This is a genomic window from Brevundimonas sp. FV1ye28, assembly GCF_058681135.1.
The window spans coordinates 627,566-680,844 of sequence record NZ_CM178731.1; the positions used below are offsets into that span (position 1 = coordinate 627,566).

Annotated in this window: 64 protein-coding genes, 2 tRNA genes and 1 other RNA gene (2 of these 67 running past the window's edge); 30 read left to right on the plus strand and 37 right to left on the minus strand. The window is 66.8% G+C overall.

Translation table 11 applies throughout. The features are described 5' to 3' along the window. From ACW171_RS03120 to ACW171_RS03140, 5 genes are all read right to left on the minus strand, one after another. A protein-coding gene (locus ACW171_RS03120; RefSeq protein WP_492095642.1) for a DNA topoisomerase IV subunit B crosses the window boundary here: on the minus strand, positions 1-1,435 show its 5' portion. Its footprint begins 638 nt before the window's first position; the window shows 1,435 of its 2,073 coding nt (coding positions 1-1,435); the start codon lies at positions 1,433-1,435; its stop codon lies off the left edge, out of view. Further along, a complete protein-coding gene (locus ACW171_RS03125) occupies positions 1,401-2,720 on the minus strand; it encodes an O-antigen ligase family protein (protein WP_492095643.1) in 1,320 nt (439 codons plus the stop codon). The genes ACW171_RS03120 and ACW171_RS03125 overlap by 35 nt, the downstream gene beginning before the upstream one ends. A gap of 68 nt (positions 2,721-2,788) precedes the next feature. Further along, entirely contained in the window at positions 2,789-3,199 is a 411-nt protein-coding gene (locus ACW171_RS03130) for a hypothetical protein (protein WP_492095644.1), read from the minus strand. 114 nt (positions 3,200-3,313) lie between these two features. After that, positions 3,314-3,736 (minus strand): hypothetical protein, encoded by a 423-nt coding sequence (locus ACW171_RS03135; protein ID WP_492095645.1) that lies wholly within the window; start codon positions 3,734-3,736, stop codon positions 3,314-3,316. Between the two features lie 83 nt (positions 3,737-3,819). Continuing rightward, positions 3,820-6,180, minus strand: a complete 2,361-nt coding sequence (locus ACW171_RS03140) for an ATP-dependent helicase (RefSeq protein WP_492096579.1) — start codon at positions 6,178-6,180, stop codon at positions 3,820-3,822. 125 nt (positions 6,181-6,305) lie between these two features. Between ACW171_RS03140 and ACW171_RS03145 the strand changes: the two genes are divergently transcribed. Further along, the gene (locus ACW171_RS03145) at positions 6,306-6,488 is read left to right on the plus strand and encodes a hypothetical protein (RefSeq protein WP_492095646.1); all 183 of its coding nucleotides are present in this window, start codon (positions 6,306-6,308) and stop codon (positions 6,486-6,488) included. 3 nt (positions 6,489-6,491) lie between these two features. Then, positions 6,492-6,809, plus strand: a complete 318-nt coding sequence (locus ACW171_RS03150) for a hypothetical protein (protein WP_492095647.1) — start codon at positions 6,492-6,494, stop codon at positions 6,807-6,809. A gap of 53 nt (positions 6,810-6,862) precedes the next feature. Here ACW171_RS03150 and ACW171_RS03155 read toward each other — a convergent pair whose 3' ends face one another. Next, the gene (locus tag ACW171_RS03155) at positions 6,863-7,579 is read right to left on the minus strand and encodes an SIMPL domain-containing protein (protein ID WP_492095648.1); all 717 of its coding nucleotides are present in this window, start codon (positions 7,577-7,579) and stop codon (positions 6,863-6,865) included. A 36-nt stretch (positions 7,580-7,615) separates the two neighbouring features. Continuing rightward, on the minus strand, positions 7,616-7,846 hold the full coding sequence (locus ACW171_RS03160; protein ID WP_492095649.1) for a ribbon-helix-helix domain-containing protein: 231 nt from the start codon (positions 7,844-7,846) through the stop codon (positions 7,616-7,618). Positions 7,847-8,988: 1,142 nt separating this feature from the next. On the opposite strand from ACW171_RS03160, the gene ACW171_RS03165 reads away from it, so the two are divergent. Both ACW171_RS03165 and ACW171_RS03170 read left to right on the plus strand, forming a co-directional pair. Continuing rightward, entirely contained in the window at positions 8,989-9,750 is a 762-nt protein-coding gene (locus tag ACW171_RS03165) for a Coq4 family protein (protein ID WP_492095650.1), read from the plus strand. Positions 9,751-9,849: 99 nt separating this feature from the next. After that, positions 9,850-10,764, plus strand: a complete 915-nt coding sequence (locus ACW171_RS03170; RefSeq protein WP_492095651.1) for a DMT family transporter — start codon at positions 9,850-9,852, stop codon at positions 10,762-10,764. Here ACW171_RS03170 and ACW171_RS03175 read toward each other — a convergent pair. Genes ACW171_RS03175 through ACW171_RS03185 form a run of 3 tightly spaced genes read right to left on the minus strand, consistent with a single transcriptional unit; the run spans position 10,761 to position 12,384 of the window. Continuing rightward, complete coding sequence (locus ACW171_RS03175) at positions 10,761-10,940, minus strand: hypothetical protein (protein WP_492095652.1); 180 nt, start codon at positions 10,938-10,940, stop codon at positions 10,761-10,763. The genes ACW171_RS03170 and ACW171_RS03175 overlap by 4 nt on opposite strands. A 2-nt stretch (positions 10,941-10,942) precedes the next feature. Next, a complete protein-coding gene (locus ACW171_RS03180) occupies positions 10,943-11,128 on the minus strand; it encodes a DUF4169 family protein (RefSeq protein WP_492095653.1) in 186 nt (61 codons plus the stop codon). 2 nt (positions 11,129-11,130) lie between these two features. Next, a complete protein-coding gene (locus ACW171_RS03185; RefSeq protein ID WP_492095654.1) occupies positions 11,131-12,384 on the minus strand; it encodes a patatin-like phospholipase family protein in 1,254 nt (417 codons plus the stop codon). Positions 12,385-12,527: 143 nt separating this feature from the next. Between ACW171_RS03185 and ACW171_RS03190 the strand changes: the two genes are divergently transcribed. Next, positions 12,528-12,764 carry a DUF2171 domain-containing protein gene (locus ACW171_RS03190; protein ID WP_492095655.1) on the plus strand — a complete coding sequence of 79 codons (237 nt, stop codon included), beginning with the start codon at positions 12,528-12,530 and terminating at the stop codon, positions 12,762-12,764. Between the two features lie 143 nt (positions 12,765-12,907). After that, positions 12,908-13,300, plus strand: a complete 393-nt coding sequence (locus tag ACW171_RS03195; protein WP_492095656.1) for a YccF domain-containing protein — start codon at positions 12,908-12,910, stop codon at positions 13,298-13,300. Here ACW171_RS03195 and ACW171_RS03200 read toward each other — a convergent pair whose 3' ends face one another. The 4 genes from ACW171_RS03200 to fumC are packed head-to-tail and all read right to left on the minus strand — an operon-like array spanning position 13,301 to position 16,024. After that, the gene (locus ACW171_RS03200) at positions 13,301-13,609 is read right to left on the minus strand and encodes a CcdB family protein (RefSeq protein WP_492095657.1); all 309 of its coding nucleotides are present in this window, start codon (positions 13,607-13,609) and stop codon (positions 13,301-13,303) included. Further along, the gene (locus tag ACW171_RS03205; RefSeq protein WP_492095658.1) at positions 13,610-13,852 is read right to left on the minus strand and encodes a type II toxin-antitoxin system CcdA family antitoxin; all 243 of its coding nucleotides are present in this window, start codon (positions 13,850-13,852) and stop codon (positions 13,610-13,612) included. Positions 13,853-13,893: 41 nt separating this feature from the next. Further along, positions 13,894-14,625 carry an AAA family ATPase gene (locus ACW171_RS03210; protein ID WP_492095659.1) on the minus strand — a complete coding sequence of 244 codons (732 nt, stop codon included), beginning with the start codon at positions 14,623-14,625 and terminating at the stop codon, positions 13,894-13,896. Positions 14,626-14,632: 7 nt separating this feature from the next. Beyond that, positions 14,633-16,024: a class II fumarate hydratase gene (gene fumC, locus ACW171_RS03215; protein ID WP_492095660.1), complete on the minus strand. Its 1,392-nt coding sequence runs from the start codon at positions 16,022-16,024 to the stop codon at positions 14,633-14,635. Between the two features lie 95 nt (positions 16,025-16,119). On the opposite strand from fumC, the gene ACW171_RS03220 reads away from it, so the two are divergent. Together ACW171_RS03220 and ACW171_RS03225 are read left to right on the plus strand one after the other, a co-directional pair. Then, the gene (locus ACW171_RS03220; RefSeq protein WP_492095661.1) at positions 16,120-16,740 is read left to right on the plus strand and encodes a peptidylprolyl isomerase; all 621 of its coding nucleotides are present in this window, start codon (positions 16,120-16,122) and stop codon (positions 16,738-16,740) included. Further along, positions 16,737-17,096 carry a RusA family crossover junction endodeoxyribonuclease gene (locus ACW171_RS03225; RefSeq protein WP_492095662.1) on the plus strand — a complete coding sequence of 120 codons (360 nt, stop codon included), beginning with the start codon at positions 16,737-16,739 and terminating at the stop codon, positions 17,094-17,096. Before ACW171_RS03220 ends, ACW171_RS03225 begins: the two co-directional genes overlap by 4 nt. Here ACW171_RS03225 and ACW171_RS03230 read toward each other — a convergent pair. From ACW171_RS03230 to ssrA, 3 genes are all read right to left on the minus strand, one after another. Further along, positions 17,093-17,842, minus strand: coding sequence for a C13 family peptidase (locus ACW171_RS03230; RefSeq protein WP_492095663.1), 750 nt, complete (start codon positions 17,840-17,842; stop codon positions 17,093-17,095). The two genes, ACW171_RS03225 and ACW171_RS03230, sit on opposite strands and share 4 nt — an antisense overlap. Positions 17,843-17,893: 51 nt before the next feature. Next, the gene (locus ACW171_RS03235) at positions 17,894-18,379 is read right to left on the minus strand and encodes an SspB family protein (RefSeq protein ID WP_492095664.1); all 486 of its coding nucleotides are present in this window, start codon (positions 18,377-18,379) and stop codon (positions 17,894-17,896) included. Between the two features lie 72 nt (positions 18,380-18,451). Beyond that, positions 18,452-18,816, minus strand: a transfer-messenger RNA (tmRNA) gene (ssrA, locus tag ACW171_RS03240). A 156-nt stretch (positions 18,817-18,972) separates the two neighbouring features. On the opposite strand from ssrA, the gene ACW171_RS03245 reads away from it, so the two are divergent. From ACW171_RS03245 to ACW171_RS03255, 3 genes are read left to right on the plus strand one after another with little or no spacing between them, the layout of a single operon-like run. Then, the gene (locus tag ACW171_RS03245) at positions 18,973-20,667 is read left to right on the plus strand and encodes a bifunctional protein-serine/threonine kinase/phosphatase (RefSeq protein WP_492095665.1); all 1,695 of its coding nucleotides are present in this window, start codon (positions 18,973-18,975) and stop codon (positions 20,665-20,667) included. Between the two features lie 60 nt (positions 20,668-20,727). Continuing rightward, a complete protein-coding gene (locus ACW171_RS03250; RefSeq protein ID WP_492095666.1) occupies positions 20,728-21,126 on the plus strand; it encodes a BlaI/MecI/CopY family transcriptional regulator in 399 nt (132 codons plus the stop codon). Continuing rightward, positions 21,113-22,552 (plus strand): M56 family metallopeptidase, encoded by a 1,440-nt coding sequence (locus ACW171_RS03255; protein ID WP_492095667.1) that lies wholly within the window; start codon positions 21,113-21,115, stop codon positions 22,550-22,552. Before ACW171_RS03250 ends, ACW171_RS03255 begins: the two co-directional genes overlap by 14 nt. A gap of 31 nt (positions 22,553-22,583) precedes the next feature. On the opposite strand, the gene miaA is transcribed toward ACW171_RS03255, so the two are convergent. After that, positions 22,584-23,453 carry a tRNA (adenosine(37)-N6)-dimethylallyltransferase MiaA gene (gene miaA / locus ACW171_RS03260; protein ID WP_492095668.1) on the minus strand — a complete coding sequence of 290 codons (870 nt, stop codon included), beginning with the start codon at positions 23,451-23,453 and terminating at the stop codon, positions 22,584-22,586. Positions 23,454-23,523: 70 nt separating this feature from the next. Here miaA and ACW171_RS03265 point away from each other — a divergent pair, with 70 nt between their 5' ends. The 3 genes from ACW171_RS03265 (at position 23,524) to ACW171_RS03275 (ending at position 26,503) form a co-directional block, all read left to right on the plus strand. Continuing rightward, positions 23,524-24,573, plus strand: a complete 1,050-nt coding sequence (locus ACW171_RS03265; protein ID WP_492095669.1) for an Mrp/NBP35 family ATP-binding protein — start codon at positions 23,524-23,526, stop codon at positions 24,571-24,573. Between the two features lie 65 nt (positions 24,574-24,638). Continuing rightward, positions 24,639-25,736 (plus strand): NADH:flavin oxidoreductase, encoded by a 1,098-nt coding sequence (locus ACW171_RS03270; RefSeq protein ID WP_492095670.1) that lies wholly within the window; start codon positions 24,639-24,641, stop codon positions 25,734-25,736. Positions 25,737-25,762: 26 nt separating this feature from the next. After that, entirely contained in the window at positions 25,763-26,503 is a 741-nt protein-coding gene (locus ACW171_RS03275) for a sterol desaturase family protein (protein ID WP_492095671.1), read from the plus strand. A 77-nt stretch (positions 26,504-26,580) separates the two neighbouring features. Here the strand turns inward: ACW171_RS03275 and ACW171_RS03280 are convergent, their stop codons facing one another. The 6 genes from ACW171_RS03280 to ACW171_RS03305 form a co-directional block, all read right to left on the minus strand. Beyond that, positions 26,581-26,901, minus strand: coding sequence for a YbjQ family protein (locus ACW171_RS03280; RefSeq protein ID WP_492095672.1), 321 nt, complete (start codon positions 26,899-26,901; stop codon positions 26,581-26,583). 17 nt (positions 26,902-26,918) lie between these two features. Further along, positions 26,919-27,446 carry a dihydrofolate reductase gene (locus ACW171_RS03285; protein ID WP_492095673.1) on the minus strand — a complete coding sequence of 176 codons (528 nt, stop codon included), beginning with the start codon at positions 27,444-27,446 and terminating at the stop codon, positions 26,919-26,921. After that, positions 27,446-27,742 carry a phosphoribosyl-ATP pyrophosphohydrolase gene (locus ACW171_RS03290; RefSeq protein ID WP_492095674.1) on the minus strand — a complete coding sequence of 99 codons (297 nt, stop codon included), beginning with the start codon at positions 27,740-27,742 and terminating at the stop codon, positions 27,446-27,448. The genes ACW171_RS03285 and ACW171_RS03290 overlap by 1 nt, the downstream gene beginning before the upstream one ends. Continuing rightward, positions 27,739-28,242, minus strand: a complete 504-nt coding sequence (locus ACW171_RS03295; RefSeq protein ID WP_492095675.1) for a nucleoside/nucleotide kinase family protein — start codon at positions 28,240-28,242, stop codon at positions 27,739-27,741. Before ACW171_RS03295 ends, ACW171_RS03290 begins: the two co-directional genes overlap by 4 nt. Continuing rightward, entirely contained in the window at positions 28,239-29,096 is an 858-nt protein-coding gene (locus ACW171_RS03300) for a thymidylate synthase (protein WP_492095676.1), read from the minus strand. Before ACW171_RS03300 ends, ACW171_RS03295 begins: the two co-directional genes overlap by 4 nt. Positions 29,097-29,377: 281 nt before the next feature. Further along, on the minus strand, positions 29,378-29,920 hold the full coding sequence (locus tag ACW171_RS03305; RefSeq protein WP_492095677.1) for a DUF924 family protein: 543 nt from the start codon (positions 29,918-29,920) through the stop codon (positions 29,378-29,380). Between ACW171_RS03305 and ilvC the strand changes: the two genes are divergently transcribed. Next, positions 29,919-30,935 carry a ketol-acid reductoisomerase gene (ilvC, locus tag ACW171_RS03310; RefSeq protein ID WP_492095678.1) on the plus strand — a complete coding sequence of 339 codons (1,017 nt, stop codon included), beginning with the start codon at positions 29,919-29,921 and terminating at the stop codon, positions 30,933-30,935. The genes ACW171_RS03305 and ilvC overlap by 2 nt on opposite strands. 30 nt (positions 30,936-30,965) lie before the next feature. Here the strand turns inward: ilvC and ACW171_RS03315 are convergent. After that, positions 30,966-31,042: transfer RNA gene (locus ACW171_RS03315), tRNA-Pro, on the minus strand. A 155-nt stretch (positions 31,043-31,197) separates the two neighbouring features. On the opposite strand from ACW171_RS03315, the gene ACW171_RS03320 reads away from it, so the two are divergent. Continuing rightward, positions 31,198-31,271, plus strand: a tRNA-Gln gene (locus tag ACW171_RS03320). Positions 31,272-31,349: 78 nt separating this feature from the next. Here ACW171_RS03320 and ACW171_RS03325 read toward each other — a convergent pair. Next, positions 31,350-31,952 carry a sensor histidine kinase gene (locus ACW171_RS03325; protein WP_492095679.1) on the minus strand — a complete coding sequence of 201 codons (603 nt, stop codon included), beginning with the start codon at positions 31,950-31,952 and terminating at the stop codon, positions 31,350-31,352. 118 nt (positions 31,953-32,070) lie between these two features. Between ACW171_RS03325 and ACW171_RS03330 the strand changes: the two genes are divergently transcribed. Next, the gene (locus tag ACW171_RS03330; protein WP_492095680.1) at positions 32,071-32,538 is read left to right on the plus strand and encodes a response regulator; all 468 of its coding nucleotides are present in this window, start codon (positions 32,071-32,073) and stop codon (positions 32,536-32,538) included. On the opposite strand, the gene ACW171_RS03335 is transcribed toward ACW171_RS03330, so the two are convergent. Together ACW171_RS03335 and ACW171_RS03340 are read right to left on the minus strand one after the other, a co-directional pair. Next, positions 32,465-33,058 carry a GNAT family N-acetyltransferase gene (locus ACW171_RS03335; RefSeq protein ID WP_492095681.1) on the minus strand — a complete coding sequence of 198 codons (594 nt, stop codon included), beginning with the start codon at positions 33,056-33,058 and terminating at the stop codon, positions 32,465-32,467. The genes ACW171_RS03330 and ACW171_RS03335 overlap by 74 nt on opposite strands. Next, positions 33,055-35,274: a S9 family peptidase gene (locus tag ACW171_RS03340; RefSeq protein WP_492095682.1), complete on the minus strand. Its 2,220-nt coding sequence runs from the start codon at positions 35,272-35,274 to the stop codon at positions 33,055-33,057. The genes ACW171_RS03335 and ACW171_RS03340 overlap by 4 nt, the downstream gene beginning before the upstream one ends. An 89-nt stretch (positions 35,275-35,363) precedes the next feature. On the opposite strand from ACW171_RS03340, the gene ACW171_RS03345 reads away from it, so the two are divergent. After that, positions 35,364-36,194, plus strand: a complete 831-nt coding sequence (locus ACW171_RS03345; RefSeq protein ID WP_492095683.1) for a trypsin-like serine peptidase — start codon at positions 35,364-35,366, stop codon at positions 36,192-36,194. A 127-nt stretch (positions 36,195-36,321) separates the two neighbouring features. On the opposite strand, the gene ACW171_RS03350 is transcribed toward ACW171_RS03345, so the two are convergent. Then, on the minus strand, positions 36,322-38,106 hold the full coding sequence (locus tag ACW171_RS03350) for an acyl-CoA dehydrogenase (protein WP_492095684.1): 1,785 nt from the start codon (positions 38,104-38,106) through the stop codon (positions 36,322-36,324). 158 nt (positions 38,107-38,264) lie between these two features. Here ACW171_RS03350 and ACW171_RS03355 point away from each other — a divergent pair, with 158 nt between their 5' ends. The 3 genes from ACW171_RS03355 to ACW171_RS03365 are packed head-to-tail and all read left to right on the plus strand — an operon-like array spanning position 38,265 to position 40,295. Continuing rightward, a complete protein-coding gene (locus ACW171_RS03355) occupies positions 38,265-38,816 on the plus strand; it encodes a cytochrome b (protein ID WP_492095685.1) in 552 nt (183 codons plus the stop codon). Position 38,817: 1 nt separating this feature from the next. Then, positions 38,818-39,384 carry a YceI family protein gene (locus tag ACW171_RS03360; protein WP_492095686.1) on the plus strand — a complete coding sequence of 189 codons (567 nt, stop codon included), beginning with the start codon at positions 38,818-38,820 and terminating at the stop codon, positions 39,382-39,384. Beyond that, complete coding sequence (locus ACW171_RS03365; protein ID WP_492095687.1) at positions 39,318-40,295, plus strand: L-threonylcarbamoyladenylate synthase; 978 nt, start codon at positions 39,318-39,320, stop codon at positions 40,293-40,295. The genes ACW171_RS03360 and ACW171_RS03365 overlap by 67 nt, the downstream gene beginning before the upstream one ends. Before the next feature lie 116 nt (positions 40,296-40,411). Here ACW171_RS03365 and ACW171_RS03370 read toward each other — a convergent pair whose 3' ends face one another. The 4 genes from ACW171_RS03370 to ACW171_RS03385 all read right to left on the minus strand — a co-directional run bounded on the left by ACW171_RS03370 (position 40,412) and on the right by ACW171_RS03385 (position 44,693). Next, positions 40,412-41,491: a patatin-like phospholipase family protein gene (locus ACW171_RS03370; protein ID WP_492095688.1), complete on the minus strand. Its 1,080-nt coding sequence runs from the start codon at positions 41,489-41,491 to the stop codon at positions 40,412-40,414. An 18-nt stretch (positions 41,492-41,509) separates the two neighbouring features. Continuing rightward, positions 41,510-42,361 (minus strand): 3-hydroxybutyrate dehydrogenase, encoded by an 852-nt coding sequence (locus tag ACW171_RS03375; protein WP_492095689.1) that lies wholly within the window; start codon positions 42,359-42,361, stop codon positions 41,510-41,512. Positions 42,362-42,467: 106 nt separating this feature from the next. Continuing rightward, positions 42,468-43,241: a peroxide stress protein YaaA gene (yaaA, locus tag ACW171_RS03380; RefSeq protein WP_492095690.1), complete on the minus strand. Its 774-nt coding sequence runs from the start codon at positions 43,239-43,241 to the stop codon at positions 42,468-42,470. Positions 43,242-43,286: 45 nt separating this feature from the next. Further along, on the minus strand, positions 43,287-44,693 hold the full coding sequence (locus tag ACW171_RS03385; protein ID WP_492095691.1) for an FAD-binding oxidoreductase: 1,407 nt from the start codon (positions 44,691-44,693) through the stop codon (positions 43,287-43,289). 61 nt (positions 44,694-44,754) lie between these two features. On the opposite strand from ACW171_RS03385, the gene ACW171_RS03390 reads away from it, so the two are divergent. From ACW171_RS03390 to ACW171_RS03405, 4 genes are all read left to right on the plus strand, one after another. After that, positions 44,755-45,213 (plus strand): NUDIX hydrolase, encoded by a 459-nt coding sequence (locus ACW171_RS03390; protein WP_492095692.1) that lies wholly within the window; start codon positions 44,755-44,757, stop codon positions 45,211-45,213. Positions 45,214-45,308: 95 nt separating this feature from the next. Next, positions 45,309-45,677 carry a hypothetical protein gene (locus ACW171_RS03395; RefSeq protein ID WP_492095693.1) on the plus strand — a complete coding sequence of 123 codons (369 nt, stop codon included), beginning with the start codon at positions 45,309-45,311 and terminating at the stop codon, positions 45,675-45,677. Positions 45,678-45,787: 110 nt separating this feature from the next. Then, a complete protein-coding gene (locus ACW171_RS03400) occupies positions 45,788-46,759 on the plus strand; it encodes an SPFH domain-containing protein (RefSeq protein ID WP_492095694.1) in 972 nt (323 codons plus the stop codon). Between the two features lie 14 nt (positions 46,760-46,773). After that, positions 46,774-47,235: an NfeD family protein gene (locus ACW171_RS03405; RefSeq protein ID WP_492095695.1), complete on the plus strand. Its 462-nt coding sequence runs from the start codon at positions 46,774-46,776 to the stop codon at positions 47,233-47,235. 4 nt (positions 47,236-47,239) lie between these two features. On the opposite strand, the gene ACW171_RS03410 is transcribed toward ACW171_RS03405, so the two are convergent. Both ACW171_RS03410 and rnhA read right to left on the minus strand, forming a co-directional pair. Then, complete coding sequence (locus ACW171_RS03410) at positions 47,240-47,827, minus strand: hypothetical protein (protein ID WP_492095696.1); 588 nt, start codon at positions 47,825-47,827, stop codon at positions 47,240-47,242. 62 nt (positions 47,828-47,889) lie between these two features. Further along, entirely contained in the window at positions 47,890-48,336 is a 447-nt protein-coding gene (gene rnhA, locus ACW171_RS03415) for a ribonuclease HI (RefSeq protein WP_492095697.1), read from the minus strand. Between the two features lie 102 nt (positions 48,337-48,438). Here rnhA and ACW171_RS03420 point away from each other — a divergent pair, with 102 nt between their 5' ends. The 4 genes from ACW171_RS03420 to ACW171_RS03435 all read left to right on the plus strand — a co-directional run bounded on the left by ACW171_RS03420 (position 48,439) and on the right by ACW171_RS03435 (position 50,493). Beyond that, positions 48,439-48,648: a twin-arginine translocase TatA/TatE family subunit gene (locus ACW171_RS03420; RefSeq protein ID WP_492095698.1), complete on the plus strand. Its 210-nt coding sequence runs from the start codon at positions 48,439-48,441 to the stop codon at positions 48,646-48,648. 26 nt (positions 48,649-48,674) lie between these two features. Next, positions 48,675-49,268, plus strand: coding sequence for a Sec-independent protein translocase protein TatB (gene tatB, locus ACW171_RS03425; RefSeq protein ID WP_492095699.1), 594 nt, complete (start codon positions 48,675-48,677; stop codon positions 49,266-49,268). Further along, positions 49,265-50,146, plus strand: coding sequence for a twin-arginine translocase subunit TatC (gene tatC, locus ACW171_RS03430; protein WP_492095700.1), 882 nt, complete (start codon positions 49,265-49,267; stop codon positions 50,144-50,146). The genes tatB and tatC overlap by 4 nt, the downstream gene beginning before the upstream one ends. A 65-nt stretch (positions 50,147-50,211) precedes the next feature. After that, positions 50,212-50,493, plus strand: a complete 282-nt coding sequence (locus ACW171_RS03435) for a barstar family protein (RefSeq protein ID WP_492095701.1) — start codon at positions 50,212-50,214, stop codon at positions 50,491-50,493. A gap of 117 nt (positions 50,494-50,610) precedes the next feature. On the opposite strand, the gene glnA is transcribed toward ACW171_RS03435, so the two are convergent. Further along, positions 50,611-52,020 carry a type I glutamate--ammonia ligase gene (glnA, locus tag ACW171_RS03440; RefSeq protein ID WP_492095702.1) on the minus strand — a complete coding sequence of 470 codons (1,410 nt, stop codon included), beginning with the start codon at positions 52,018-52,020 and terminating at the stop codon, positions 50,611-50,613. A gap of 55 nt (positions 52,021-52,075) precedes the next feature. Further along, the gene (locus ACW171_RS03445; RefSeq protein WP_271086072.1) at positions 52,076-52,414 is read right to left on the minus strand and encodes a P-II family nitrogen regulator; all 339 of its coding nucleotides are present in this window, start codon (positions 52,412-52,414) and stop codon (positions 52,076-52,078) included. A 118-nt stretch (positions 52,415-52,532) separates the two neighbouring features. On the opposite strand from ACW171_RS03445, the gene ACW171_RS03450 reads away from it, so the two are divergent. Further along, on the plus strand, positions 52,533-53,279 hold the 5' portion of the coding sequence (locus tag ACW171_RS03450; protein ID WP_492095703.1) for an NAD(P)H-hydrate dehydratase. The gene runs 72 nt beyond the window's last position; the window shows 747 of its 819 coding nt (coding positions 1-747); the start codon lies at positions 52,533-52,535; its stop codon lies beyond the right edge, outside the window.

Consider the following 53,279-nt stretch of genomic DNA (forward strand, 5'->3'; position numbering starts at 1 on the left):
CCTCGACGATGAACAGTTCGGTGCCGTTGGCCGATTGGCGCGAGCAGTCCGAGAGCTTGCCGGGCAGGCGCAGCTTGCGCGTCGCGGCGGCGCGCTGGACGTCCTTGTCCTTGCGACGGCGCAGCCGGTCCTCGGCCCGGTCGATGACGAAGCCCAGCAGGGTGTTGGCCTGTTTCGGGCTTTCGGTCAGCCAGTGGTCGATCGGGTCGCGCAGCAGCTGTTCGACCAGGCGCTGGCCCTCGGGCGAGGACAGGCGGTCCTTGGTCTGGCCCTGGAATTCCGGGTTGCGGATGAAGACCGAGATCAGGGCGCCGGCGTTGGCGATGACGTCCTCGGCCGTGATCTGGGTCGCGCGCTTTTCATTGGTCAGTTCGCCATAGGCCTTGAGGCCCTTGACCAGGGCGGCGCGGAAGCCCGCCTCATGCGTGCCGCCGTCCGGGGTCGAGACGGTGTTGCAGTAGGACTGAACGAAGCCGTCGGCCTCGCCGAATCCGATCGGCGACCAGGTCACCGCCCATTCCACGGCCCCGGCCTCGCCCTTGCGCTCGACACGGCCGGCGAAGGCCGGGGTGACGGTCTCCAGCTCGCCCACGCGCTCGGCCAGGGCGTCGGCGAGACCGCCGGGGAAGTGCAACAGGGCGCTGGCGGGCGTCGCGTCGGTGATCCGCGCCTCGGCGCAGGTCCATTTGATCTCCACGCCCCGGAAGAGATAGGCCTTGGAGCGGGCCATGCGGAACAGGCGGGCGGGCTTGAAGGCCGCGCCGACGCCGAAGATCTCCTCATCCGGATGGAAGCGGATCAGGGTGCCCTTCTTCTTCGAGGGCTGGATCTGCTGGATGGGGCCGAGCGGGACGCCGCGGCTGAACGACTGTTTCCACTCGAAGCCGTCGCGCCAGACGGTGACGTCGAGAATATCGGACAAGGCGTTGACGACCGAGACCCCGACGCCGTGCAGACCACCGGACGTCTCATAGGCCTTGCCGGAGAATTTGCCGCCCGAGTGGAGCACGGTCATGACAACCTCCAGCGCCGACTTGCCCGGATGTTTCGGGTGGGGATCGACCGGGATGCCGCGCCCGTCGTCGAACACCGACAGGACGCCCTCGGCGTCCAGATCGACCTTGATGACCTTCGCGTGCTTTGCGACCGCCTCGTCCATCGCGTTGTCGAGGACTTCGGCGAACAGGTGGTGCAGGGCGCGTTCGTCGGTGCCGCCGATATACATGCCGGGGCGCTTGCGGACGGGCTCCAGCCCCTCAAGCACCTCGATCGAGGAGGCGGAATAGCCGGCACCGGGCACGAAGGGTTCGTCCGCCGTGGACTTCGGCTGAGGCGCGGCCGCTACCGGTTCAGCCTTGGGCGCGGCTACGGGCGCCTCGGGCTTGGGAGCCTGGGGGACGTCATCGAACAGGGAGGGGGCGTTGGACGCGGACATGGGCGGAGTGTGCGGCGATTCGGGGAGCCGTCTGGTAGGCCCGTCGACGCGGCGCCGCAAGCGGAGCGCGGACCGCATCCGGCTCGAACGCCAGGGCGCGCGCCAGGATGGCCAGAAGCAGGGTCCACGGCAGGTTGGCGTGGCTGAGCAGCACGCTTTCCGACAGGCTCAGCAGCAGGAAGACCAGCAGATAACCCACAGCGAAATAGCCCTCGCGCGCGCCTGAACCGCCGATGCGGAACACCGTCACGACGGTGGCCAGGGCGACCGTGATGCCGACGGTAATCGCGCCCGGCCAGCCGAGCTGGATCAGCAGGTCGATCCAGCCGTTGTGGGCCGACGGCACCGGCCACTGCGTCTCGGCCCGAATGAAGGCGGCGGGCACCGACTCGCGGCCCCAGAAGGCCTGATAGCCGAAGCCTGTCCAGGGCCGTTCGGCGACCTCGCGCATCAGGGCTTCCCAGATGTCGGTCCGGCCGGTCAGGGACGGGTCCTTGCCCAGCGCTTTCAGGACCATGGCCGGGTCGGTGATGAAGACATAGGCCGCGCCCGCCGTCAGAACGACGCCGAACCAGAGGGCGACGATCGAGAAGGCCGCGCCGCCCCGCCTCATGGCCCACAGGCCGGCTACGGCGCCGACGCCGAGCATCAGACACAGCAGGGACGTCTTGGACTGGGTCGCCAGCACGAGAAGGGCGCAGATCGCCAGGGTAACTGCGGGCAACAGGCGTCGGTGGTCCCCCGAGGCCAGACAGGCGGCGGCGGCCACGGCGCCGGCCGACATGACCAGACCCATCTGGTTCTTCTCGTACCAGAGACCGCGCCACAGGCCGGCGTTCTCCATCTGGTGGACGCCGATGGACGGGAAGGCGAAGACGAAGACCAGACTGCCCAGCCCCATGATCAGGGCCGAGATCATCAGCATGCGCGGAAGATGCCGCCCGCCGAAGGCGACGCCCAGATAGATCGAAAAGGCGGATGAGATGGCCATGGCGATGACCCGGCGCTGGGTCACCCCCGGATCGATCGACCACCATTTGGATGCGAAGGCCTGGAGCACCAGCACCGCCAGGATCAGCCAGGCCGGCCAGGCGCGGACGAACACGGCCGGCCGCATCGCAATCAGCCCGGCGATGATCGCATAGACCGGCAGCCAGACCAGACGCAGGATCGGCGTCTCCTCCTGGGTCGGAGCGAAGACCGGGCCGATGAAGGCCTGGGTCAGGATGATGACGACGAAGATCGCCGCCGCCTGTTCCCACAGGGGCGGGCGGGGATCGATCAACTCAGGGGATTCGCCGGACGGTCGCACGACCCGCAGGGTCGGTCATCGCCGCTAACGAACCGTTAGCCTCACCAGCGCGCGATCAGAGCGTCGAGGCGTGTGACGGCGCGAGGATCGCCGGCCAGGGTCTGGCGCAGTTCCCGCGCCTCGGCCAGCAGCTCGTCGCCGCAGCGCAACTCGTCCATACGGGCTTGAACGGCTCGGTCCTGAGCCGAGTTGTCTCCCCCGATCTCGCTGCCCAGGAAGTCACAGCGCACCCCGCGCCAGATGACGGCCTCGACCGGATCGGAGGGCTGGACGTTGACGGCCAGATAGCGGTCCTGTTCGGTCATCCAGGCCGCTTCTGCTGCGGTCGGAGCCGGAGCCGCGGCCACGACGGGTGCGGCAGGTTCAGGTGTCGGCGCGGATTCGGCGACCGGCTTGCATGAGGCCATGGCTACGGTCAGGACGGTCAGACCGAAAGTGATGATGCGAGACATGGTAGGCCCTTCCCAGGCTATTGAATTCCGAGAGTGATCAGCAGGCGACGCTATGCAAGGGCACATCGCACGACCGGCTCGCCTCGGCCGGAAAGCGCATGCGGCCGGCGCGATCTAGAGTGCGGGGTCTGGATGGCGAGCCAGATAGGCGTCGATGCGGGCGACCATCTCGGCGTCGCCGGCGTTGGCGGCTCTCAAGGCTCTCGCGTCCGCGTTCTGATCTCCACAGCGCAACTCATCGAGGCGGGCGTTGACGGCCTTGTCCTGCTCGGGGTCGCCGCCGATCTCTCCGCCGAGGAAGTTGCAGGTGACTTCGCGCCAGTCGAACTCCTCGATCGGGTCGCTCGGCCTGTCCTGGCCAAGATAGCGGGCCTCCATCGCGGCGAAGGCCGCTTCATCGAAGACGGGTTCGGCGGGCGCAGCGCTGTCCGCAACGGTTGCGGCTGGCTGGACGGGGTCTTCGGAAGACGCCGGGGCCGTGGCGGGCTGACAGGCGCAGAGCAACGTCGCGGCAAGACCCAGAACCAGAAAACGCATCTCTCAGAACCCCTCGAAGTCAAAGCGTGACGTCCGAGCTCTGGCCGGGAAAGGGCGGGAAGGGAAGCGGCCGTCAGATGACGTCAGTCGCCCGCCTTCTCCACGAAGGTGTCGATGACCTTCTTCTCGCCGGCCTTTTCGAAGGTGACGGTCAGCTTGTTGCCCTCGATGACCCGAACGGCGCCGTAGCCGAACTTCTGGTGGAAGACGCGCTGGCCCTTCACGAACCCCGAGCCGGACTTGGGGTCGGCGGTGGCGATCAGGCGGCCTTCACCCTCGATGACGGTATTGCGGGCCGGGCGGGCGCCGGGCGCGCGGGAAGCGGTGACCGCCTGGGCGCGCTGCCAGCCGGGGGAGGTGTAGCCGGCGCCGAAGGAGGGGGCGTCATCCCAGCGGCTTTTGGCCTCCTTCATGCCGGACGAGGCCCCGTAATAGCCGGTGTCCGACTGGGCCTCGACATGGGCGATGGGCAGTTCGTCGACGAAACGGCTGGGCAGTTGCGAGGTCCACCGGCCGTAGACCAGCCGGTTGGCGGCGAACGAGATCCGCGCGTCCTGTTTGGCGCGGGTGACGCCGACGTAGGCGAGGCGGCGTTCCTCCTCCAGACCCTTCTCGCCCTTCTCGTCGATGCTGCGCTGTGAGGGGAAGACGCCTTCCTCCCAGCCCGGCAGGAAGACCAGCGGGAACTCCAGCCCCTTGGCGCCGTGCAGGGTCATGATCTGCACCGCGTCCGACGACGGCCCGCGATCCAGATCCATGACCAGCGACACGTGCTCGAGATAGGCGCCCAGAGTCTCGAACGACTGCATCGCCTGGGTCAGCTCTTTCAGGTTGTCCAGGCGGGTCGCGCCGGTGACGCGGTCGGCCTTCTGCATGTCCGTATAGCCGCTCTCCTCCAGCACGGTTTCGGTCAGCAGCCAGTGGCGGGTGTCGGCGGCCAGCGCGCGCCAGCGGTCGAGATCGCGCACGAAGGTCGACAGCGCCGTCCGCGTCCGCGCCTGAAGCTCGTCAGACGTGATCAGGTCGCGCACCGCCGTCATGGCCGAGACGCCGTTGTGGCGGGCGATCTGCAGGATCTTCTGGACGCTGGTGTCGCCGATGCCGCGCTTGGGCACATTGACGATCCGCTCGAAGGCCAGGTCGTCGTCCTCAGACTGGATCAGACGCAGATAGGCGTGGGCGTCGCGGATTTCGGCCCGCTCGAAGAATCGCGGCCCGCCGATGACCGTATAGGGGATGGCCAGGAGGACGAACCGCTCCTCGAAGGCCCGCATCTGAAACGACGCACGAACGAGGACGGCCATGTCCTTGTATTTCATACCATCGCGTTTCGCCGTTTCGATCTCGTCGGCGATCAGCCGGCTTTCGGCCTCGCCGTCCCAGACGCCGCGCACCCGGACCTTGTCGCCGGTCTGGTCCTCGGTCCAAAGGGTCTTGCCGAGCCTGTCGCGGTTGGCGGCGATCAGGCCGGACGCCGCTCCCAGGATATGGCTCGTCGAGCGATAGTTGCGCTCCAGCTTGACGATCTTGGCGCCGGGAAAGTCCTTTTCGAAGCGCAGGATGTTGTCCACCTCGGCGCCGCGCCAGCCGTAGATCGACTGATCGTCGTCGCCCACGCAGCAGACGTTGCCGGTCGAGGAGGTCAGCAACCGCAGCCACAGATACTGGGCGACATTGGTGTCCTGGTACTCGTCGACCAGGATGTAGCGGAAGCGTCGGCGATATTCCTCGGCGATATCCGCGTGCTGCGACAGGATCGTCAGGTTGTGCAGCAACAGGTCGCCGAAGTCGCAGGCGTTCAGCGTGGCCAGGCGAGACTGGTAGGCGGCGTACAGGGCCTGACCCTTGCCGTTGGCGAAGTCCTCGCCGGGCGGCAGTTTCTCGGGCGTCCAGCCACGGTTCTTCCAGTGGTCGATCAGCCCGGCCAGCGACTTGGGCGTCCAGCGCTTGGTGTCGATGTTGGCGGCCTCCAGCAGCTGTTTCAGCAGCCGCTCCTGGTCGTCGGTGTCCAGGATGGTGAAGGTCGATTTCAGTCCGACCAGTTCCGCGTGGCGACGCAGGATCTGGGCGGCCACCGAGTGGAAGGTGCCGAGCCAGCGCAGGCCCTCGGCGGACGGGCCGATCAGGTGCGTAATCCGCTCGCGCATCTCGCGCGCCGCCTTGTTGGTGAAGGTGACCACCAGCAGTTCCCACGGCTTGGCGCGGCCGAGGCTCAGGATATGGGCGAGGCGGGTGGTCAGGACGCGGGTCTTGCCGGTGCCCGCGCCGGCCAGAACCAGAACCGGCCCCTCGGTCGTCTCCACCGCCTCGCGCTGTTCCCTGTTCAGGCCGCTCAGATAGTCCGGCGTCTCATGCGCGACGCCGCCCGGACCGCGCGAGCGGGCCAGGTCGGAGATGCGCGGGGCGGGTAGGGAATCAGTCAAACGGAAGCACTCGGCGTCGATGCGGGATTCGAGAACATAATGAGCACATGAGGCAAAGTCAGGCCCCCGTCTCAACCGTCACCGGAACCCGCAAGCGTGGCCGGTGTTTCCTCGGCTCAGGGGAAGCATCTGAGAGGGAAAACCAAATGGCTGAGAACACCAACAGCGGCGGCGGCAACACGGGCCTTGCCTTCATCGTCGGCGCGGTCGTCGTCGTCCTGGCGATCGTCGCCTATTTCGTCTTCGCCAACGGCGGCATGGGCGGAGACACCAAGCAGGTGGACGTGGACGTCAATCTGCCGTCCGTCGAAGCGCCGAAGGCGGGCTGAGCGATGACCGATCCGAACGTCCCGCCCGAGCGCGTCGTGGTCGTCGATCCGCCGCGCCAGACCACCGTCAACGTCCAGCCCGAACGCCGTGGCGGCGGGGGCGGAGCCATGGCCTTCATCGTCGGCGGCCTGCTGGTCGTCGTGGCCGTGATCGCCTTCTTCGTCTGGAACGGAGGAGCCAATCCGGTCGATCGGGCGGCGGACACCAATGTCGATGTCGACGTGAACCTGCCCGACCTGCCGGACGCGCCAAAGATGCCCGACCTTCCGAACGTCGAGCCCCCGACCCTGCCGTCGCCGGGTCCGGTGCCGGCCAACTGAATACGAAAACGCCCGCCGGATCGCTCCGGCGGGCGTTCTTCTTTCCGGGCCGATCAGCGCAGCTGGTAGGTCACCGTCGCCACCACACGAACGCGCTTGTCCAGTGACGTGGATTCCGCGTCGATGTCCTCGCGGGCCAGGATTTCGAACGAGCCCTGGGTGGCCTGGCGGATCGGGCCCAGCGGCGCGCCGGAGTCCTTGGCGAACTGCTCGGCGCCCGTCCGGGCCGAGGCCGTGGCCTCAGCGATCATCGACGGCCGTACATCGTTCAGCTTGGTGAAGACGTAGGTTGGGGCGGTGAAGTCCAGCAGCACGTCTTGCCGGATAAGCTGATCGAGCGCCCGATCTGTCTGAGCCACCCGGGCGACGTCGTTGGTGCGGACGGTGACGCCCTGACCCACGCTGTAATGCAGCACGTTTTCCTGAGGCTGGTAGGCGTTGGCCTTGTTGTCGGTGACCTCCAGCCGGCCGACCGTGACGGCGTCGTCGGGATAGCCCTGCTCGCGCAGGAAGGTGCGGACCTTGGCCAGGTCCCCGTCGATCTTGCCCTTCAGCGCGTCCAGGTCGTCGCCGGCCGTTGTGAAATGCAGGGTCAGGACGGCCAGATCGGCCGTGACGTTGCGCTCCGCCACACCGCGCACGGTGACCTGGCGGTTGCCGACCTGGGCGTTGACGACGCCGTTGCCGATCGCGAGGCCGGCGCCCAGCAGGCCCAGGGCGATGAGGCCGCCGAAGATGGCGGGCGGAAGAAGGTTGCGGTCGATCTGCACGGCGGTTTCCCCGGTTTGAGGAGGCCAAGCTGCGCCTTAATCGCCGATTTCCCCCATGACCCTTTCTGACGCCGCGAACTCCAGCGCCAGCAGCCGGCAGGCCGAGGCGAGGGGCCTTCGCCCTCTTGTCTCGTCGACCCAGGTCAGGAAGCCGGCGTGGCTCAGTCCCCGCGCATCGGCGATGCGGTCCAGCACGGCCCAGAACTCCGGCTCGAGCGCCACCGAGGTGGCGTGACCGGCGAGGACGACGGAGCGTTTCTTGAGCACAATCTCTCCGGTGCGGCGGGCTGAATGAAACGCCAAAAGCGATCGCGGTCGCCTGCGTCCCTTTCACAAATAAATAGGGGCGATCTGACGAGGATAGTGGATTGAGCCCAAGCGTTCGCCACCTAAAAGACGGGCTGGAGAAAACTTCGGTAGCAAAGCATGGCCCTTCCGCTTGATCGTTTGACGGAACAGGAGCGGGTCCTGTTGAGACTTCTGGCGCAGGGCCACACCGCCAAGACGATCGCGAGCCTGGAAGGCCTGTCGGTCAACGTCGTCAATGAACGCCTGCGCTCTGCCCGACGAAAGACCGGCGCGGTCAGCAGTCGCGAACTCGCTCGAGTGATAGGTCGCGAGGAAGACCAATCTCCCCAAGAAAATCGGTACGAAGTTTTCGGCGTTGAAGGATCGCTCCCCTCCACGCAACCCTCTCCACCTCGTGCTTCAGCGGCCGCGGCTGGGCCCAATGCAGTCTGGAGAGTAGTCGTGATCATGGGAGTTCTAACCGCAGCAGGTCTCGCGGCCTACGTTTCGAGCTCGCCGCACCCAGCCTCGGTCCAGCATGTTCCTGTCCCGATTGTCGGCGGCCCGCCCGCAGTCGCCGAGTGGCGGCCTGTGTTCGGGTCAAACGGGTCGCTGGCGATAATCTATTTCGTACCCCTGTCGGAAGGTTCGTCCACATCGACCGCTGAGGTCATCCTTTCATGCCAGGCGATTTCGATGCAGGTGCGCGTAAGAGGGTTCACGCCCGACCACGCTTGGCCTCAACCGCCTCTAACGACCCGGCTCGGGCAGGCGGAAAGGACCGGTCCGCCGCAAGTCACCGCGTCCGGGGAGCGGCCGGCGCTGGGCTACGCGTTCGCGATCGCCGACGAGGTGCTTGAACCGCTGCGCCGCGGCGAACCGATCTCATTCGAGTTTAACGGGGCCTCCGTGACTCCACCCGCTATTCCGGAGGCAGAACGCGCACGCTTCGTGGATCGGTGTGGCGCTCTCGTTCATCCCGGCATGAGAAGGCTGGGAGCTGCCAGCGCCCGCGTTTACTGAGGCTGGGAAGAGCAGAATCCGGACGGCGCGCTCACAAATCTTTGCCGACGGATGGCGTCGGTTGCGATAGGATACGCTAGTTCGCGCGAGGATGTTCGATGACGATGCAGGCCGCCGTCTACCCCGACGAGTTCGTGGTGTTGAAGCCCCAGCGTATGCGGCCGCTCACGGCCTTCCGCGCCTTCCGCAAGCTGGTCCGCAACAAGGAGGACACCGCCCAGGTGTTCGAGATCATGCGGGCCCTGACCGGGCGGTCGGGCGCGATCGGCTACAACAGGCTGCTGAAGACGGCCGAGGGCGGGCGTCAGGCGTTTCTGAGAGACGAGTTGGCCTTTAAGCTGGACGATCCTGTCTGGCTGGCGCGGTTCGGGCCGGGAACCGTCGGCGCAGAGTACAAGGCCTTCCGCGACCTGCGCGGCTTCACCGCCGAGGGCCTGGCCGAAACGGCGCGCGAGACCGCGCCCGAGATCGACGCGCCGCATCCGGTCGTCTGGTACTCGCGGCGGCTGAGGGATGTGCACGACATCTGGCATGTGCTGACGGGCTATGGGACTGACGCCTTGGGCGAGGCCTGCGTGGTCAGCTTCTCCTATGCGCAGACGCGGAACCTGGGCTTCGGCTTCATCGGTTGGGGCGCGGCGCGCGAGATCCAGCGCGAGAACCGGTCGATCCCGGCGCGGCGTGCGGTTCTGCAGGCCTGGCGCAACGGGCGGCGCGCTCAATGGCTGCCGGGACTGGACTACGAGGCGCTGTTCGCAGAGCCGCTCGAGACGGCGCGGGCCCGGCTCGGCATCCGTCCGGCCACGACCTATGCCGCGGTGCCGGCGGCGGATCTCGCCGCGCTGAAACTGCGCGCCTGACACGGGCGAAACCTGGCAGCAGTGGGCGGGGCCGGTGTTGCGCCGGTTCGGTGCGTCGGGCATTGCCAAGCCCTCCCGCCTGCGTTTCGTGAGTCCGCCTTGACCTTTTCCGAGCTGCGCCGACCGTCCGCCGGCGCTCTGGCGATCATCGGCGTCGCGGTCTGCGCGATCATCTGGGGCACGACCTGGTACGCCATCACCTGGCAGCTGGGGACGGTGGATCCGGTCGCCTCCCTGACGTGGCGCTTCGGCCTGGCGGCCCTGATCATCCTCGTCGGTTGCGCCCTGACCCGCCGGTCGCTGACGCTCACCAAGGGGCAGCATCTGGCGGCCCTGGGGCAGGGGGCCTTCGTCTTCGCCATCTCCTACACCTTCACCTATGCGGCCGAGGGCCATGTCACCTCGGCGATCGTCGCCGTGGTCTTCGCCAGCCTGGCCTTCCTCAACCTGGTCCTGTTCCGCGTCGTGGTGCGCCAGAAGGCCTCGCGCGAGGCGTGGATCGGCGCGTCTCTGGGCATCGTCGGGGTCGCAGTCCTGTCGGGAGGCGAGGCTCTGCGCGCCGGGTTCGACGCCCGCGCCCTGATGGGGATCGGCCTCGCCTTGCTGGCGGTGCTCTCCTCAACCGTCGGCAACTATTTCTCTTGGAAGGGCCAGCAGCTGGGGACCGCCATCCTGCCCCAGACCGGCTGGGCCATGGCCTACGGCACGGTGATGCTGGTGCTGCACGGTCTGGTCACGGGCGCGCATTTCACCATCGATCTGTCGCCCGGCTACCTGATCTCCCTGGCTCACCTTTCGATCCTGGGATCAGTCGTGGCTTTCCTGGTCTATTTCGCCGTGGCCCGGGCCAAGGGTTATGCGCTGGCCAGCTACATCTCGGCGCTGACGCCGCCGATTGCCATGCTGGTGTCCGTCATGTTCGAGGACGCGCGGTTCGGCTGGACGGCGCTCGTCGGGCTATTGCTGGTCCTGGCGGGTCAGATTCTGCTGAGCCGGGCGCCCAAGGTCAGCTAGCGGAACCAGCCGCGCTTTTTTGACTTCGCCTCGGCTTTCGCAGCCTGGGCGGCCTCGCGTTCGGACTCTTCCTTCGCCCGACGGGCCCGGACAGCCTTGCCCTGCTGGATTGCGATCAGAGCGATCAGGCCGTGGCGGGTGTGGGACGATGTCTTGCCGGTCAGGGGCGCGCCCATGGTCAGTCCTCCGTCGGGTCTCGCTTGGTCTGGTCCAGAAGCCGCGACTGCCGCTCGCGTTCCGTCTTCGCTGCGGTGCGTTCCGACTTGGTCAGGCCGTGGACGACCCGGTTGGCGGCGGCCTTCGCCTTGGACGCCGTCTTGTCGCGCGCTTTCCGCGCCCGGTTCAGATTGATGATCTCGGCCATCGTCAGCTCTGTGGAGAAGGCAGGGGTTCGGTCGGCGAGGTCTGGGGCGCCTTGGGTCGCAGGGCCTCGGGCACGGCGTCCGGCGCGATCTGCGTCGGCGTGGCGGGATGCTCCATGGTGGCGGTATCCAGCCGCACCCAGGCCCGGCCGTCACGGGCCAGGGTCTCGCCCAGCTCGAACAGGGCGTTCATCGTCTCCTGGTCGAAGTCGACGCTCGAGGCCTCGACATTGCCGGGAATGGCCGACAGCGACAGGGCCATGCCGTTCCGACGGGCGAAGGCGGTCGTGGCGGTGAGGTGGGTCCGCAGCGAGGCCTTGGACATGCTGTCGTAGCTGCGAATGAGGATGGAGGTCAGGCGACCCGGCGTCGTCGCATCGTTGCGCTCGGTCTGGCCGTTGACGACGACATAGAGAGCGCTCTGGCCGGCGCCCGGCTGACGCTCGCGCGTCCACAGCAGCAGGGGTTCGGGGATGGCCAGGAAGGGCGTGTTCACCCCACCGTCGACGTGCATCTCCATGACCACGGTGTTGTCGGGCTGCAGGCCCGCGATCAGCATCGGCGGAAAGACGCCGGGGATGCTGGCCGAGGCGACGAGCACCTGTTTGAACAGGATGATCGCGTTCTCGTCCCCCTGGGTGGCCAGAAGCCCCATGTCCCAGATCACCGTGTCCTGGCTGTCCAGATCGGTCGTGGCGACGAGAAGTCGGCGACCCGTCGCATGCTCGCGAGCGATCGCCTCGAGAAGTTCCGGCGTGACGTTCTCGTCCACTAGGTTCCGCAGCGCCGAATTGCTGAACAGGCTGGGATAAAGGAAGGCCGCGAAACTGCGCCAGCTCAGCAGATTGCTGGCCCCGCCGTCGGTGTAGGCGGCCTTCAGTTGCGGATCCCACTCGGAGCCGAGGAAGGCGAAGGGCGCTGCCAGGGCGCCGGTCGAGACGCCCGTGACGATGTCGAACCTCGGCCTGTCGCCATGCTCGGTCCAGCCGACCAGAAGACCGGCGCCATAGGCTCCATTGGCCCCTCCGCCGGACAGGGCCAGGATGTTCATAGATGCGCCGTGGGCAAACCGTGCGCCGATCTGATCAGAGAATGCCGTCAGTCGAGCCGAGTCGCTCGACCGGATGCGCGGGTCCTGAGCCGGCAGCAGGGAACCGTCGGCGATCCGCACCGGCCCGTCCGGACGTTGAAGCGTGCCGCAGGCGGAGGCCGAAAGCAGCAGCCCCAGGCCGAGCAGGGCGGCGATCATCCGTCTCATCGTCGATGTTCCAGGCGTAAGGGCAAGGCCATCAGGATAGCCCGGACGGACGACCACTGCCACCGCACGACAAGCGCTGCGGTTCGAAACCCGGATCGCACAGCGACGTTTGACAGGCCGGCAGACAGTCAAGGAGATCCGCCATGGTAGACCTCACCCTCATCAAGGAACATCTCGAAGTCGTCGGTTCGGACGGCGGTCACGTCGGCCGCGTCGACCACGTCAACGGCGACCAGATCGAACTGGCCAAGCTCGATCTCGCCGGCGGGTTCAAGCACCACTACATCCCGACCAGCTGGGTGGACTACGTCGATGACGACAAGGTGCGCCTCAGCCTGACCAAGGATGAAGCCAAGGCCCAGTGGACTGAGAAACACTGACTTGGACGCGCCTGTGGTCGGGACGCGGTCCCTCCCGACCTGAGGCGCGGCTTACGACGAATTCACGAGGGCCCCGCTGATATCGGCGGGGCCTTTCGCTTATCTATGTGCGGTCGGCGAACGGCCGATGGGGAGAGACGCCTTTGATCCGGTTCATTCTGAACGTCCTGTGGTTCATCTTCGGCGGCTGGATCAGCGGCCTGCTGTGGCTGTTGGGTGGTGCGGTTCTGGCCCTGACCATCGTAGGGCTGCCGTGGAGCTTCGCCGCCTGGCGGATCGCCAGCTATTCCTTCTGGCCGTTCGGACGCGAGGTCGTCTGGGGCGGAGAGGCGGATGGCAAGGACATCGGCTGCTTCGGCGTGGGCCTGAATATCATCTGGTTCATCTTCGCCGGCTGGTACATCGCCCTGTCGCACCTGTTGATCGCGGTGGCCGAGTTCATCTCCATCATCGGCATCCCCTTCGCCCTGAAGGACCTGGAGCTGGCCAAGCTGGCCCTCGCCCCCGTCGGCGCGACGATCCGGAACAAGCGCTGATCAGAAGCCGGTGAACAGCCTGTCGAGCGCGCGCCGGATGTCGTCTTCGTGGGCGAGGAGGGAGCCGACTCTTCGCTTCAACGACCGGCCTCGAACGCCCGCCAGTTCCGTAAGCACGACCAGGAGCGGTTCCTCGTCCACCACGACCGGGATTTCAAACTCGACGACGGTGGCATTGCTGTCGTTGACCAGCGGCGCGACGACCGCATCGTCGAATCCCGGGATGAGATGGGAGGACAGGACGACGACGAAAGGGGCGAACCGGCGCGCCTCCGCGGACGGGTTCTCATAGACGTCGAACTGACGCACTCACCAGGTCCGCAGATAATCGGACAGGACGCCCCGTTCAGCGATGCGCCGGTTGTGATCTTTGATCGCCTCGGCGTTCTCCTCCGCCCACCGCTTGGCCCGCGCTTCGGCGCCTGCGGGATCGACCTTCTGCAGATGCAGACGCAGGGCTCGCTCATCCATGCCGGCGATGGAAATCCCCAGTCGCTGCGCCTGTTCGATCAGTTCCGGATCGATGCCGATGTTCAGTTCGACCTTGCCCATGGGCCGAGGGTAACCTGGAATCTCATCATGCCCAACTCCCATCAGGCCTCGCCGAGCAGCACCTCCAGCATCCTCTCGCGCCGGGTCAGGAAGTTTTTCGTCACCTGATAGTGCTCGGTGTCCTCGTACTCGATCCGCTCCAGGCCGTGCTCGGAGGCCTGATAGATCCACGCATTCGGATAGCCGAGCAGGATCGGCGAATGGGTGGCGATGATCAGCTGCGACCTTGCCAGGACCAGTTCGTGCATCCGCGCCAGGAAGGACAATTGGCGGCTGGGTGACAGGGCCGCTTCCGGTTCGTCGAGGATGTAGAGGCCGTCGCCGATGAAACGATTGTCGAACAGGGCGAAGAAGCTCTCGCCATGCGACTGTTCGTGCAGGGATTTGCCGCCGTACCGATTGGCTCCGGCGCTCTCGAGATAACTGGCGACAGTGAAGAAGCTCTCGGCCCGAAGAAAGAATCCGTCCTGCAGCCGAAGCGGCGATTTGATCGGCCGAACGAAGCGATGCAGCGGCGAATGGCTCTCGCGGGTGCCGAAACGGTGCTCGCGCCCCCCGCCCTCGGGGTTAAAGCCCCAGGCGACGGCCAGCGCCTCTATCAGTGTCGACTTGCCCGACCCGTTCTCGCCGACCAGGAAGGTCACGTTGGGATGGAACTCCAGCCTGTGCAGCGACCGCACAGCCGGCAGGTTGAAGGGATAGACGCCCTCGTCCCACCCCTCGCGCCGTTCGAACAACGCCTCGATCCAGTAGGGGCGGGTGAGGGCGGTCATCTCATCCTCAGCCCGGCGAGATCATCTTCTCCGGCCGCACCGCCTCGTCGAACTCCGCGTCGGTCAGATAGCCGCCGCCGACCGCTTCCTGACGCAGGGTGGTGCCGTTCTTGTGCGCCGTCTTGGCGATCTTGGCGCAGGCGTCATAGCCCAGCTTGCCGTTCAGCGCGGTCACCAGCATCAGCGAGTTGTTCAGGCCGCGTTCGATGTTGTCCACGCGCGGCTCGATCCCGACGACGCAGTTGTCGGTGAAGCTGATGGCGGCATCGGCGACCAGCCGGACCGACTGCAGGAAGTTGTAGGCCATCACCGGGTTGAAGACGTTCAACTCGAAATGACCCTGCGAGCCGGCGAAGGTGATGGCGGCGTTGTTGCCGAACACCTGGACACAGACTTGCGTCAGCGCCTCGCACTGGGTCGGATTGACCTTCCCCGGCATGATCGACGAGCCCGGCTCGTTCTCAGGCAGGGCCAGTTCGCCCAAGCCCGAACGCGGGCCGGAACCCAGGAAGCGGATGTCATTCGCGATCTTGAACAGGCTCGCGGCCACCGTGTTGATGGCCCCGTGCGAGAAGACCATGGCGTCATGGGCGGCCAGGGCCTCGAACTTGTTCGGGGCCGTGGTGAAGGGCAGGCCGGTGATGCCGGCGATCTGCTCGGCGACCTTCTCTGCGAAGCCGACCGGCGCGTTCAGGCCGGTGCCGACGGCGGTGCCGCCCTGGGCCAGCTCCATCAGGGCCGGCAGGGTCTGTTCGATGCGGGCGATGCCGTTGGCGACCTGTTGCGTATAGCCGCCGAACTCCTGGCCCAGCGTCAGGGGCGTGGCGTCCTGCGTATGGGTCCGGCCGATCTTGATGATGTGAGCCCAGGCGTCCGACTTGGCCTTCAGCGCCGCATGCAGATGCTTCAGCGCCGGCAGCAGGTCGTTGACCACCTGTTCGGCGCAGGCGACGTGCATGGCCGTGGGATAGGTGTCGTTCGACGACTGGCTCATGTTGACGTGGTCGTTAGGGTGGACGGGCTTCTTGGAGCCCATCTCGCCGCCCAGCATCTCGATGGCGCGGTTAGAGATCACCTCGTTGGCGTTCATGTTCGACTGGGTGCCCGACCCTGTCTGCCAGACGACCAGCGGGAAGTGGTCGTTCAGCCTGCCTTCGATGACTTCGTTCGCCGCGGCGACGATGGCGTTCCCGACCGTCGCATCCAGCTTGCCCAGCGCCATATTGGTCTCGGCGGCGGCGCGCTTGACGATGCCCAGGGCGCGGACGACGGGCAGGGGCTGCTTCTCCCAGCCGATCTTGAAGTTGCCGAGCGAGCGCTGCGCCTGGGCACCCCAGTATTTCGAGTTGTCGACCTCGATGGGGCCGAAGGTGTCCGTCTCGGTGCGGTACGAGGTCATCGCGGCAAGGCTTTCGTCAGGCGTGGCGGGAAGATGCGCGGGGGTGTAGCACGGGGGGAGGGGCGGGCAAGTCGCCCAAGGTCGAAGAGGTCGGTATGAGGGCGATGAAGCGGGTCGTGGCGGCAGTGGCGGCGGGTTCGGTCATCCTGTCCGTAGGCGCGGCGGCAGCGCAGACGGATCAGCCGACGGTCGTCCTGCACACGACCCTGGGTGACATCACCCTGCGCCTCGACGCCGAACATGCGCCCATCACCACCTGCAACTTCCTGCGCTACGTCGAGAGCGGGCGCTATGCGCAAGGAAGCTTCTTCCGCACCGTGGTCGCCGCGACCAACGACAACCCCAATCCGATCGACGTGATCCAGGCCGCGACCACGGCGGGCAGCGACGATCCGGGCCTGGGCCCCATCCCGCTGGAGCGGACGCGCGACACCGGCCTGCGCCACTCGGCCGGGGCCATCTCCATGGCGCGCGACGGGCCGGACACGGCGACCTCCAGCTTCTTCATCGTCGTCAACGACACGCCCGCGCTCGACTTCGGCGGCGGCCGTAATCCGGACGGTCAGGGGTTCGCGGCCTTCGGCGTCGTCGTCTCCGGCATGGACGTCGTCCGCACGATTCAGTCCGCGCCCTCGACGGACGAGCAACTGGCCGAACCCGTCGTGATCACCTCCGCCACCCTGGAGGGCGCCCGCCCGGCGGTCTGCGGCCAGTGAGCCAGGCCGGCTGGATCGGCACCGGAAAGGTCCGCGCGCGCGAGCAGGGCGAGGTGGTGGAGATCACCATCGACGGCCTGACCACCCAGGCCAAATACTACAAGCCGCTCGTCTATGAGTTCATGCGCAAGGAGTGGGTCTCGCGCCCCAGCTATGGCGACTATGTCGTCGAGATCGTGATGGAGCATGTCGGCGATCCGCCCTGGATGGACCTAGACAACCTCGCCAAGGCCCTGCTGGACGCCATCAAGGGCTATCTGTTCCACGACGACAGCCAGGTGGCGCGCCTTCTGGTCGAACGGCGCGAGGGCGAGCGGGAACGGATCACGATCCGCACCTTCCCGCGCAAAATCTAGCCCGGCGGGCGGTTGAACCGCAGCGTCGGCAGCAGCAGTTGCATGTCCGACCCGATGGAAACCTGGGGCTCCGACGCCGGCGTCAGGCCCTCGGCCTCTTCCCGGGTCTTGACGCAGGCCCGCACCCCGTTGGCCAAGGCGATGAAGTCCGAAGCGGTCGGCAGGGACTGGATCACGCAGCCGTCGAAATAGGGATACTCCGCGTCCTCCGAACAGCCGAAGGAGGAGCGATCCCGACGCGCGGCGGTCATGATCATCCGGTTGGGCGCGGCCAGGCCATCGACGAAGATCCCCGAATAGCAGGCCGAGACCACGATGACGGTCGGCCGCTCTCCGCAGATCTCGCGCACCATCGTCGCCATGCGGGTGGGGGTCAGCCTTTGGACCTGACCGAACACCATGGCCTGGGGACTGCCGTGGGAGGTGAAATAGAGCAGGCACCCGCGCTGGGCCCGGCTCGCGACCTCGCCGATGCCCCGGATCGCCGCGTCGCCGGTGACGACCGGCGTGACGTCCGGCCGCAGGGTCGCGTCGAACATGTCCGCCCGCGAGAAGCCGGCCGCCAGAAATCCCGAAACCAGATCGCGTCGGGCGTTGTCGAAGGCCTGGATCGGCTGACCGTCGCTGGTGCGCCAGTCGGCGGCGACGATCGCCGAGGCCCAGCCGTCGAACCGGCTGGGCGTCTGGGCGTGGGCCGCACCCGCGACCCACCACGACAGGATGACGATGACGACAAGTCTCAGCACGCGTCCCTCCAGGCTGAGGGAAGCTTAGCGCGCGCCGGGCGGCTGAAAAGCTTACTTCTTCCGGAACTGGTCCAGCGACACGACCTTGGGACCGTCATCGCCCGATGGCGGCGTGTCGGTGCGCGTCGGCGGCGGCAGTTCGGCGACCGGTTCGGCCACCGGCTCCGGCGCCTCGAACTGCAGCAGGAACTGGACGCTGGGGTCGTAGAAGCGCGTCACGGCCGTATAGGGCACGGTCAGGACCTTGGGCATGCCGCCGAACTTCAGCATGACCGAGAACAGATCGTGCTCGACGGCCAGGTCCCAGTACTGGTGCTGCAGGACGACCGTCATCTCGTCGGGATATTTGGCGATCACGTCCGGCGGGACGGAGACGCCGGGGCCGCGCGTCTTGAAGGTGATGTAGAAGTGGTGCGCGCCGGGGATGCCGCCGGGGCTGGCCGCGCGCTCGAGGGCGGAACGGATCACCCCGCGCAGGGCATCCTGCGCGAGCTTCTCGTACTGCATCTCGTCGATCGGCGGCGCGTCTTCAGCCATGGAAACCCTCTACTAGCGGCGCGACTGATAGCGGCACCGTGCGGCGGGTGGAAGATGCGAATGTTAGGAAAGCGCCGGGGATTCTGTTGGCAGGCTCCCCGACAGGCCCCGCCTAAGGATCTGAACCCCTAGGACTTAAGATTCGAAATCAACCGAACCGCATTACGCGGCGAGGCGGACTTCTCCAGCGAAGTTATCGTTCGCAGTTAGAAAATGGCCCGATACGGTGGGCCAGGACGAGCGAAAGCAGTCTTCTTTACACGTCCGTCGATGCTAGTCGGCCCCATAAGCCTCCGCCGATAACGCGGGGAGAAATGGTGGAGCCGCCGGGAATCGCACCCGGGTCCGGTCCGCTTATTACAAGCGCGTTTATCGCCATATCCGGAGCAAGCCCCGGCAAGACCAATATAGGGTCGGCGGCGGTGAATTCCAAGTTCCTTACACCTCACTCCGTGCACCCCGGCGAAGGCCGGGGTCCAGATGGCAAATTCGGTGCACGGATGAGACGATGCGGTGCGAAATGTCTGCCGCCGAACCCGTGATCTGGACCCCGGCCTTCGCCGGGGTGCACGGTGGGGGTAGGGGGATCGACCATGGACGCGGACGGCAGGCTGGAGATCGCGGCGGGGTTTGCGACCGCGCTCGGCCCGCGCAAGGACAATCAGGATTTCGGCGCGGTCCACCTCGGCACGCCGTCCGAACAGGCCCTGCACGGCATGCTGGCCATGGTCGCGGATGGCGTCTCCGGATCGAAGGGCGGACGCATCGCCTCCGAACTCGCGGGCCGCACCTTCATCGACGGCTATCTGGACCAGAGCCCGCTCAAGGGCGTGGCCGCGGCCGGCGTCGCCGCCCTGACCGGCTACAATCGCTGGCTCCATGCCAAGGGACGGTCGGACCCCGAGATGGCGGGCGCCGCCACCACCTTCACCGCCCTGGTCATGCGGGGCAGGGAGGCGACGTCCCTGCATGTCGGCGACTCCAGAGCCTGGCATTTCCGCGACGGCGTCCTGACCCGGCTGACCGAGGATCATGTCCTGTCCCAGCCCGGTCTCAGCCACGTCCTCTACCGCGCCATCGGCATCGAGCCGGATCTCAGGCTCGACGTGCGGGCCGTGACGCTCAAGGCTCACGACCGGCTGCTCCTGACCACCGACGGTGTCCACGGCGTCGTGTCGGAGGACGACCTGACGCAACTCATGGCCCGCCGCGCCTCGCCCGAGGCCGACGCCCAGGCCATCGTCGACAAGGCCGGTGCGGAGGAGACCCGCGACAACGCCACCGCCATCGTCATCGACGTCATCCGCATCGGCGCGGTGGACCAGGATGCGATCGGCGCCGAGGCCGCCGGCCTCGCCATCCTCCCGCCGCCGACCGTCGGTGACAACGTCGACCGCTTCCAGCTCGAGCGGCTGTTGTCCGACGGCAAATACACCCGCGTCTTCGTGGCGAAGGATCAGGACGGCGGCGGCCCGGTCGTCCTCAAATTTCCCAAGCCTGCGCTCCTTTCGGAAAGCGGCGCACGGGGCGCCTTCCTGCGCGAAAGCTTCATCGGCCGCCGCATCGACAGCCCCTTCGTCGGCAAGACCCTGACCTTGGACACCGGCCGGCAGAGCCGCCTCTACATCGCCCAGCCGCTCTACGTCGGCCGCACCCTTCACGCGAAGATCGCCGACGAGCCGTTCGATATCCCCCAGGGCGTCAGCGTCGCCATCCGTCTGTCGAAGGCTGTCGCCGCCCTGCACCGCCAGGGCATCACCCACCGCGACATCAAGCCCGACAACGTCATCCTCGAATCCAACGGCGGCCTGAAGCTGATCGATCTCGGCGTCGCCCGCCTGCCGAAGATCGAGGAGTTCGCCGAGGCCGAGGCTCCCGGCACTCTGGGCTACAAAGCCCCCGAGATGTTCGCCGACAACAAGGGTGACGCCCTGACCGACCAGTACGCGCTGGGCGTCACCCTCTACCGCCTCTTCACCGGCGACTATCCGAGCGGCCAGGAGGAGGACTTCAATCGCATGAAGTTCGAGAAACCGACCCGCCCCTCGAAACACCGACCCGACATGCCCGCCTGGCTGGAGGCCGCCATCCTGCGCGCCATCGCCGTCGAGCCCACCGACCGCTTCGACGAGGTCGAGGAAATGATTCACGTCCTCGAAAGCGGCAGCGCCGCCGCCGTCCCGCCCCGCCGCGAACTGTCCCTGATGGAACGCGAGCCCGTCCGCTTCTGGCAGGGGGTCAGCGCGTTGTTGCTGGTGCTGCTGCTGGCGTCGTTGATGCTGGCATAAGCGACGGTTGACGTTCATGAGCGACAATTGTAGCGTGTGCACGACAGATGTGGAGTCAACATGTCGCGCAACCCCGATACCACCCCCACCGACGCCGAGCTCGAGGTCCTGAAATGCTTCTGGCGTGACGGCGATCTGTCGTCACGGGAGGTGCATGACCGGGTCTCGACCCAGATGGACTGGACGCCGTCGACCACCCGCACGGTACTGGAGCGGATGCGCGCCAAGGCCCTGCTGTCGCGTCGCGATGTCCACGGCGTCGCTGTCTATTCGCAGGTCCGGCCCAAGGTCGAGGTGCTGAACCTGCTGATGCGGCGGTTCTCGGCCTTGCTGGACATGGACGGCGCCCTCCCGGCAGCGGCCTTCTCCGGGAGCCAGCTCCTGAGCGACAGCGACATCGCCGAGCTGGAGACCCTGCTGAACGCGAACGAGGCGGAGGCCCGCGATGACGACGCCTGAGCTTCTGGCGCTGTCCCTCGGCCTCAGCGTCGTCATCGCCGCCCTGGCCTGGGGCGCGGTCCGGCTGTTCGAGGGGGCGACCGCCGACCCCATCCTGCGTGAGCGGGCCTGGACTACGGCCCTCTATATTCCCGTGCTGCCCGTGCTCATGGTCGCCGTCCTGCTGACGACGCCGCGTCCAGTGGTCGAGGCGACGGTCCCGACGGAGGCTGTCGCGACCGTCCAGATCACCGCGATCGAGACGGCCAATGCGCCCGCCATCGACGCGGAACAGGTCGCGCTCGCCTTTCTGGCGCTGTCCCTGCTGTTCGGTCTGGCGCGGGGCGTCGGACTGGCTGTCCGAACGATCCGGCTGCACCGTCTGATCGACACCGCCGACCCCGCAGACGCCGATGTCATCGAGACTGTGCGCACGATCTCGGCGCAAACCGGGGTCGCCCTGCCGACGGTTCGCCTATGCCGCTCCAGCGGAGAGGCCATGGTCACCGGCTTCATCAGGCCCACCCTGATCCTGCCCGACAGCCTGACCACCGATCCGACCGCGCTCCGTAACGTCTGCGCCCACGAACTGACCCACCTGAAGCGTGGCGATCATCGCGCCCTGTGGATCGAGGAGGCCCTGCTCACCGGCCTCGCGTTCAATCCCGTCCTGCGCCTGATCCGCGACCGCCGCGCCGCTGCGCGCGAGGAGGCCTGCGACGCCCAGGTCCTGGCCCATGCCGATGGCGACACGCGTCGCCTCTACGCCCGTTCTCTGCTGGACGCTCTCCGCGTTCCGGCCGGAGGAGACGTGCCTGCCCTGACTTTCACCAGCACCAGAAGGATCTTCGTCATGCATCGCCTGAAAGCCATCCTGTCTCCGGCCCCCGTCGCGGGACTTCGACCGCGCCTCGCCCTGCTTGGTCTGGGCGCGGCACTGGCCGCCGTCGCCGGCGCAAGTTCAGTAGCCGTCGCCGGTCAGCGGGAGCCGGAGGTCGCCCCACAGCCGGTCACCGCACCGGTCTCGCGCGTTCTGACGACGCTCCGCACCCCGGCGCCCGAGGCGGCTTCCCGACCTGTCGTCGCTCCGGTCGCAGCTCCTGCTCCGGCGCCGAAGACCGAGGCGGCGCCGGTCGCCCCGCCCACGCTCCAGCCGGACGTAATCACCAATCCGAGCTGGGCCCGGATGCCCATGCCGCTGTCCTATCCCGCTGCCGCCATCGAACAGGGTCTGACCGGTGGCCAGGCAGACCTGTCCTGCACGGTTGAGCGTGACGGCCGGGTTTCGGGCTGCACCGTCATCAGCGAAACCCCGGAGGGCGCGGGCTTCGGCGCAGCCGGCCTTGAAGCCGCTGCGGATGCGCGTCTGTCGCCCCGGTCCGTCGATGGCGTCGCCGTCGGCGGCACGGTACGGTTCTCCATCCGCTTCACCATGAGCGCGGAATGAGGTGAAGCCGAGGGCCTGACGGCGCCCGTCGTCAGGCCCTCGCCCAATCCCGACACTGGTTCCTGAACCAGGTCAGCTGCCGTTTTGCGTAGTTCCGCGTCGCCTGCTGCAAGGTGCCGACCGCTTCGGCGCGCGTCGCCTTTCCGGCCAGCCAGGCGGCGATCTCGCGGACGCCCACGGCCTTCATGGCGGGCAGGGCGGGGTCTAGGTCGCGGGCAATCAGCGCCTCGACCTCCTCGACCGCCCCGTCCTGCATCATCGTCAGCACCCGCGCGTCGCAGTTGGCGTAGAGCGCCTCCCGCTCCGGCTCCAGCACCAGCCGATCATAGCTTCCGGGCTTCAACAGCGGCGACGTCCCCGCCTGCCAGTCCGACAATGACCGCCCCGTCGACCGCGCCACGGCGAATGCCCGGGTCAGGCGCTGGCGATCCCCGGCCTCGATGGCGGCCGCCGCCGGCGGATCGAAGGTCGTCAGCCGCAGCCGAAACGCCGCCTCGCCCTCCGTGTCGAACAATGCCATCGCCTCGTCCCGCGCCTCGGTCGGCACATCGGGAATGTCCGCCAGCCCCTTGGTCAGGGCCGTGAAATACAGGCCCGTCCCGCCGACGATCAGGATCGGATGCCCCTGGCTGGTCAGTTCGTCGATCAGCGGCAGGATCGCGCGGGTCCAGCGGCCGACCGACCAGGCCTCGGCCGCATCGACCGTCCCATAGAGATGATGGGCCGCCTGCCGCTCCTCGTCCCGCGAAGGCCGGGCCGTCAGGACGCGGAGGTCGGCATAAAGCTGCTGGCTGTCGGCGTTGACGATGGCCGCGCCGGTCGCCTTCGCCCGCTCAAGCGCCAGGCGCGACTTGCCCGAGGCGGTCGGGCCGGCGAGCAATGTGATCGAGGGTCGGGACAACGGAGGCTCGCGCGGGACAGGGGATGGCGATAGAACGCGCCTCCGCCTTCCGCAACCGAGACACAAGACCTTGATCGACCGCGCCTCCGTCGAAGCCGTGCTCAACGCCATCCTCGACCCGGAGACGGGCAGGGGCTTGATCGACGCGGGCGTGCCGAAAGGCCTGATGGTCGCCGAGGACCGCGCCGGCTTCGTCATCGAGGTCCCCGCCAACCGCACCGCCGCCTACGCTCCCGTCCGTGACGCGGCCGAGGCGGCGCTGAAGGCCATGCCGGGGATGGCCCGCGTCTCCGTCGTCCTGACCGCCGAGACCGCCCCGGTCGGCCGCAGGGCCTCCCTCTCGCCCGCCGCCGTCGAACAGACCCGCGCCAAGGCCCCGGTCCCAACCGACCGCCCCGCCCACGTCCGCCGCGTCCTCGCGGTCGCCAGCGGCAAGGGCGGCGTCGGCAAGTCCACGGTCGCGGTGAACCTGGCGGCGGCCCTGGTGCGGCGCGGCCTTTCGGTCGGCATCCTCGACGCCGATGTCTACGGCCCGTCTCTTCCGACCATGCTCGGCCTTTCGGGCCAGCCGGCCTATGAGGACGGCGCCATCATTCCCCACATCGCCCACGGCCTGAAGGCCATGTCGGTGGGCCTGCTGACCAAGTCCGACGACGCCATGATCTGGCGCGGACCGATGGCCTCCCAGGCCATCACCCAGATGCTGACCCAGACGCGCTGGGGAACCGAAGATGCGCCGCTGGACGTCCTGGTCGTCGACCTGCCGCCCGGCACCGGCGACGTGCAACTGACCCTGATCCAGAAGACGCCCCTGGACGGCGCCGTGATCGTCTCCACGCCTCAGGAGGTCGCCCTCGCCGACGCCCGCCGCGCCCACACCCTGTTCCAGCGCGTCAAGGTTCCGACCCTGGGTCTGATCGAGAACATGAGCGGCGACGTCTTCGGTCGCGGCGGAGCGGAAGCCGAGGCCGGGCGTCTGGGCGTCGCCTTCCTCGGCGACCTCCCGCTGGATGCCTCCCTGCGTCAGGCGGGCGATGCCGGTGCGCCGCTAGCCGACGGTGAGATCGCTGGTCGGTTCGACACGATCGCCGCGACGCTCGCACAAAAACTCGGCATCTGAGGGTTTTCAAACGCAACGGAAACCGCCACCTTGCCGGTTCCCGAACCTGCCGCGAGAGACTTACGATGAGCGTCGACACCCTGTTCCGCCCCTTCACGATCAAGGGGCTGACGCTCCCGAACCGCATCGTCATGGCGCCGATGACCCGCTCCTTCTCGCCGGGCGGCGTCCCGACGTCGGACGTCGCCGCCTATTATCGTCGCCGCGCTGAAGGCGATGTCGGCCTGATCATCACCGAGGGGACCGTCGTCGAACGCCCGGCCGCCCGCAATGATGCGGCCGTTCCCGTCTTCCACGGCGAGGCCCTGCCCGAATGGAAGAAGGTGGTGGACGAGGTCCACGCCGCCGGTGGCCTGATCGCCCCCCAGATCTGGCATGTCGGCGCCGCGCGTGGCCAGGGCGCCGAATGGAAGCCGCTCGGACAGGTCGACAGCCCCTCCGGCCTCGTCGCGCCGGGCAAGCAGAAATACCAGCCGATGACCGAAGAGGACATCGCCGACACCATCGCCGCCTTCGGCCGCTCGGCGCGGGCCTCGCGCGACCTGGGCTTCGACGCCGCCGAAATCCACTCGGCCCACGGCTATCTGATCGATCAGTTCTACTGGTCCGGCCTGAACGCACGCGGAGACCGCTGGGGCGGACCGACCATCAAGGAGCGCGCCCGCTTCGGCGTCGAGGTGGTCAAGGCCGTGCGTGAGGGCCTCGGCCCCGACATCCCCCTGATCATCCGCCTGTCGCAATGGAAACAGCAGGATTACGCCGCCCGGATCGCCGAGACGCCGGACGAGATGGCCGATTGGCTGCTGCCCCTATCCGACGCGGGGGTCGACGTCTTCCACTGTTCGCAGCGCCGCTTCTGGGAGCCGGAATTCGAGGGCTCCGATCTCAACTTCGCCGGTTGGGCCAAGGTGATCACCAAGAAGCCGACCATCAGCGTCGGCTCTGTCGGTCTGGACGGCGAGTTCATGGCCGCCTTCGCCGGCCAGGGCTCGCGCACCGCGTCCCTCGATGGCCTGATCGAGCGGATGGAGCGCGACGAGTTCGACCTGATCGCCGTGGGCCGCGCCCTGCTGGCCGATCCCGACTGGGTGCAGAAGGTCCGCGACGGCCGCCAGTCCGAACTGACCGATTTCGAGCGCGGCCATATGGCAGTGCTGCACTAGCAGTGGCGACCCGCTAGGATGGCGGCATGATCGTCGCCATCCTGCTCACCACTGTCTGGCTCAGCCTGATCATCGGCGCGCGATACCTGCTGGTCGCGGGCGGCGTCTGGTGGGCGACCTGGGGCCGCAGCTCGGGCGTCGGCGTCCGCCTGAACCGCGAGCGGCCGTCGAAACGGCTGATGCTGCACGAGATCAAATATTCCCTGCTGTCGACGCCGATCTATGCCTTCCCGGCCGCCGTGGCGCTCGAGGCCTGGAAGGCGGGCGGAACGCAGCTCTATCTCGATCCGGCGGCCTATCCCCTATGGTGGCTGCCGGTCAGCTTCCTGCTGCTGCTGATCGTTCAGGACACCCACTACTACTGGACCCACCGGCTGCTGCACGACCGACGCATCTTCGCCTGGGCCCACGCGGCGCATCACCGGGCGCGCGACCCCAGCCCCTTCGCCAGCTTCGCCTTCGATCCGGCGGAGGCGGCGCTGACCGCCTGGCTGCTGCCGGTGCTGGCCTTCGTGATCCCGCTGAACATCTGGATGCTGGCGGTCATGCTGACGGTGATGACGGCGACCGCCGTCATGAACCATTGCGGCTGGGAGATGTGGCCCGACCGCTGGGTCCGCGGTGGCGTCGGTTCTCACCTGATCACCGCCACCCACCACAGCCGCCACCACACCCATATGAAGACGAACTTCGGGCTCTATTTCCGCTGGTGGGACCGGCGCTGCGGAACGGATGCGATGCCTGGAGAAGGAGGCAGTAGGCAGTAGGAGTTAGGCAGTAGAAAAGGGGCAGGCGCAGACTTCTACTGCCTACTGCCTACTGCCTACTGCCTACTGCCTACTGCCTAGGCTGGCTCCACCACCACCGCCGTCCCATAGGCCAGTACCTCGGTGACGCCCGGCATGATCTCGGTGGCGTCGTAGCGCACGGCCAGGATGGCGTTCCCGCCGGCCGCCTTGGCGTGCTCGACCAGCTGTTCGAAGGCCTCCTGCCGCCCCGCCTCGGCCAGCTTCACATAGGCGCCGACCCGGCCACCCAGCATGGATTGGACGCCGCCGATCGCGTCGGAGATGGCGTTTCTCGACCGCACTGTAATGCCACGCACGACGCCGATGTGGCGCACGACGCGATGGCCGAAGATCTCGTTGGTGGTGGAGGTCATCATGGCGGGCGGCTCCTGTTTCAGATGCGCTCGAGGATGCGGAAGGTGAAATCGTGGTCGTCCTTCTCGCCCGCATCATGCCGTTCCGAGGCGACCTCGCGGAAGAGGGATTCGTCGAAGGCCGGAAAGAAGGTGTCTCCCTCGGGCTCCGCCTCGATCTCGGTGATATAGAGCCGCTTGGCGCGAGGCAGGGCCGCCTCGAACAGGGCCGCGCCGCCGATGACGCAGACCTCGTCCACCCCATCCTCCTCCGCCGTTTCGCGCGCGATATCCAGCGCGTCGGCGAAGCTGGTGACGACCACTGCCCCCTTGGCCTTGCCCTGTTCCTCATAGGACAAATCCCGCGACAGGATCAGGTTCAGCCGGCCGGGCAGGGGCCGCAACGGCAGGCTCTCCCACGTCGCCCGCCCCATGATGCAGGGCTTGCCCGAGGTGATCTGCTTGAACCGCTGCAGGTCGCTGCGCAGCCTCCAAGGCATGTCGCCGTCCATGCCGATGACGCCGTTGCGGGCACGGGCGACGACGAGGGCGATGTGGGGAATGGGCATCAGGAGGGCTCCAGCCAGTGCAGCCACTTGTCCTGCATGGCCTGTTCGATGTCGATCCCGGCCCGGTCGCAGTAGATCAGCAACATCCCCAGCACGTCGGCGGCTTCGTCGGCGAGCGCCTTTGGATCGGCGTCACCGCGCGCCCGGCCGCTCATGCGCAGATGCTCGGCGGTGAGTTCGCCGAGCTCCTCCTGCAGCTTCAGGATCGCCCAGTCGCCCGAGCGGTCGATGCCGTGCTCGGCGGCGTAGATGTCGGAGATGCGGAGGACGGAGGCGGAGAGATCTGAGAGGTTCACTCGAGGTCCTGCCTGACAAAAACAGCGTCGCAAATTTTGTGTGGTCGGCGCTCAAAATGATAGCGCCGCTGACAGAGCCTCAGCTCGCTTGGAGGGACGATACTGTCGAGGTCATTGTCGAGAACGACCTCATCAGCGTCGCACCATTCGCCGCGTTTGTTCAAACGCCTGACGTAGACGTGTGCCCTCAAAGGCACCTCCAGTGCGTCGGCTAGATCCAAACCGGTCACGCCGTCGATGACACTCGATGGGTGCTTCAGGAGACTCGCTCTGAGTGCCGCAAAGTCGATGACATCCTTATAACGAGATTTATCTGAGCCCATTTCCCCCACGACGAAATTATCGACCTCGAAATGCTTGAAGCCATGATCGGCCATGGCAGCAGCGAGCGTGCTTTTTCCCGCGCCTGCGAACCCGTCGATCAAGATATGGCCTTGGATGATGGGCTGGCTTGCTATCCAGTCGAGAAGAGCGCCGACCTTAGTGAACTCAGGCGTCAAATCGCGACGGCCGCCTTGATATGCGGATGCGCTTCATAGCCCGACAGAGCGAAGTCCGACGGCTCGAAGGCGAACAGGTCCCGCTTCGGCGCAATCGTCATCGTCGGCAGGGCCAGCGGCTGGCGCGTCAGTTGCAACTCGGCCTGTTCGAGGTGGTTCGAATACAGGTGGGCGTCGCCGAAGGTATGGACGAAGTCGCCCGGCTCCAGCCCCACGACCTGGGCCACCATCATGGTCAGCAACGCATAGGAGGCGATGTTGAACGGCACGCCGAGGAAGACGTCGGCCGAGCGCTGGTAAAGCTGGCAGCTCAGCTTCCCGTCGGCGACGAAGAACTGGAACAGGCAATGGCAGGGCGGCAGGGCCATGAGCTCGATATCGGCCGGGTTCCAGGCCGAGACGATGTGACGGCGGCTGTTGGGGTTGGTCTTCAGCCCTTCGATCAGCCGGGCGATCTGGTCGATCGATTCGCCGTTCGGCGCGGCCCACGACCGCCACTGCTTGCCATAGACGGGACCCAGTTCGCCGTTCTCGTCGGCCCACTCGTCCCAGATCGAACAGCCGTTCTCCTTCAGCCAACGCGTGTTGGTCTCGCCGCGCAGAAACCACAGCAACTCCACGATGATGGAGCGCAGGTGCAGCTTCTTGGTGGTCAGGAGCGGGAACCCCTTCGACAGGTCGAACCGCATCTGGCGGCCGAAGACGCCCAGCGTGCCCGTGCCCGTGCGGTCCTCGCGACGCACGCCGTTGTCGAGGATGTCGCGCAGCAGATTCAGGTACTGGAACTCGGGATGGTCCGCGGGCGCGGCCACGATACGGTCCTGAAGGTCACTGAGCTGAGCCACGGCGTTCATCCCATCAATGTGCCGCTGATTCGGCTGCGGGGCATCGCCGCGATTCGGTTGCTCACAGGAAAGTGGCGGTGCCGGACCGAGGCGGGCTCAGGCAGAGCGCTGATGCGACGTCGGCTCGGGACCCAGGTCTTTGCACCCGCGTCCATTTTCTCGCTCCCGCCGTGCGCGCCCATCGCGACCACGAAGACGAATGATTCGATAGGTTTGCACTGAAAATCTCCCGCCGGATGGAAGAATTTGGACTCGCTGGACTCGGTTCCCTCGGAGTCCAATCCGCACGTTCAGCCCCCGAACCCACCCCCGTCCAGAAACGCCTGCTCTTCCGCCGTCGTCTCCCGGCCCAGTGCCTCGTTCCGATGCGGGAACCGGCCGAAACGGACGATGATGTCGCGGTGGATGTGGGCGTATTTGAGCACCTCGGGCATGTCCGTCGACAGCCTGACCGCCTCGTCCTGATCGGCCAGGTCCTCGGAATGCTCGAACGGGGTGACGAAGAACTGGCGCAGGTCCGCATCGAACGTCTGCGCCAGACCGCGCGCCCAGGCCTGGCGCGCATACATCAGACCCAGGCCGTCGGTGGCGAACTGGTGCCCGGTGCCGCGATACGAATTCCGGGGATACTGGTCGAGCAGGATCATCAGGGCCAGCGCCCCTTCCGCCGTCGCCATCCAGTCGTCCAGCTCGCGACGCGCGGCGGCCCAGTGCAGGGCGCGCGCGGCGTCGCGGAACTGACGGTCGAAGGCCTCGTCCTTGGCGTACCACATCTTCGGACCCGCCTCTTTCCAGAAGGCGACGACGGACGAAGGCGTTATGAGAGGGGTCATGACCCAGTCTCTACCCAATCCGCTCCCCGTCTTCCACGACCGCGACTGCGACCTGTCGGTCATCCGCGCCAAGCGTGTCGCAGTCATCGGCTATGGCAGCCAGGGTCGGACCCATGCACTGAACCTGCGCGACTCTGGCGTGACCGACATCGTCGTTGGCCTCAAGTCCGGGTCGGCGACGCGGGCGAAGGCCGAGGCCGACGGCTTCGTCGTCCTGACCGCAGGCGAGGCGACGGCGGGCGCGGATGTGGTCGCCATGATGGTCTCCGACGAGGCCCACCGCGACCTGTATCGCGACGAGATCGAGCCCAATATCCGGCCCGGCGCGGCGATGATCTTCGCCCACGGCCTGTCTGTACGGTTCGGGCTGGTGACGCCGCGCGCCGACCTCGACGTCATCCTCGATTCGCCCAAGGGCATCGGCCCGCGCATCCGCGACCTCTACGAAGCGGGCGAGGGGGTCTTCTGCCTGTTCGGGGTGCATCAGGACGCCACGGGCCAGGCCCATGCCCTCGGCCTCTCCTATGCGGCGGCCCTTGGCTGCGGCCGCAAAGGCATTCTGGAGACCACCTTCGCCGCCGAATGCGAGAGCGACCTGTTCGGCGAACAGGTGGTTCTGTGCGGCGGCGTCGGCGAGCTGATCGACGCGGCCTTCATGAAGCTGGTCGAGGCCGGCTACCCGCCCGAGGTCGCCTGGTTCGAATGCTTCTACGAGGTCAAGCTGGTCATCGACCTGATGTACGAACGGGGCATCGCCGGGGCCTTCGCCAAGATCTCCAACACGGCCGAATACGGTGCCTACCTGACCGGGCCGCGCGTGATCGGCGAGCCGTCGCGGGCGGCCATGGACGGGGTGCTGAGCGACGTGCGGGACGGGTCGTTCGTGAAGCGACTGATGGCCGACTACGACGCCGGCTCGCCCGAGCTACTGGCGCGGCGCAAGGCGCTGGGCGAACGCACGATCGAGACCGTGGGCGCCAGGCTAGCGGCGGTCGCCGCCAAGGCTGTCGATTGAGGTGAAGCGCTCGGGACGCGCCGGAAAAGATGGTCGGAGTGAGAGGATTCGAACCTCCGACCCCTGCCTCCCGAAGGCAGTGCTCTACCAGACTGAGCCACACTCCGACTTGGAGGCGGGCTTATAGCGACGGGCTTGGGGGCCTGCAAGCGCCTTCGGAAGCTTTGTAAAATAGTCCGGAAAGGGGGTGTTGCATCCCCCGACGCCTTGGCGTATTCGACCGCCTCCCCGGTGCCGAGGCCCTGGGGGACGCCGGTCCTGCTGGGGAATGGTGTAATGGTAACACTCCGGTTTTTGGTACCGTCATTCAAGGTTCGAGTCCTTGTTCCCCAGCCACCGCCTTCCACGACAAGCGTAGAAAAAAGCCGCGCAGGGCGATCCCCGACGCGGCTTTTGTGCGTTCTGAATGGAGATTCAGTGCGTCGTGTCAGGCCTGATCGGCAGCCGGATGCGAATGCCGACCCCGGCCCCTGCCGCCGTTTCGACCGCGAACGCGCCGCCGAGATGGGCGACGAGGCCTTCAACGAGCGCCAGGCCGTCGCCCTTCATCAGATCGTCCGACCCAATTCCCGAATCCCGCACCACCAGGCTCACGCCATCGTTCGCTCGCGAATAGGCGATGGCGATCGAGCCGCGACGGTCGTCGGGGAAGGCGTGCCTGACGGCGTTCGACATCAGCTCGTGCACGATGATCGCCAGCGGCACGGCGTGGGTCTCGGACAGGGCTGTCGGCGCGGCGCGCAGATCGATCCGTACGCCGCGTCCCTCGCAGTTCCGCCGCCAGAACCCGGCGGCGTCCTCCAGATAGGCGGCGAAATCGACCGACCCGGTTTCGACGATGCGCCGATTGATCAGACCCATGGCCGCGACCACATCGCTCAGCCAGGTCAGATGGCGACGGCTTTCGGGATCCTGCACACTGCGCAGCCGAATCCCCACCAGCGCCTGAAGCAGCTGGTATCCACCGATCACACGCCGCTCTAGTTCGGCAATCCGTTCTTCCGCGTCAGCGGTCATTCGCCCCCCGAGGCGCAGAAATCGAAGATTTTGATAGCCTGCCGCGAACCATTTCGCCAAGCACGCGTTTCGACTGTCCGGTAACCGACAGAGTAACCTTACGAGCGTCGGAGTTCCGGTGGGGATCACTTTGCAACAGGCGTCTGACCTTCGGGTCATGATCGTGGAGGACCAGGCCATCCTTGCGATGGAACTGGAGCTCGTGCTCGGCGACGCGGGCTGCGACGTGGTCGGCTGCGCGATGGATCGTACCAGCGCCTTCGAGATCGCTGAACGCGAGCGGCCGATGCTGGCCCTCGTCGATGTCAACTTGCTCGACGGGCTGACAGGCCCCCAGATCGCCCACCGGCTGGTCAGCGAATATGGCACGGCGGTCGTCTTCCTGACGGCCAACCCCGAACAGATACCCGACGGGTTCGCCGGCGCCTTGGGCGCGGTGTCCAAGCCATTCGATGAGCAGACGATCAAGGCCGTCGTGGCCTTCGCGCGCCGCTTCATCCTGACCCGGACCGTCACCGATCCGCCGAGGCGATTCCGCCTGGCGCCGTGGCTGACCACGCCGCCGGCGGACATCGCCCCGCACTGACCGGCTCTGCCGGGGGAGCGCCGACCGGATCCAAGTCCAACTGCATCAGATGCACGTCGATCCAGCGGTCGAACTTCCAACCCACTTGATGATAAGTCCCGGCCTCCGAGAAGCCGTGGCCTTCGTGCAGAGCAATCGACGCCTGGCTCGTCGCGCTGTCGCTGATGGCCCCGATGATATGGCGTAACCCCAAATCTCGGGCGCGATCGATCAGTGCCGACAGCAGGGCGCGGCCGATCCCACGACCTCTGGCGGTCTCCTCGATATAGATTGAGCTCTCCACGGCGAAGCGATAGGCCGGGCGCGGCCGAAACGGCGAGGCATAGGCGTAGCCGGCGAAGGCCCCGTCGATCTCGGCGACCAGCCACGGCAGGCTCTTGGCGCGAACGGCCTCGAAGCGCCCGGTCATGGCCTCAAGCGACGGCGGGTCCAGTTCGAACGTCGCCGTGCCGGTCAGCACCTCGCGGCCGTACAGGGCCGTGATGGCGGGAAGGTCGGCGGCGGTCGCCTCGCGGATCACGCCGTCTCCCACCCCTTGTCGATCGCCCAGACCGCGAAGGCGTAGTCGTGAGCGACTTCCTTCAGATAGTCGAACCGGCCGGACGCGCCGCCGTGTCCGGCCTCCATGTTGATCTTCAACAGGACAGGTTTGCCTGAGGTCGTCGCGGGTCGCAGCTTGGCGACCCATTTCTCGGGCTCCCAGTAGGTCACGCGCGGATCGGACAGGCCGCCGGTCGCCAGGATCGCCGGATAGGCCTTGGCCTCGACGTTGTCGTAGGGGCTGTAGCTGGCGATGTAGTCGTAGGCCTCCACGTCCTCGATCGGATTGCCCCACTCAGGCCATTCGGGCGGGGTGAGCGGCAGGCTCACGTCCGACATGGTGTTGATCACGTCCACGAACGGCACCTGACCGATGACGCCGGCCCAGAGCTCGGGCCTCATATTGGCGACCGCCCCCATCAGCAGACCGCCGGCGGACCCGCCCTGGGCCACGATGTTGCCGGCGCGCGCATAGTTCTGGGCGATCAGGTGGTCGGCGGCGGCGGTGAAGTCGGTGAAGGTGTTCTTCTTGGTGAACTTGCGCCCATCCAGGAACCAGCCCCAGCCTTTGTCGGAACCGCCCCGGATATGGGCTATGGCGTAGATCCAGCCGCGATCGACCAGCGACAGCCGACCCGTAGAGAAGCTGGCCGACATCGGGATGCCGTAGGAGCCATAGCCATAAAGCAGCAGCGGCGCGGAGCCGTCGACGGGCGTCGAACGGCGACGCAGGACGGTGACCGGCACCATCTCGCCGTCGGTGGCGCGGGCGTTCAGTCGCTCGACGACATAGTCGGCGGGGTCGTGGCCCGACGGGACCTCCTGGACCTTCCGCAGCACCCGCTCGCGCGTGAGCAGGTCGTAGTCGTAGGTCGAGGTCGGGGTCGACGGCGAGTTGTAGCCATAACGCATCGTCGTCGTCTCGAACTCCGACGCCCCGGCCAGCGACAGGGTGTAGGCGGGTTCGTCGACGGCGATCTCGTGCTCGTCGCCGGCACGGCTGCGGATCACGATCTTCGTATTGGCGTCGGCGCGTTCCTGACGGGCGATGAAGCTCTTCACCAGGGCGACGCCCTCGATGAAGCGGCCCGGCGTGTGGGGGACCAGATCCTGCCAGCCGGAACGTGCGGGCTGTTCCGTCGGGGCCTGGACGATCTTGAAGTCGATGGCGTCGTCGGCGTTGGTGCGGATGACCCAGCGATCCTGCCAGTGATCGACGTCGTAGCGGACGGCCACCTCCCGCTCGGCCAGCACCAGCGGCATGTCGGTCGGCTGCAGGCCGGAGATGTAGCGGGCCTCCGATGTCTCCTGGTTCTGGATCGAGATGACGATGAAGGCGTCGTCCGAGGTGCGCTCGACCCCCATGAACATGCCGTCGTCGGCTTCCTCGTAGACGAGGGTGATTTCGCCCCCGCGCGCCGGCCGACGGAAGATCTTGTCGGGCCGGCCGTTGTCGTCGCGGTTGGTCCAGAAGATCCAGCGCGAGCAGGGCGAGAAGGTGAAGTTCCCGGTCGCCGACTGGATCACGTCGGGCAGGACCTCGCCGGTCGCCAGATCCTTGACGTAGATGCGGTGGACCTCCGACCCTTGCGCGTCTTCGGCATAGGCGAACAGGGCGTGGTCGGGGCTGTGCTCGACCGCCGAGACCTCCGAATAGGCCTTGCCCTCGGCCAGCGCGTTGCAGTCGAGCAGCAACTGAGGCGTCGGGGCGACGACGAAGTTCTTCGTCACCGGCTGGCCGTCTTCGATCCAGGTCCCCTGGCGCTCGACGCGCATGTAGCGGGGATGCTGGTCGCCGGTCCGATACTCGGTGAAATACTCCCACGGGCCGTCGGGCGAGGGGACCGAGGAATCGTCCTCCTTGATGCGCCCCTTCATCTCCTCGAACATCTGGGCCTGCAGCGGCAGCGTCGAGGCCAGCATGGCTTCGCGATAGGCGTTCTCGGCCTCCAGGTGTTCCTTGACGTCGGCCTTGATCAGGGTCGGGTCGCGCAGGACGGCCTGCCAGTTGTCGTCCTTCATCCACTGATAGTCGTCGGTGCGCGTGCGCCCCAGCTGTTCGATGACGACGGGGATCTTCTTGGCGACGGGAGGGGTGGGCGACATCTGGGCTCCGGGGGAACGGGCGAGGGCGGGTGTGGCGGCGGCGACGAGCGCCGATGCGGCGGTCGTGGCGACGAATTCGCGGCGGTTCATCTGCGTCGGTCCCCTGTAGGTTACCGGCGCAGCTTGTGCGACAGGCATGGGCCCCGTCAAATGGGCTCGCGCACCACGAAAGCCAGCCCATGATCGAAGTCCCGTCCGCACAGGACGCAGCCCCGCCGCCCGTCGTCGCCCATGTCTGGGATCTGACGGTCGGTCTGATCGACGCCACGGTGCAGCTGGACCAGCCCTCGGGGCCGAATACGCGGACCGTCGGGACGGGCTTCCTGATCCAGGCTCCGAAGCCGGACGGAACGCCGCGCATCGTCCTGGTCACCGCCGCCCACGTTCTGGAGCGGATGGACGACGCCGACGCCCGCATCGGCTGGCGCACGGCGCTGGGTGACGGGACCTGGCGTTTCGATCCCGAGCCCCTGACGATCCGCGACCCCGAGGGCCATCCGTTATGGACGCAGCATACCGAGCATGACGTGGCGGTCATGGAGGTGCAGGCGCCCGAAGCCTTCGCCCGGGCGGCCATCCCACTGGGCTGGCTGGCGGACGAGAATTCCTTCGACGCCTATGACGTGGGACCGGGAGACGAGCTCCTGTCCCTGGGCTTTCCGCGCGGTCTGTCGGCGAACCGGGCCGGTTTTCCGATCCTGAGGGTGGGACGGATCGCCTCCTACCCGCTGTCGCCGGTCAGCGCCTTCCCGACCTTCCTGCTCGATTTCACCGTCTTCCCCGGCAACTCGGGCGGGCCGGTATTCTGGACGCCCAGCGCGCGCAAACGCCCCGGCACGGCCGAGCCCGAGACGGCCTTCATCGCCGGCCTGCTGAGCCAGGAGGTGCGCGTGAACGATGAACAGCTCGAGATCGGCGTGGTCACCCACGCGGTCTTCGTCCGAGAGGCGATCCGACTCCTCGACGCCCCTCTCCCGGCGGGAGAGGGCTTGAGGCCCGCAGAGCGATAGCGATGCGCCTTGGCCGAAAGGGTGAGGGGTAGCCCTCACCGATCAAGGCCAACCCCTCACCCTTTCGCGCCAGAACTCCGGCTGCGCCGTCGTGCGCTCAAGCCCTCTCCCGCCGGGAGAGGGAGTCTTACGCCCCCAGCGCTTCCCGGCTGATCCGCGACAGCAAATCTCCGCCCTGACCCACCGCTGCAAGGCGGCTGGAGGCATGGCCCAGGATGTTGGCGGCATAGACCTCGTAGAGATCCATCTTGCCCTGCAACCACGCCGGATCGCCGTCTCCGGCGTCGAGACGAGCCCTGGCGGCCAGAGCCCCCTTGGCCAGCATCCAGCCGCCGACGACATCGCCCAGCAGTTTCAGATAGGCGTCGGCCGCCGCCAGCACATCGGCGCCCCGCGCGGCGTCGGACTTGGCGTCCAGCAGCCACAGGGTCGCGTCCTCGACCGCGCCGATGGCGGCGGCGAAGCGCTCGACCGGCTTGCCGGTGTAGATCGCGCCGAGGTCCTTCAGCGTCGCCTTCATCTCGGCGATGACGGCCTTAGCCGAGGCTCCGCCGTCCTGCGACAGTTTGCGACCGACCAGGTCCATGGCCTGGATACCGTTGGTGCCTTCGTAGATCGGGGTGATGCGGGCGTCGCGATAGTACTGGGCCGCCCCGGTCTCCTCGATGAAGCCCATGCCGCCATGGATCTGGACCCCGTCGGAGGCGACGTCGCAGCCCACATTGGTGCCCCAGGCCTTGGCGATCGGCACGAACAGGTCCTCGCGGCCCTTCCACTTCCTGCGGTCTTCCTTGGTCGCGGCGTGCTGGGCCAGGTCGGCGGCGACGCCGGTGGCGAAACATAGGGCTCGCGCGGCTTCGATCTTGGCCTTCATGACCGCCAGGGTGCGGCGGATATCCGGGTGATCGATGATCGGAGCATTGGCTTCTCCGGTCCAGATCGAGCGGCCCTGACGGCGCTCCAGCGCATAGGCCAGGGCGTGCTGATAGGCCCCCTCGGCCACGCCGACGCCCTGGACGCCGACGGCCAGGCGGGCGTTGTTCATCATGACGAACATATGGGCCAGGCCCTGGTTCGGCTGACCGACCAGCTCGGCGCGCGCCCCCTCGTAGCTCATCACGCAGGTGGGCGAGGCGTGGATGCCCAGCTTGTGCTCGACGCCGACGGGACGGAAATCGTTGCGGCCGCCCAGCGAGCCGTCGTCCTTCACCTCGAACTTGGAGGCCAGGAACAGGCTGATGCCCTTGGGTCCCGGAGGCGCGTCTGGCAGGCGGGCCAGCACCAGGTGGACGATGTTCGGCGTTGCGTCGTGGTCGCCCCAGGTGATGTAGATCTTCTGGCCGTTCAGGGCATAGGTGCCGTCGCCGTTCGGCGTCGCGGTCGACGTCAGGGCGCCCAGGTCCGAACCCGCGCCCGGCTCTGTCAGCACCATGGCTCCCGTCCATTCCCCGGAGACGAGCTTCGGCAGATAGGTCGCCTTCTGGTGCTCGGTCCCGACCTGTTCGAGCGCCTCGATGGCCGCCAGCGACAGCATGGGGCACAGGGCGAAGGCCATGTTGGCCGACTGCACCGTCTCATAGGCCGCCAGCTCCAGCGCCTTGGGCAAGGCCTGCCCCCCAGCCTCGACCGAGGCGGTCAAACCCGTCCAGCCGCCCTCGGCGAACTGGCGATAGGCGTCGACGAAGCCCGGAGCGGCCGTCACGGCGCCGTTCGCGTATTTCGAGCCGGCCAGATCCCCCGGACGGTTCAGCGGCGCCAGGACCCCTTCCGAGAACTGACCTGCGGCTTCCAGTACGGCGCCCATGACGTCGGCGTCATAGTCGGGAAAGGCGCCGGTCGCGGCGACGTCCTCGATGCCGGCGATGGCGGTCAGGCTGAAAGCGATGTCCCGGACGGGCGCGCGATAGGTCATGGGGAGGTCTCCGGCGAACGGGCTGCGCGTCTTTTCGCAGCCGTCACATTGTAGATGAGATCTTCTTGCGACGATGCCGTCGCGTCAGGCAAGGGATCGCTTGGCCTGCGTCGTTCGCGGCGCCAATCTGTCGTCGGATGACGATGCGGGAAACCCAGATGGCCGAGCCTAGAAATCGCTATTCGACCGTGTCCCTGGCCTTTCACTGGGGGCTGGCGCTTCTGGTGCTGGCGCAGGTGTTGCTGATCACCGCGCACGAGGCGACGGATGGGCCGATCTCTCGCGAGTTTGTCCAGATCCACAAGGCCTTGGGTCTGACAGTCCTGGTGCTGACCCTGGCCCGAATCGGCTGGCGGATCGCCAACCCCGCCCTGCCTGCGCCGGCCGGGACGCCGGACTGGCAGAAGTTCGCGGCCAAGGCGACGCATGTGCTGTTCTACGTGCTGCTGATCGGCATTCCGCTGTTCGGCTGGGCGGCGTCGAGCGCGGGCGGGCGAGACGTCTCTTGGTTCGGCCTGTTCAACTGGCCGCTGCTGCCCGTGGAACAGAACCGCGATCTCGCCGGGACCCTCATGGATATGCATGAGGCGGCGGTGAAGGCCTTGTATGTCCTTCTGGCGATTCACGTTCTGGCGGCTCTGAAGCATCAGTTCGTCGATCGGGACAACGTCCTGCACCGGATGATCCCGCTGATCCCCCGCAGGCCCTGAGATGCGCGTCGTCCTGATCGCACTGCTGATCGGGGCGGCCTGTCTGTCCACGGGCGCGAGCCGGGCGGATGTCGAGCGGTGGCTCGTGGTGCCGGCTGATTCGGCCATAACCCTCCGGGTCGGGACGCCGGTCGGACAGCGCACGGGGCGGTTCACGCGCTGGAGCGGCGACATCCGGTTCGATCCGGACAGGCCCGAGACGGCTCAGGTCGCCATCGAGGTTCAGTCGGCCTCGCTGACGATGGAGGACGCTCGCCTGACGGCCACGGCGGCTGGGGCGGGGTTTCTGGACAGCGGCCGCTATCCGCGCATCGCCTTTCGCCTGACCGGGCTGGAACCGGCCGGCGGATCCCGGTTCACCGCCCATGCGGACATCACCATGAAGGGGATCACCCGGCCGGTGACCTTCCCCACCACCTTGCGCAGCGATGGGCGGACGGCGCAGATGACGGGCGGCTTCTCGCTGGATCGGGCGGCCTTCGGCATTGGGACGCGTGGACCGTGGAACGGACTGATCGGACGACAGGTGAGGGTGGACGTGTCCCTGGCGACGCGCGCGGCGAGCTGAGCGGCGTCGAGGGTGCGGTCGCGGCCTTGAGGGCCGGTGACCTGGTTATCTTCCCCACGGAGACCGTCTATGGGCTGGCGGCTGACGCGAGCAACGCCGCAGCGGTGGCGAAAATCTTCGAAGCCAAGGGAAGACCACGCTTCAACCCGCTGATTTCCCACGTCGCCGACGCCGTGGCCGCCGAGCGGATCGCCGTGTTCGACGCGGCGGCGCGCACTCTGGCCGAGGCCTTCTGGCCGGGACCTCTGACGATCGTCGCACCCTGCCGGGACAGGGTGGTGGTCAGCGATCTGGCGCGAGCCGGGCTGGACAGTGTGGCCGTTCGGGTGCCGGGCCACGCCAGGGCCAGGGCGGTGTTGGACGCCTTCGGCGGGCCTGTGGTCGCCCCGTCCGCCAACCGGTCGGGACGGCCCAGTCCCACCACCCACGCCGATGCGATCGAAGAAACGGGGGCCTTCGCGGCCGCCGCGCTGGACGGAGGGCCGTGCGCCGTCGGGGTCGAGAGCACGGTCGTCTCGGTGCTGGATGGGCGCGTCTCCCTGTTGCGCCCCGGCTCGGTGACCCGCGAAGAGATCGAGGCCCTGATCGGCCCGCTGGACGGCTCGGGTGAAGGCCATCGGTCGCCCGGCCGCCTGACCCGCCACTACGCCCCTTCTGCCCCGGTGCGCCTCGATGCGAAAGAGGGCGGAGAGGGCGAAATCTTCCTCGGATTCGGACCGGGCGTGGGCGCCGAACGCTGGAGCCTCAGCCGCGCCGGGGACCTCCGCGAAGCCGCCGCCAACCTGTTCCGTCTGCTACGCGAGGCGGACCGTGAAACCCCTGTCGGCATCGCCGTCGCCGCCATCCCCGCCGTCGGTCTTGGCGAGGCGATCAATGACCGCCTGAAGCGTGCAGCGGGCTTCGTCGGTTAGACTCGGCCCCGTTTTCTTCCTGTCCGATCTCAGCTTGTCGCCCCAAGGCTCTGACTGCCTTCAGTTGGACTCACTGGACTCGGTTCTTCCGAGTCCAAAGTGCGAACGCCGGTCGATCAGCCGAACCGCGCCTGCAGATCGACACTCGACCTGACCCCAACCTCGCCCGCGCAGGTCGCCAGCCACTCGTCGGCGGCCGCTCGGCCGCGCGTCTTCAGATCGTTGAGGAAGGTCCATTCGGTGTTGAACTTGGATCCCAGCGAAAGGTCTCCCAGCCAGCCGTCCGCCTCGATCGCGTGCATCAGGATGTGGCGATACTGGTCGCGTGCGGACGGGGTCAGACGCCCGCCCTCGATCAGTTCCTGGACGAAGGCCACGGCGCGCAGTTCGGCCACCAGAGGCGCGTTGAAGACGACCTCGTTGAGCCGATCCATGATGTCGCCCGCCGCCTTCGGCGTGTCCGCCCGCTCGAAGGCGTTGAGGGTGATCAGCAGAACGTCGTCGGGCGTGTCCTGATAGAACAGGGGCCACAGCGGCGGATTGGCCAGGTAGCCGCCGTCCCAATAGGGTTCCCCTTCGATCTCGACCGCCTGGAACAGGTGTGGCAGGCAGGCTGAGGCCAGCAGGACCTGATCCGTGATCTCGGCCGAGGTGAAGACCCGGCTCTTGGCGTGTCGAACGGCCGTTGCGGCGACGAAGAACTTCACGTCCGAGGCCCGCACGGCCTCGAAATCGATCGCGGCCTGCAGAACCCGCTTCAGCGGGTTGTGGTTGAACGGGTTGAATTCATAGGGCGACATCGACATCGCCAGGGTCTCCGACGCGCGCCATAGCGCCGAGTCCTTCAGCCAGGCGGGCTGCATGGCGTTGGACCAGATCGAGGTGTCGCCGAAGACGTTCTTGCCGCCCGACTGATTGGTCTCGCGCCACAGCTTGTCCAGCGCCTGACGGGCGCCCTCCGGTCCGCCCGTGGCCAGCCCCGAGACCAGGGCCGCGCCGTTCATGGCGCCGGCGGACGAGGCGGTGACGGCCCGGATGTCGAGGACGTCGGCTTCCAGCAGCCGGTCCAACACGCCCCACTGGAACGCGCCATGCGCGCCGCCACCTTGAAGCGCCAGGGAGATGGGACGCCGCCCCGCGACGGCCGGCTCAGCCTGGGCGGGCGCCGGGGTCGACCTGCGTTTGAATAGCGCCATCTTCCCCCGGCCTTCGTCCTATTGAGCGGTCCAGCCGCCGTCGATCGAGAAGCTGGCCCCGTTGGCCGAGGCCCCCAGGTCCGACACCAGATAGAGGAAGATCCCGGCCAGCTCGTCAGTGGTGACGAACCGCTTGGTCGGCTGGGAGCCCAGGATCACGTCCTTCAGCACCGCTTCCTTGGACATGCCGCGCGTGCGGGCCTGATCGGCGATCTGCTTCTCGACGATCGGCGTCTCGACGAAGCCGGGGCAGATGGCGTTGCAGGTGATGTTGTCCTGCGCGACTTCCAGCGCCACCGTCTTGGTGAAGCCCAGGACGCCGTGCTTGGCCGCGACATAGGCCGACTTGAACGGTGAGGCGACCAGACCGTGGGCCGAGGCGATGTTGACGATCCGCCCGCGCCCTTGCGCCTTCATGATCGGTATGGCGGCGCGGGTGGCGTAGAAGGTCGAGGAGAGGTTGATCGCGATGATCTTCTCCCACTGGTCGGACGGGAATTTCTCGACCGCCTCCACATGCTGGATGCCGGCGTTGTTGACCAGGATGTCCAGCCGGCCGAGCTGATGCTTGGCGAAGGCGACCATGTCGCCGACCTCGTCGCCCTTGAGCATGTTGGCAGCGTGGTAGCGAACGCGGACGCCGCAACTGGCCTCCAACTCCGACCGGGTGCGTTCGATCTCGGACGGATCGCCCAGACCGTTCAAGACGACGTCGCCGCCTCGCGAGGCCACCGCGCGTGCCAGGGCAAGGCCGATGCCCGAGGTCGAGCCGGAGATGACGGCCACCTGACCCTTCAGGTCGTTGGGATCGCGATAGACGGGGCGCTCGGTCTCCGAGCCGCCGTCCTTCTTGCCGGGCCATTGGAACATGGGTCGTTCACTCTCGCTGTTGCCCCTGCCGGCGCCTGTCAGGCGGTTACGGGGTCTCTGGTTTGAGGCGAGCCTAGCTCTTCGCGACTGCGAAATCGACCCGCCGTCAGGAATTTCCAGTCCTGGTGAATATCCAGTCCGTGTCCGTCGAAAGCCCCTTGTTGAAGCTGTAGCCGTCGCGGTCGAACGCCTTCAGATCCTCGGCGCGTTCGATCCGCTCATCGATGGCGAACCGCGCCATGGTCCCGCGCGCCTTCTTGGCGAAGAAGGAGATGATGCGGCTCTCGCCGTCCTTTTCCTCGCGGAAGTTGGGCGTGATGACCGGCAGCTTCAGCGCCTTGGCGTCGACCGCGCCGAAATACTCCTGGCTGGCCAAATTGATCAGCGTCGGGTCCTTCTGCCCCTCGGCGTCGTCGTTCAGCTGTTTCGAGATCCGGTCGCCCCAGAAGTCATAGAGGCTGGACCCGCGCCGGGTCTTCAGTCGCGTCCCCATCTCCAGTCGGTAGGGCTGAATCCGGTCCAGCGGACGCAGCAGGCCGTACAGGCCCGACAGGATGCGGAGGTGCTCCTGGGCGAACGTCAGCCCCGCCTTGTCGAGCGTGCGCGCCTCCAGCCCCTGGTAGACGTCGCCGTCGAAGGCGAAGGCGGCCTGGATGCCTGCGTCCAGCGCCTCGGGCTCGAAGGCCTTGAAACGGGCCTGGTTGAGCTTGGCCAGATCCGCTGAAATACCCATCAGGCGACGCAGATCGGCCTGGGTCTGATTTCGGGCGGTCTTCGAAAGGGAGGCCGTGTCCTCCACGAAACGGCGATGCGTCGCCGGGGTGTCCGAGGATGGCTCGGTGAAATCCAGGCGCTTGGCAGGCGAGAGTACGATCAACATGGCGCGCGGTTTAGTCGGGTTCGGCGACGGTTTGAAGCGCCGAGCCTAGAACAGGACCGCCGGATTCATGATCCGCTGGGGATCGATCGCCTTGCGGATGGCCTGCATGGTCGCGATTTCCAGCGGCGTCTTGTAGCGGCGAGCCTCTTCGGTCTTGAGGCGGCCCAAGCCGTGTTCGGCCGATATCGAGCCCTCGTACCTAGCGACGACGTCGTGAACCACCTGGGAGCCCGCCTCCCAGCGCCCGAGGAAGGCCTGAAGATCTCCGCCCGGCGGGCACAGGATGTCGTAGTGCATGTTGCCGTCGCCGACATGGCCGAAGGCGCTCACACGGGCCCCTGGCTCGAAGGCTTCCACGGCCGCCGTGGCCTCGTCGAGGAAGTCGGCGATGCGGCTGACGGGCACGGAGACGTCGTGTTTCCAGCCACCGCCCTCGGGGCGCTGTGCCGCCGACTGTTCCTCGCGCAGCTTCCAGAAGGCGCGGACCTGGGTCTCGTTCTGGGCTATGGCGGCGTCGGTGATCAGGTCTTCCTCGAAGGCGGCGGTCAGGATGCGCTCCATCCCGGCTTCGGCCGCGCCGGGCTCGCCCGAGGTCAGTTCGATCAGGACGTACCAGGGCTGGAGGCTGTCCAGCGGCTCGCGGACCCCGGGGATGTGTTTCAGGGCGAACTCGACGCCGATCCGCTTCATCAGCTCGAACGCTTCGACCCCGCCGCCGGTCTCTGCCTTGGCGCGGGCCAGCAGCTGGATCGCCGAGTGGGCACTGGCCAGACCGACCACGGCCGTGGCGCGGCTGCGCATGATCGGGAACAGCTTCAGGGTCGCGGCGGTAACCACGCCGAGCGTACCCTCGGCGCCGATCAGCAGCTGTTTCAGGTCGTAGCCGGTGTTGTCCTTGCGCAGTCGCTTCAGGCCATTGAACACCTGACCATCCGGCATGACGGCTTCAATCCCCAGCACCAGATCGCGCATCATGCCGTACCGCAGGACCGCCGTGCCGCCCGCATTGGTTGAGATGACCCCGCCGATGGTCGCCGTGCCCTCAGCCGCTAGGCTGAGCGGGAAGAATCGATCGGCCTTGGCCGCCAGTTGCTGGGCCTCGAGCAGGGTGACGCCGGCCTCTAGAGTCATCGCATCGTCCAGCGGAGTGACGTCTCGCACGGCGCGCAGGCGGCGGGTGGTCAGCAGGACCTCGCCGAACGGCACCTGCCCCCCGACTAGGCCCGTACCACCGCCCTGGGGGACGATAGCGACACCGTGGCGAGCGCAGATCTCGACCGCGCGAGCGACCTCGGCCGTCGTGCCGGGCGTCAGCATCAGCGGGGTGTTCCCTTGCCACTTGTTGCGCCATTCGGTCAGCGACGGTGCGATCTCGAACGGATCCTCTGTCCAACCGGAAGGGCTGAGCGCGGCTTTCAGTTCGTCGAGGGCGGAGGAGGAGGGGGAGGCCATGTCCTCGTTCTCTCAAAGCGTCGCCGTCCGCGCCAGCCCAAACAGGCGGTAGGGTGGCAAGATGAGCGATTACCGTTTGATGCCCGTGCCCGCTGTCGGAGTGGTCTGTTTCAAGGGCGACGATGTGCTGCTGATTCGACGGGGCACTCAGCCTCGCATCGGCGAATGGAGTCTGCCGGGCGGACGGATCGAGCCGGGAGAACGCGCCGTCGATGCGGCGTTGCGCGAATTGCGCGAGGAAACCGGGGTCGAGGCCCGTGTTCTGGGGCTGATCGACGTGGTGGACGGAATTTTTCCGGAGGCCGGGCGTCACTATGTGCTGATCGACTATGTCGCGGAATGGACTGGCGGAGATCCGGTCGCTGGGGACGACGCGGCCGAGGCCGCCTTCGTGCCGGCGGAGACCGCTATGGCCCGCGTGGATTGGAGCGAGACCCGGCGCGTGATCGCCCTTGCGAAACAGATGCTGGCGGTTCTGGAGGCGTCGTCAGGTCCCGTCACTCACCACCCTGTGCCCTAATGTCGCATGTAGACGTCAGGCGGCGCCGACGATTCTGTCCGAAGCCGTTCTTCTAGATACGGCCGGCATCCCGTCGGCCCCGGGGGAAATATCCGATGAATATCAAACTGCTCGTGGCGGCCTCGGCCGTCGCTCTCATGTTCGGCACCAGCGCCATTGCGCAGGCCACCATGACCGTCACCAACGACGGCGAAGTCGCAATCGTCAGCCTGGCCATTTCGGGCGAGTCGTCGGACGACTTCGGCGACAACCTGCTCGATGAAGAAATCGCGCCGGGCGCCGGCGTCGAAGTCACCTTCGATGTCGGCGACGACTGCGTTCAGGACGTCCAGGCCACCTATGAGGACGGCGACACCGAAGAAGTGATGGGCGTCGACCTTTGCTCGGGTGACGGCTTCGAAGTCGAGGACGAAGACGGTCCGGGCGACGGCGATGAAGAAGAGGAAGAGGAAGAGGAAGAGTAGTCTTTCGACCCACTCTTTACCGACGCGGCGGCTTCCGAGAGGGGGGCCGCCGTTTTCGATTGTGGCGCGAGCGGGCGGGGCGGGGTAGCCTTCATCCAGGAGGGTCCTGAATGTCCTATTTCGCCATCGTACTGCTGGTCTTCGCAGTCATCTTCGTCTTCAGCGTCGTCAAGATCGTGCCCCAGGGACGTGAGCTGACGGTCGAGCGGTTCGGGAAATACACCAAGACCCTGAAGCCCGGGATCAGCATCCTGATTCCGTTCGTCGAGCGGATCGGCCGGCGGATGAACATGATGGAGCAGGTCCTGGACGTGCCCCAGCAGGAGGTCATCACCAAGGACAACGCCATGGTGAAGGTCGACGCCATCGTCTTCATCCAGGTCATGGATGCGCCGAGCGCGGCCTATCGGGTCGAGAACCTGCCCTATGCGATCACCCAGCTGTGCTCGACTAACCTGCGGACTGTCGTTGGGTCGATGGACCTCGATGAGGTCCTGTTCCAGCGGGACAACATCAACTCGCGCCTGCTGACCGTGATCGACGCAGCGACCGAGCCGTGGGGCGTCAAGGTCAACCGGATCGAGATCAAGGACCTGACACCGCCCGTCGACATCACCAACGCCATGGCCCGCCAGATGAAGGCCGAGCGCGAACGCCGCGCCGTCATCACCGAGGCCGAGGGCGAGAAACAGGCCGCCATCGCCCGGGCCGAAGGGGCCAAACAGGCGGCGATCCTGGAGGCCGAGGGCCGCAAGGAGGCCGCCTTCCGCGACGCAGAGGCCCGCGAACGCGCCGCCGAGGCCGAGGCCAAGGCCACCGCCATGGTGTCGGAAGCCATCGCGCGCGGCGACGTCAACGCTATCAACTACTTCGTGGCCCAGAAATACGTCGAGGCCTTCGCCGAACTGGCGCGCAACCCCACCGCCAAGACGGTCATCGTTCCGGCCGAGATGGGCAGTCTGGTCGGTACGATCGCAGGGATCGGCGAACTGGTCGGCCTGGCCAAGGACCAGCAACGGAACCCGCCGAGCCCCGCAGCGCCGCCGCGCGCCAGCCGGGCGTCCGTGCCTCCGACCGCGTAGGGAGGGACCCAGGGATGGACGCCATTCTCGACATCTACGCCTCACAGCCGTTCTGGATCTGGCTAGCGGTAGGCGTGGTTCTTTTGGCCATCGAGGCGGCCATCTCGACGGAGTGGCTGTTGTGGCCGGCGGTCGCAGCCGTCGTCGTGGCGGTCTTGGCCGCGCTGGGCCTGCAGGTGGGGCTGGCGGTCGAGGTGGGCATCTTCGCCGGGCTGACGATCCTGGCCACCGCCATGTCCCGTCGCTTGATCAAGCGGGTGAACCCTGAAGATCACCCCGACATCAACGACCGTGACCTGCGCCTGATCGGTCAGAGGGCGCGGGTGGTGCAGCCGTTCGTGGACGGCCGCGGCCGAGTGTTCGTCTCCGGCGCCGAATGGGCCGCGCTGATCGAAGGGGACGCCCCGCCGGTCGGCGACAGCGTCGTGGTGGACCGACTGGACGGCCCCTCGCTGAGAGTCCGGCGCGAAGCCTGACGGGTCAGCTCATCCCGGCCACGGCGCCGACTTCGTCGCGACAGGCGCCCGACGCGGTGTTCAAAAGCTCGGTCTCTTCCCCGGCCATGCGTGAAAGCGTGGCGACGGTCTGGGGCGTCACCACCCCCGAGTTCAGCGCCTCGACCTGGGCGTTATAGAACTCGATCCGTTTCTCATGCGCCGCATAGGCCGCGTCGCTGATCTCGTCGGGGAAGACCATCGTCATCTGAAGGTACTGTTGGTAGAGCGAGGTCGACAGCGCGCCGCCGGTCTCCAGGCTGGTTTCGATCGCGGCGCGGGTCTCGTCATCGATCTCGCCCTCCGTCAGGGCGGCGGCCGTTTCGCTGTCGGCGGCGGCGCGCGCGGTCAGTTCGCTGAACTGAAGACAGGTCGAGAGCTGGGTCTCGAAGATCTTCTGCTTGGCGGCGGTGCGTGACACGTCCAGGGCCTGGACCGCCGTGAACATGGATGCGACGGCGACGATGATCGCCGAGATCGCCGATACGGTGGCGATGGTGCCCTCGACGGACACCCGCTGGGTCTTGCCTTGGGGGGCCGCAGGCTCGGGAAGAATCGGGGTCTGATCGGTCATGGGCGAACCTCAGCCCATTCAAATCACCGTCGCAACACCAGGGTTCGGCGAATCGGAAACCGTCAGGTTCTGGCGGCGCGCATCCGGTCGATGCCGAGATTGGCCAGCTGATCGGCGCGTTCGTTCAGCGCATGGCCGGCGTGACCCTTGACCCAGTGCCACTTCACCTCGTGGCGCGCCCGGGCGACGTCCAGCCGCTTCCACAGGTCGTCGTTCTTGACCGGCTTCTTATCCGCGGTCTTCCAGCCCCGCGCCTTCCAGCCGTGGATCCAGTTGGTGATGCCGTCCATCACGTATTTGCTGTCAGTGTGGAGGTCGATCTGACAGGGCCGCGTCAGGGCCTCGAGCGCCATGATGGCGGCCGTCAGCTCCATGCGGTTGTTGGTGGTCAGGGGCTCGCCGCCGCACAGCTCCTTGGTCTTGCCAGACGCCTGCAGGATGGCGCCCCAGCCTCCGGGCCCAGGATTGCCCTTGCAGGCGCCGTCGGTGTGGATGGTGACGTGACTCATTTTCGCGGGCTTACAGGTTCGCTTGGCGCGCCGCCATCCGTTGGACTATAGGGACCGTATGTTTGACGCGGGTCGCTTTCGACCCGTTCGAGGAGAGTCTTCGTGGGCAGCTTCAGCATCTGGCATTGGGCCATCGTCATCGTCGTGGTCGCCCTGCTTTTCGGCGGCAAGGGCAAGATCTCGAACCTGATGGGCGATGCCGCCAAGGGCATCCGGGCGTTCAAGGACGGCCTGAAGGACGAGGACAAGAAGGAAGAGGCGCCGGGCGTCCTGCCGCGTACCGACGCGGAAAAGGAAGAGCTGAAGCGCTAGGTCCGGATCGCGAAAGAGCCTGACGCATGGGCGGCCTCGGCCCCGGGATCGGGGGCCTCGAATATCTGGTGATCGGCATCGTGGCGCTTCTGGTCGTTGGACCTGAGCGGCTGCCTGGAATGCTGCGCCAGTTGGGCAAGCTGGTCGCCAAGGCGCGCGGCATGGCCAACGACTTCCGTTCCAGCTTCGACGAGATGGCGCGACAGTCGGAATTGGACGACCTGCGCAAGGAGGTCCAGGCCCTGAGGGACGGCACCAGCACGGCCGGGCAGGGGATGGTGCGCCTCGGCGACGAGGCCAACGCCGCCTTCAAGGACATCAAGGACGAGCTCGAGAAGCCCGCCTATGTCGAGCCGCCGCCTCGCGCGGTGATGCTGGACCAGCCGGAGTTCCCGGAACCGGTCATCGAGCCTGTGAAGCCGTTGAAGGCACGCAAGCCGCGCGCGACGGCAGCCAGGAGTGCGGCCGCTACCAAGTCGAGCGCGACGCCGGCCTCCAAGCCCGCTGCGGTTAAGCCCACTCCAGCCAAGCCCACGGCGGCCAAGTCAGTGAAGACCAAAGCCGCCACGCCGAAGGCTGCGAAGCCGCGCGCGCCACGCAAGCCTAAAGTCGCTCAATGACCAACCGCGACGAAGCCGAGATCGAGGCGTCGCGGGCGCCGTTGATGGACCATCTGGTCGAGCTGCGCGGGCGGCTGGTGACCTGTGTCGTGGCGTTCGGCCTGGCGTTCATCCTGTGCTTCTTCTTCGCCGGGCCGATCTATGTGTTCCTGGTCAAGCCGTTCGCGGCGGCCAGCGCGCTGCACGCCAACATGGTGGGCCACAGCGTGTCACCGCTGGACCTGATCCTGGTCACGGCGGGCATCCATCCGATGCCGGCGACGACGCAGGAGGCGGCCCAGTTGATCTATACCGCGCCGCTGGAGATCCTTTTCACCAAGATGAAGCTGGCGGGCTTCGGAGCCGTTTTCCTGGCCTTCCCGGTGCTGGCCTTCCAGCTCTATCAGTTCGTGGCGCCGGGCCTGTATCGCAACGAGAAGGGCGCCTTCCTGCCCTTCCTGGTGGCTTCGCCTCTGTTGTTCCTGCTGGGCGCGTCGCTGGTCTATTTCGTGATGCTGCCGTTCGTGATGTGGTTCTCGCTCAGCCAGCAGATCAGTTCGGACACGGTGGCCGTGGCCCTGCTGCCGAAGGTGTCGGAGTATCTGAACCTGGTGACGGCGCTGGTTCTGGCCTTCGGCCTCTGTTTCCAGTTGCCGGTCGTGATGACCTTGCTGGGGCTGGCGGGTCTGATCAGTTCAAAGTTCATGGCAGAAGGTCGTCGCTACGCCATCGTGGCCGTCGTCGTCCTGGCCGCCATCGTGACGCCGCCGGACCCGATCAGCCAACTGATGCTCGCCGTGCCGCTGTGCATCCTCTACGAAATCTCGATCTGGTGCGTGCGGCTGATCGAATTGCGCCGCAAGAAGGACGAGGACGCCGAACAGCTGGCTTCAGCCTAGGCGCTGGGATACGGGGTTTCTGCTCGACCCAATGCCAACGCGCTCTGAGCCATGGGCTGTTTTGGATGCAGATCGATCTAGACGGACGAAACTGGCAGACGGAAGGCGACTTCATCGAAGCCGTTCTGGCGGCCGTGGAAGCTCCGTCATGGCATGGGCGCAACTACAACGCTCTGCGAGACTCCTTCGTCGCAGGCTCGGTCAACGGGATAGATCCCCCTTACGACTTCATCATCACAATGCCGCCCACTCATAATCCGGAGTTGGCGGAGGCGGTTCGCTACTTCGTGGCCCGGATGTCCGACTGGCAGGCAGAAGGCGCCCAACTCTCCGTTCGCGTGGTCTAGCTCGACGGCTCGCCCAAGATGGCCGTTGACTGCCGCTGATCGCCGGGTGCCGCCTACCAACAGAAAGCCCCGGACGGCGGACCGTCCGGGGCTCTTGCTATCAGCCGACCTTGCCGATCAGCAGCTGTAGTACATGTCGAACTCGACCGGATGCGGGTGCAGTTGCAGGCGCATGACCTCTTCCATCTTCAGCTCGATGTAGCTGTCGATGAAGTCGTCATCCATGACGCCGCCCTTCTTGAGGAAGGCGCGGTCCTTGTCGAGGTTCTCGAGGGCTTCCTTGAGCGAGCCGCAGACCTCGGGGATCGAGCCGCGCTCTTCCGGCGGCAGGTCGTAGAGGTTCTTGTCGGCGGGGCCGCCCGGATCGATCTGGTTCTCGATCCCATCGAGGCCGGCCATGAGCAGGGCGACGAAGGTCAGATAGGGGTTGCCCATCGGGTCGGGGAAGCGAGCCTCCAGACGCTTTGCCTTGGGCGACGAGGTGTGCGGGATACGGATCGAGGCCGAACGGTTGCGGGCCGAATAGGCCAGTTTCACCGGGGCTTCGTAGCCGGGCACCAGACGCTTGTAGGAGTTGGTGGTCGAGTTCGCGAAGGCGTTGATGGCCTTGGCGTGCTTGATGATGCCGCCGATGTACCACAGACATTCCTGGCTCAGACCGGCGTACTTGTCGCCGGCGAACTGGGGCTTGCCGTCCTTCCAGATCGACATGTGGACGTGCATGCCCGAGCCGTTGTCGCCGAACATGGGCTTGGCCATGAAGGTCGCCGACTTGCCGTAGGCCGCGGCCACGTTGTGGATCACGTACTTATAGAGCTGGAGGCGGTCGGCCATGGTCAGCAGGTCCGAGAACTTCAGGCCGAGCTCGTGCTGGGCCGGGGCCACCTCGTGGTGGTGCTTCTCGGGGTTGAGGCCGAGGTCGCGCATGACGCCCAGCATCTCGCCGCGCAGGTCCTGGCCCGAGTCGACCGGGTTGACGGGGAAGTAGCCGCCCTTGGGCCCGGGGCGGTGGCCCATGTTGCCCTCGGTGTATTCCGAGCCCGTGTTGGCCGGCAGCTCGATCGAATCGTAGGAATAGCCGGTGTTGTGCGGCTTGGTGTTCCAGCGGACGTCGTCGAAGATGAAGAACTCGGCTTCCGGGCCGAAATAGACCTGGTCGCCCACGCCCGAGGACTGGACATAGGCCAGGGCCTTCTTGGCCATCGAGCGGCTGTCGCGGTTGTAGGGTTCGCCCGTGTCCGGGTTCATCACGTCGCAGAACAGGAACATCGTCGTCTGCTGGTAGAAGGGATCGATGTAGGCCGTCGTCAGGTCCGGCATCAGCAGCATGTCCGACTCGTTGATCGCCTTCCAGCCGGCGATGGACGAGCCGTCGAACATCGTGCCCTCTTCGAGGAATTCCTCGTCGACCAGGTCGATGTCGAAGGTGACGTGCTGCAGGCGACCCTTGGTGTCGGTGAAGCGGACGTCGACGTATTTCACGTCCTTGTCCTTGATCTCCTGCAGGATTTTCTTGGCGGCGCTCATGGTCGATGATCCTTCTTCGTTTCTTCTGGGGAGGAAGTTTTTTGCGGGGTTGGGCCTAGACGGCTTGCGCCCCGGTTTCGCCGGTGCGGATGCGGATGACGTCGATCACGTCGGAGACGAAGATCTTGCCGTCACCGATCTTGCCGGTGCGAGCTGCGGTCTGGATGGCCTCGACCACGGCCGGGTAGAGGTCGTCGGCGACCACCACCTCGATCTTGATCTTGGGCAGGAAGTCGATGACGTATTCGGCGCCGCGATAGAGTTCGGAGTGACCCTTCTGACGGCCGTATCCCTTGGCTTCGAGCACGGTCATGCCCTGCACTCCGATGTCCTGGAGCGCCTCCTTAACGTCGTCGAGCTTGAACGGCTTGATGACGGCTTCGATCTTCTTCATGGGCGCCCCCGAGGCGGCATCGAATAGGCCACACACTCGGGGACCAAAGGGACATCGCATCGCACCATAAGGCAAGGGGCGATTTGCATTTTCGTCACGGAAGAGCGTTCTGGAAACGATGAGTGAAACCAACGACCCCGCCTTGTGGCGCAAAGCCCTGCCGTGGCCCGGCCCGGATACGCACAAGCATCAGCGCGGGCGGCTGGGCGTGGTGTCGGGCGGACGGTTGAGCACCGGAGCGGCCCGGCTGGCGGCGCGGGCGGGCCTGAGGGTGGGGGCGGGTCTGGTGCGGATCCTGTGTCCGCCGGATGCGGGCTCGGTGATCGCCGGGGCCGTCGAGGCGGTCATGGTGTCGGATTTCGAGACGCCGGAGGCCCTGGCGACGCTGGCCGAGCCGCTGGATTGCGTGGTGATCGGGCCGGCGGCGGGGCTGACCGAGGCGACGGAGAGGAACCTGGCCGCGCTGGCCGGGACGAAGGCGGCCCTGGTGGTCGATGCGGACGCTCTGACGCTGTTCAAAGGGAGGGCGGAGGCGCTGTTTCCGCTCCTGAATGCGGCCGATGTGATGACCCCGCACGAGGGCGAGTTCGAACGACTGTTTCCGGGCCTGCTGGCGAGCGGTCGGGAAGCGGCGGCGGTCGAGGCGGCGCTGGCCAGCGGGGCGCATATTGTGTTGAAGGGCCGAGAGACGGTGATTGCAGAGCCGGACGGGCTGGTCAGGGTCAATCGTAACGGCACGCCGTGGCTGGCGACAGCGGGCAGCGGCGATGTCCTGGCGGGGCTGATCGGCGGATTGATCGCTTCGGGCATGCCGACGTTCGAGGCGGCGTCGGCTGCGGTGTGGATGCACGCGGATGCGGCCGGG

Bases quoted from the DNA above. Each gene is read 5' to 3' on its own strand.
- ACW171_RS03130 (WP_492095644.1), bottom strand. From the start codon at position 3,199: ATGTCTCGCATCATCACTTTCGGTCTGACCGTCCTGACCGTAGCCATG.
- ACW171_RS03135 (WP_492095645.1), bottom strand. From the start codon at position 3,736: ATGCGTTTTCTGGTTCTGGGTCTTGCCGCGACGTTGCTCTGCGCCTGT.
- ACW171_RS03145 (WP_492095646.1), top strand. From the start codon at position 6,306: ATGGCTGAGAACACCAACAGCGGCGGCGGCAACACGGGCCTTGCCTTC.
- ACW171_RS03150 (WP_492095647.1), top strand. From the start codon at position 6,492: ATGACCGATCCGAACGTCCCGCCCGAGCGCGTCGTGGTCGTCGATCCG.
- ACW171_RS03165 (WP_492095650.1), top strand. From the start codon at position 8,989: ATGACGATGCAGGCCGCCGTCTACCCCGACGAGTTCGTGGTGTTGAAG.
- ACW171_RS03175 (WP_492095652.1), bottom strand. From the start codon at position 10,940: ATGGGCGCGCCCCTGACCGGCAAGACATCGTCCCACACCCGCCACGGC.
- ACW171_RS03180 (WP_492095653.1), bottom strand. From the start codon at position 11,128: ATGGCCGAGATCATCAATCTGAACCGGGCGCGGAAAGCGCGCGACAAG.
- ACW171_RS03185 (WP_492095654.1), bottom strand. From the start codon at position 12,384: ATGAGACGGATGATCGCCGCCCTGCTCGGCCTGGGGCTGCTGCTTTCG.
- ACW171_RS03190 (WP_492095655.1), top strand. From the start codon at position 12,528: ATGGTAGACCTCACCCTCATCAAGGAACATCTCGAAGTCGTCGGTTCG.
- ACW171_RS03205 (WP_492095658.1), bottom strand. From the start codon at position 13,852: ATGGGCAAGGTCGAACTGAACATCGGCATCGATCCGGAACTGATCGAA.
- ACW171_RS03210 (WP_492095659.1), bottom strand. From the start codon at position 14,625: ATGACCGCCCTCACCCGCCCCTACTGGATCGAGGCGTTGTTCGAACGG.
- fumC (WP_492095660.1), bottom strand. From the start codon at position 16,024: ATGACCTCGTACCGCACCGAGACGGACACCTTCGGCCCCATCGAGGTC.
- ACW171_RS03220 (WP_492095661.1), top strand. From the start codon at position 16,120: ATGAGGGCGATGAAGCGGGTCGTGGCGGCAGTGGCGGCGGGTTCGGTC.
- ACW171_RS03235 (WP_492095664.1), bottom strand. From the start codon at position 18,379: ATGGCTGAAGACGCGCCGCCGATCGACGAGATGCAGTACGAGAAGCTC.
- ACW171_RS03245 (WP_492095665.1), top strand. From the start codon at position 18,973: ATGGACGCGGACGGCAGGCTGGAGATCGCGGCGGGGTTTGCGACCGCG.
- ACW171_RS03250 (WP_492095666.1), top strand. From the start codon at position 20,728: ATGTCGCGCAACCCCGATACCACCCCCACCGACGCCGAGCTCGAGGTC.
- ACW171_RS03255 (WP_492095667.1), top strand. From the start codon at position 21,113: ATGACGACGCCTGAGCTTCTGGCGCTGTCCCTCGGCCTCAGCGTCGTC.
- ACW171_RS03270 (WP_492095670.1), top strand. From the start codon at position 24,639: ATGAGCGTCGACACCCTGTTCCGCCCCTTCACGATCAAGGGGCTGACG.
- ACW171_RS03275 (WP_492095671.1), top strand. From the start codon at position 25,763: ATGATCGTCGCCATCCTGCTCACCACTGTCTGGCTCAGCCTGATCATC.
- ACW171_RS03280 (WP_492095672.1), bottom strand. From the start codon at position 26,901: ATGATGACCTCCACCACCAACGAGATCTTCGGCCATCGCGTCGTGCGC.
- ACW171_RS03285 (WP_492095673.1), bottom strand. From the start codon at position 27,446: ATGCCCATTCCCCACATCGCCCTCGTCGTCGCCCGTGCCCGCAACGGC.
- ACW171_RS03300 (WP_492095676.1), bottom strand. From the start codon at position 29,096: ATGAACGCCGTGGCTCAGCTCAGTGACCTTCAGGACCGTATCGTGGCC.
- ilvC (WP_492095678.1), top strand. From the start codon at position 29,919: ATGACCCAGTCTCTACCCAATCCGCTCCCCGTCTTCCACGACCGCGAC.
- ACW171_RS03305 (WP_492095677.1), bottom strand. From the start codon at position 29,920: ATGACCCCTCTCATAACGCCTTCGTCCGTCGTCGCCTTCTGGAAAGAG.
- ACW171_RS03325 (WP_492095679.1), bottom strand. From the start codon at position 31,952: ATGACCGCTGACGCGGAAGAACGGATTGCCGAACTAGAGCGGCGTGTG.
- ACW171_RS03340 (WP_492095682.1), bottom strand. From the start codon at position 35,274: ATGAACCGCCGCGAATTCGTCGCCACGACCGCCGCATCGGCGCTCGTC.
- ACW171_RS03345 (WP_492095683.1), top strand. From the start codon at position 35,364: ATGATCGAAGTCCCGTCCGCACAGGACGCAGCCCCGCCGCCCGTCGTC.
- ACW171_RS03350 (WP_492095684.1), bottom strand. From the start codon at position 38,106: ATGACCTATCGCGCGCCCGTCCGGGACATCGCTTTCAGCCTGACCGCC.
- ACW171_RS03355 (WP_492095685.1), top strand. From the start codon at position 38,265: ATGGCCGAGCCTAGAAATCGCTATTCGACCGTGTCCCTGGCCTTTCAC.
- ACW171_RS03360 (WP_492095686.1), top strand. From the start codon at position 38,818: ATGCGCGTCGTCCTGATCGCACTGCTGATCGGGGCGGCCTGTCTGTCC.
- ACW171_RS03370 (WP_492095688.1), bottom strand. From the start codon at position 41,491: ATGGCGCTATTCAAACGCAGGTCGACCCCGGCGCCCGCCCAGGCTGAG.
- ACW171_RS03375 (WP_492095689.1), bottom strand. From the start codon at position 42,361: ATGTTCCAATGGCCCGGCAAGAAGGACGGCGGCTCGGAGACCGAGCGC.
- yaaA (WP_492095690.1), bottom strand. From the start codon at position 43,241: ATGTTGATCGTACTCTCGCCTGCCAAGCGCCTGGATTTCACCGAGCCA.
- ACW171_RS03385 (WP_492095691.1), bottom strand. From the start codon at position 44,693: ATGGCCTCCCCCTCCTCCTCCGCCCTCGACGAACTGAAAGCCGCGCTC.
- ACW171_RS03390 (WP_492095692.1), top strand. From the start codon at position 44,755: ATGAGCGATTACCGTTTGATGCCCGTGCCCGCTGTCGGAGTGGTCTGT.
- ACW171_RS03395 (WP_492095693.1), top strand. From the start codon at position 45,309: ATGAATATCAAACTGCTCGTGGCGGCCTCGGCCGTCGCTCTCATGTTC.
- ACW171_RS03400 (WP_492095694.1), top strand. From the start codon at position 45,788: ATGTCCTATTTCGCCATCGTACTGCTGGTCTTCGCAGTCATCTTCGTC.
- ACW171_RS03405 (WP_492095695.1), top strand. From the start codon at position 46,774: ATGGACGCCATTCTCGACATCTACGCCTCACAGCCGTTCTGGATCTGG.
- ACW171_RS03410 (WP_492095696.1), bottom strand. From the start codon at position 47,827: ATGACCGATCAGACCCCGATTCTTCCCGAGCCTGCGGCCCCCCAAGGC.
- rnhA (WP_492095697.1), bottom strand. From the start codon at position 48,336: ATGAGTCACGTCACCATCCACACCGACGGCGCCTGCAAGGGCAATCCT.
- tatB (WP_492095699.1), top strand. From the start codon at position 48,675: ATGGGCGGCCTCGGCCCCGGGATCGGGGGCCTCGAATATCTGGTGATC.
- tatC (WP_492095700.1), top strand. From the start codon at position 49,265: ATGACCAACCGCGACGAAGCCGAGATCGAGGCGTCGCGGGCGCCGTTG.
- ACW171_RS03435 (WP_492095701.1), top strand. From the start codon at position 50,212: ATGCAGATCGATCTAGACGGACGAAACTGGCAGACGGAAGGCGACTTC.
- glnA (WP_492095702.1), bottom strand. From the start codon at position 52,020: ATGAGCGCCGCCAAGAAAATCCTGCAGGAGATCAAGGACAAGGACGTG.
- ACW171_RS03445 (WP_271086072.1), bottom strand. From the start codon at position 52,414: ATGAAGAAGATCGAAGCCGTCATCAAGCCGTTCAAGCTCGACGACGTT.